This is a genomic window from Nisaea denitrificans DSM 18348 (assembly GCF_000426505.1).
Lineage (GTDB): Bacteria > Pseudomonadota > Alphaproteobacteria > Thalassobaculales > Thalassobaculaceae > Nisaea > Nisaea denitrificans.
The window spans coordinates 1-54610 of the sequence record NZ_AUFM01000001.1; the positions used below are offsets into that span (position 1 = coordinate 1).

Genomic DNA, 54610 nt, shown 5'->3' on the forward strand with positions numbered 1-54610 from the left:
CCATCATCGGCATCTGACCCATCATGCCACGGTCCATCATCGGCATCTGTCCTTGGCCGCTGCCCTGAGAGTCGGGACCGTGCGCGATAGCCGACGCGGCCACCGATACGATAAAAACCCCTGCCAATGCCAATTCGGGTAACTTCACTGTCAGTCTCATGGCGTCGTCCTTTCATGGATGCTGTGCAAAAAAAGATCACCGCTTTCATGGAACTTAGGTCAGTTGTCGAATGCGTACATTGATTTGGGTCAAGGTCTTGGAGGATAGTGTCCCAAGATGTGATGTATGAGACATTCTGGCGCCAATCTCCTGCGGTTGATGAAGCAGTTGAATGTATTCAGGTTTGCACAGCCCCTCGACGGTTTTAAGTGTCATGCATCGGCGTGTGACGGCCTATTCGACACTGCAGGATGAGAAGCTGCCGGAAATCCTTAAGCGGCGAATAACGGTAGTTCGACTGGCGAAACATAGGGTTTTCGCTGTTTAATGCGCGAAATTACGGCCCCGCGCTGATCCGCGCCGCCGGCTTTCTGCCAATGACTTACCAATGGTGCGCATTCGCCGTCCGCCATCGTGAGCACATAAGCACTTCCCAGACGCCTCCGTGCGGATAGGCGCCGGCGTAAAACACAAGCGGCGGTACGGTATGCTTCATCCAGATTACGAGCTATAGAAACAACATCCCGCAGTTTGGATCCGTGTCGGCCAAATCGTGACGTCACTGTAATGACGCCAAATAGATCACGATCGATCTCAATCTCGTAAACCCGATTGCGGTTTCGCTCGGAATCAATGAGGCGCAGACGAAGGTAAACAAGTGAAAGCATGATCAAATTTTATCATGCCAAGAACAAAACATGAATCAGCTAATTTGGTTTTTTTGCTTCTGATTGTTTTCGCAATCTATCGGGCTGATTTCTTAAGGTCGATAAAAAGCAACGGTTGGCCGTTCCGTGGAATAGTGACTGTCGCTCTGGTGCGTCTGGCGGAAATGGCGGTCGACCGGCCAGATCTGGTCTAGTGCGCCTACATCACTTTCCTCCCCTTTCGGCGCGGCTTCCTCTCTCTGGCCGGGGTCATGAATTGGGCTACCCGCCGCATCTTGGCCTGGCGGAGGCCGAACCACCATGCATGCCAGCTTCTGCGTTAAAGCCTTGGATGAAGCCCTCGCCAAACGCGACGCGCCTGAGATTATGAACAGGGATCAGGGCAGCCAGTTCACGAGTGCCGATTGGATCACGACGCTCACCAAGTTTCAGGACGGTTTCCAAGCGCGACAGGTCATCGAAGACTGGATCACGTTCTACAACACCAAGCGGCCTCGCTCCGCGCTTGAACACAGAACACCCGGGGAAGCAAATTGGGGCGGCAAACCCGAAACGCAGGCAAGATTAAACCTAAACCGGATACACCCTGAACTTTGGCGACTTGTCCAGGTTGCCGAGCCCATTTCATTTGCGGCACAACTGATTGTGCACCGCTTCTTCACATTGGCTCGGAGAATGGCTAAAGGTCCGTGTTATAGTACGGAGTCAAGTATCCGTATTTGAATGCGGCAGCTACCCGATGCGGCCGAGGGCCGGAAAAGCATCGAGGAGCCAATAGGACAGCACCGAAAGCTGCCCTGTCATCATGGCTATCCCCATCGCGACCATGACCAGTCCCGCCACTTGATGCAGCCGCCGACCAATCTGGCCAATGGTGCGTAACCGCCGTGTCAGACGATCTGTAAAGCCGGCAGCAAGGAGGAACGGGATACCCAATCCGGCAGAATAGATGGCAAGCAGGGCGATGCCTTCCGGGACGGTAGCCGATGCGGCGCTGGCTGTCAGGATGGCACCGAGGATGGGCCCGATGCAGGGAGTCCAGCCAAAGCCGAAGGCGAGGCCGAGGACATAAGCAGAAAGAGGCCTTCCACCCGGAACGGACAGGTGGAAACGGATATCTCGTTGCATCATTGTGATCTTTGCCATGCCAATCATGAACAGACCGAACAAGATTACGATAGCACCGCCCACAAAGTTGAGTTCATACCGGTAACTCAGCAGCACCTGGCCGATCGCGGTCGCGCTTGCGCCTAGCACCATGAATATTGTGGAAAACCCGACGACGAAGTAAAGGCCCATCCTAACAGCTTGTCGTCGACGATCCGACGGCTCGATATCCATCGAACTCGCCGTATGCCCGGCGACATAGGAGATATAGCCGGGCACCAACGGCAGCACACAGGGCGAGACAAAGGAAACTGCGCCGGCAAGAAACGCAGCTATCAGTCCGATCCCGGACAGTTCAAACATTGACGGTCCCCTGACTTCGGCGGACGGTCGGGAGCACCCTTGCAAGACTGAAACCGGTGAGAGGGACAACGATCCATTGCAGCACCGGGCTGAGCCCGGCACCGAGAACCGGGATCACCGGCATCAGGTCGCGATAGGCCCAGGCTTCCCGTATTTCGATGTTCAACCACTCACTGAAAATCGTATAAACGAGTCCGAAGACGACCGCGCCCGCAACGACAGGAATTCTGCGTTCCGCGGGCCATGCTCCCTTACCGAAAAGGAACAGGGACAGCATGACTGCGCTGAGCGCGATCAGGATGTCTCCGCCAGTGCAGTGGACCGCAGCGAACACAAGCTCACCCGTCGTTCCAGTTAGCCAGATCGTGTAGAGCGGCAGATGTGCGAACTCCCAGATCAGATGCGCGACTGCGGTGAAAGCGAAATACCGGCGCAACGCGGCTAGCCAGTCACGCCCCGCCACCATCTCTGTCTCCGACCGCGCTGTCACCGGAACGCTCCGAGCAACCGGTCCAGCAGCCCGGGTTCGGGCGGTCGCGCGTTCGTCAAGCCGTTGATGTACAGCACTGTGTTGATACGCCCGAAGCCCGGCCCATGAAAGATGCCCGCATGTCGCCCGCCTTGGTCGAGTATATGGACCATGGGCGCATCCGTCCCGTGCGCGGAGAGTGCGGCGAATGCCCTGGCGGCCTCCGCCACCGTGCCATCGGTGGGCGTCGCACGACGCCAGTTTCCGGCTTGCCAACCCGGATCATCCGCCGCCTCTCTGCCCATTGTCACGAACAGGACCATGTCGCGCATCGGTGTGATGTTAACCGCTTCCTGAACCCCCTGCAAAAGTGCCTGTTGATTGGCGCAGGGCGCACCGCAGCCCTCCGGTGCAAAGCTGAGCACGACGATACGGTTAGCGAAATCTACCAGATTGAGGCTGGCGCCCTCGGCTCCGGTCAGCGCCCGCGGCGGCAGGCGGCGTAGGTCGGTTGGCTCGAAGCCCGGCTCCTTCTTGGCCATCACTTCGTCGAGTCGTTCGCCAGGATGATGCGCGTCAACCGGTGCGATGCCCGCAATCAGCATCGCGGCGACAAGTGTGAGGAGCCTCATCAATTTGCCTCCGGCGCTGTGAATGCGACGCTGAGGATCGGCACCTCGACGGTAATGTCACCTGCGTGCTCGAAGCTGAGGGTCAGCGGAAACTGTCCGCCTTCCTCGAGTTTGGCCGTGAGCCCCATCAGCATCAGATGCATGCCGCCGGGTGCGAACCGCACCGTCTGCCCCGCCCGAAGGTCGAGTGCATCGAGATGGATCATGCGCGTTATGGCGTTGGTATCCGTCTCGGAGGCGTGCATCATTACCTGACCGGCTGCCGGTGTTGTGGCCGACAAAAGCCGGTCGTCCATGTCGCTGACGAGGGTCAGGTAGGCGGCTCCCGGGCGGGAAGCGAGAATGCTGGCACGCGCCCAGGGGTCGGTCACGACCACCTCCGCCAATACTGCTATGGGGAATACGGCAAGAGAGGCCGCTGCAAGAAAAAGCTTCATTCGGCTCTGTCGTCCTTCTTGATGCGCACGGAAATCTCTTCGGCGAGTTTCTTCGGCGGCTGATCACCCTCCCGGAAGATGGTTTCAAATCGGCCATCGGGACGCATCAGGTAGATATATCCGGAATGCGCCATGAGATAGCCGTCTGGCGCGGCGGCATCCTCGGCCCGCTCGTACCAGACCAGGAAGTTGGCAGCAGCCTCGGCGGTTTGTGCTTCTGTTCCAGTCAGGCCGATCAGACGGGGGTGGAACGCCGCAACATAGTCAGCCATCACGTCGACCGTATCGCGTGCCGGATCCACGGTAACGAATATCGGCGCGACGCGGTCTGCCTCCGGTCCCAGCCAATCCATGATGCTGGCCATATAGGCAAGTGTCGTCGGGCAAATGTCAGGGCAGAAAGTGAAGCCAAAGAAGACCAGTTGCCAGCGCCCGGCATAGGCGTCTGCCGTCACCGTGCGACCGGTATGTTCGGTCAGCGTATAAGCGTTCAGGATCGCGGCCTCGCCCGTTACACGCGGCGCCGGGAGATCGGAAGGGGTCAGGGCGCGCCAGAGAGCCGCGCCGCCGAAAGCCAGAACGGATATAGCAACGGCCGCCCAGAGCAGGCGCCGGATACGTCGCAAGACATCTGAGTTGGACGTGGTGTGCATCGGATCGTGTCCTTCAGGGTGGTCGCCCGGGCGGCGGCGCAGCCCGGGCGTCTTGATGTCAGCCGCCCTCGGGCGCTGTGGTCGTGTCCTGATCGGCCGGGGGCGTCGCACTGTCGGGATGGGCGGGTTGATGATGCGCCATCTGCTGCATCATGTCGGTGCAGGCCTCCATCATCGGACCCATGGCCTGCATCATCTGCATCATGCCCTGCATATCGCCGCCCATCATGCCCTGCATCGGCTCCTTGGGCATGTCGGGGCCATTGGCCTGCGCCAGAGCCGCAGAGGTGGTGAGCCCGAGGCCAAGAACGGCGGCTAATGCGTGTTTCTGAATCGTTTTCATTGGATTGCTCTTTTTGGTGGGGCGAGGATCACTCTCTCGCAGTTTCCGGACCAGCGTCCGAATTCTTTTGGGTGGCGCAGGATTTCGAGCCACCCATCATGCAGAGACCCAATCCGCACATGGCGGCGCAGGGGGCGACGGCAAGGATCAGGGGGGCAGCGCCGATCGCGGCCACCCAGCCCCAATTGAGCCACAAGCCTGCTCCTATCAGCGCCATAGCGCTGAGGATGAGGCCGCGGCGTCCGAATGGAATCGAGAAGCCCCTCGGTCGGATGGTGTCCTGGTCATAAGATATGTTAGGCATGATCATCTGTTCCTTTCAGCGATGATGGTCTGGAATTGTGCGATCGCCCCTGCGCTGTCCCATTCGGCGGGACCCATCAGGCGACCGCGTTCGAGCCCCTGCCGGTCGATCAGCAGAGTCGTGGGCAGGCCAATGACGGCAAGGGCGCGCATCGCGCGTATGTCTTCGGCGAGGTACTGGCCCAAATGTAGGATGCCAGTCTCGTCGTAAAAGCGCAGCACCGGCCCAAGCCCCGCACGGTCAATGGAGAGGGGAAGGACGTGGAAATCGTCACCGCCAAGCTTCGCCTGCAGACGGTCAAGTGTCGGCATCTCCTCGCGGCAGGGCGCGCACCAAGTGGCCCAAACGTTCAATAAAACAACGCGGCCCCGAAAATCCGCCAGCGTCAGGTCCCGCCCGTCGCCATCCACGAAGGGCATCGAGAGCATCTCGCGCGGGGTCTCGTGCAACGGCATCAATGGTCGTGCGGCGGCGGGCGTGGCGGCAAATGCCAGCGCACCGGCAAGCAGGTCACGCCGCCTCATAATCCGTCCTCGGCCTGCAACCGGCGGACGACGGGCAAGATCTCGTCCTCCAGCGCGCGGCGGTCAAAGGCGCCAACATGCTTATAGGCGATACGTCCTTCGCCATCGATAACGAAGGTCTCGGGCAGGCCGTAAACACCCCAGTCGATGGAGACGCGCCCGTTCCGGTCGGCGCCGGTCCGGGTATAGGGGTCGCCGAGCTCCGCGAGAAATCCGAGCGCCGCGTCGGGAGCGTCCTTGTAATTGATCCCGTGGATCGGAACAGTCCCGGTCTGGGCCAGTTCGACTAGGAGGGGCATCTCCACGCGACAGGGCACGCACCAGGAAGCCCAGACGTTCACGATGGAGACCTGGCCGCGCAGGTCCTCCGACGAAAGACCGTTGTCGCGCCCTTCGATCGGCGGCAGGGCGAAATCTGGCACTGATCGCCCGATCAGCGTCGAGGGCAGCCGGTCGTCCTTGTTCCAGAGCCCCCAGTATAAGGCGGCGAAGAGCAGCGCAGCGATGGCGAGGGGGATTATCGCGAGCAACCTTCCGCCCACAGGGCGAGCGACATGACGGGCTCCGTCGCTCATGACCCGCCCTCGTCATTCGCCGTCACTTCGGCCTGGAATCCGCGCTCGCGCTCGGGCCAGGTGCTCTTGATGAAGGCTAGGACTGCGACGATTTCGTCATCGGAAAGGATGCCCTCGAAGGCGGGCATGTCGCTCTCGTAGCCAGGCACGATGGCGCTCACACCGAGCTTGGTTATGGTGAACAACTGGCGGTCGGCATGGTGCCAGGTATGGCCGTTCGCATCGTGCGGAGGCGCGGGCATACGACCATTCTCGTTCCGCCTGCGCCAGTCGGGCTGGCCTTCCAGGTTTGCCCCGTGGCAGGAGGCGCAATTGGCGGCGTAATCCTCCTGCCCAAGCACTAGCTGCGCCGCGGTGACCGTCTTGCCGAGGAAAGTCAGGCTCTCGACGTCCGTCGCTTGTTGAGCCGCCGCGTTCCAGCCTGCCGCACCGATCGCCGCCACAACAGCGACGGCCGCTGCGATGGGAGCCCGGCGTGTCATTCGGGCCTCCGCAGATATCTGATCAGCGCTGCCGTCGCGAGGACCAGCACCACGATCAGCAGCAACAGGACGAGTCCGCCACCCAGCATCATGCCCATCATGGACCCGCTCATCATCTGGCTCATACAGTCGCCCATCAGCCTGCCTCCCAGTTATCTTCGCGCCATGCAGCCAACCCGGCGAGGTAGTGTAAGAATTCAGCGCCCGAGCCTGTCTGCGGGGTGAGTGTGATGTCATTCATCGGCATAGACCGTCACTCCTTTGGGTCCGAATGAGTAAGTGCGTAGCGTGCCGGTCTTCTCAGGCGCCATCCCCGGTGCGTTGGCGGGCATGCCGGGCAGCGTAATGCCAGTGATTTCGGGACGTTCCTCAAGCAGCCGCTCGATGAGCTCGGCGGGAACCAGACCGCTGACGACATAGCCGTCGATCTTGGCAAGGTGGCAGCCCACTCCCTGCTTGGGGACGCCCGCGGCGACAGAGCGGGCCACGAAGTCATGATCATCGATCACGGTGACCTCGAAGCCTTCCGCCCGCAGGTATTCGGCATAAGCGTCGCAGCAGCCGCAGCTGGGACTGCGCCAAATGGTCATGGGCTCGGCTGCGAGCGCCGGGGTTCCTAAAGCCAGGAAAATGGCCAGGGCGAGACGTTTCATGTGATGTCCTTTCACGTGGTCGGGAGCGCAGCCCATGAGGCCCCGCTGTCATGACTGAGGATCACCTCGTCTGCGGTGATGGCGGCGATCCGGGATGGCTCGGTCGGGTGAGCGGCGAGCGCGGGCGCGACGTGGCCCGATCTATGCGCCCAGTTCACCCCGCTATCGGAGGACGCCCAAAGTCCCGAGGGCAGCGCCGCAGCGAGCCGTTCTGGGGCAGCCATTGCCGAGGTCAGAGCCAATACGGGCTCGCCCTCGGGCAGCGGAGTCTCTGGCGCGGGCGGCGTTCCCGCGACCAGCGCATCCATCGCGTTCCCCGCCACCACGTCCTGCCAACGGCAGAAGCAGTCGGGAACGCGGGTCAAGCCGCGCTCGGTGCCGGCGTAGATCCAGATGCCGCCCATGCCTGAGGCGAGATTGACAGAGGCGATCGTCAGCACCTCGCGCTCAGCATCGGCGATCCAGGGACGGTCCATCACGAAGGACCAGTTTTCCCCCGCGTCTTCGCTGCGCCATAGCCCGTCGCCCGCGACGGCGGCATAGACCGTGTCCGGAGCGCCCGCCGCGGTGGCAACCGCCGTCACCTGCGGCATCGGCAGGCCTCCCGATGCCGGGTGCCATGTCCGGCCGCCATCGTCTGACCGATCGAGACCGCCGCCCTCCAGCGCCGCGAAGAGCCGCCCGGTCCGCGCGGGGTGACAAGCAAGCGCCCGGATATGGGCGCGTGGCGTGGGAAATGTTGCCGAAGCGCCACCTGACAAGTCATGCCGCCACACCTGCGCGCCCGCGACGACAAGCGCACCGCCGTCAAAAGCCAGTGCGGATGCCACGGCGCCCCCGGCATGCGCCCACCGCGCCGGAGACAGCCCAGAGAGGACCACACCGCCCAGCATGGCCAATGCTTGGCGTCGTCCGAGCGGAGATCCGGTCCTTGAGTGCTCGTTCATCATCGCTCTCCCCTCAGGCCACACGGATCACCCCCATCATCCCGCCCGCCTGATGCTCGAGGATGTGGCAGTGAAACATCCAGTCGCCAGGATTGTCGGCGACGAACGCGATCTCGACCCGTTCGCGCGGGGCCATCAGCACGGTGTCCTGCCATTCGCGATGTGCGGTGGGCGTGCCGTCGCGGCTGAGCACTCGGAAGGAATGGCCGTGCAGGTGGATCGGGTGGTGGAACGCCGTGGCGTTGGTCATGGCGATAACGTGGGAGGCATCGCGCTCCAGCGTCAGCATCGGGTCGAGGATATGGCCTTCGGCCGCCACGCCGTTGACAAACCAGATGCCGCTATCGTGCATTCGGTTCATCATACCCCTCATGCCGCGTCCGTTAGAAAGGCCCATCTTGCGCTCGACCATCCCGCCCATCATGCCTCCAGTGAAGGTCACCTCATGACGATGGGCGCGCCCGATGTTTGGTTCGGGGAGGTGGTTCGGGGCCAAATCCATGGACCAGTCGGGCTGCGCGTCGCGGAGCGGCGTCTCCGCTACCGTCAGATCGACGAGGGCATAGGCGTCCTTTGCGAAGAACCGGTCGATGACGGAGACCGTCGCACCCGGCTCGGTGGTTACGTCGATCATCAGGTCTGCGCGCATGGCCGGACCGAGGACCAGCCGCCCGCCGGGCACCGAGTGCGGCGCGACCGGTTGGCCGTCGAGCGCGATCACTTGCGGCGCAAGATTACCAAAATCGAGCGCGAAAATGCGAGCATTGGCAGAATTGATCAGGCGGAGCCGGATCCGTTCCCCCGCTCGTACTGGCATCGCGTCGGGGACCCGACCGTTGATCGTCACCGTATTGCCTAGCCGTCCGCCGTGGCTCATATCGTGGAAGTCGCCGAAATCCGCAGCGATTGATGCATCCTGCGTCAGGCGCCAGTCATCGAGCACCCAGACCAGTTCACGGTCCACGCGCGGCGGGGTCGCTTCCTCGACAATCAGCGGGCCGTAGAGGCCTCGACCGACCTGCTCGAAGCTTCGCTGGTGCGGGTGATACCAGAACGTGCCGGCATCGACCGCGTCGAACTCGTAGACGAAGCTCTCGCCCGGCACGATCGGGGGTTGCGTCAGGTGCGGCACGCCGTCCATGGCGTTCGGCACCCGCAGTCCGTGCCAGTGAACCGTCGTGTCTTCGGCAAGTGCGTTGTCGACCACGATGCGGAGCCGCGCGCCTTGGCGCACCCGGATCTCGGGGCCGGGCACGGTGCCGCCATAGCACCAGATGTCGCTCTCGCCCCAGGGGTAGGGCGCCAAACGCGCCCGACCCGGTGCCGCGCGCAGGGTGAAGATACCGGGCGTGTCAGCCCATGCGGGGCGCAGAGCAAATGCTGTGCCGGACGCGGCGCTGCCAGCCAGAAAGCCGCGGCGCGATAGCGTCGGTGATAATGCAGATCTCATGTATCTCTCTCATCTGATGCATGCCGTTGGTCTCGCGCACATGGCGCAAGGGCTGCGCGTCTCCTGGCGTCCGTCAGGGACTCAGAGAAGACGCGACGGTCGCACACCCGCCCTCGCGGGAGGTGTGTCGTCGGATCAGATGAAGGGTCGAGGAGGAAATGGGTCCGGCGGCGCGCGCAGCCCGCGAGGAGTCGTCATGCCGAGAAGGTGGTCCTGACGCAGCAATGGTGCTGCGGGCTGCGCGATGTCCACGCCTTTCAAGACGGCCGTGACAGGCGCCGTACAAACAAGGTCGCATAGCGTGTTCGCATCGCTGTCGCCGTCCTCGGGGCAACCCTGACAGTCGGGCATCGACATCTCGCCGCCCTCAGACATCGCGATGTCCAACGCCATCGCGTTCGCACTCACCGCGTGCGTGACCGTGCCTAGGGCAAGAAGCGCCACTAAGGCTGAAAGAAAGATGACTCGGACCTGCGACATAATTAGAGGGTGGCTTCGCAGAAGGCATTTATCCAGCCACTTTTTTGTGATGGGCCCCCGTGTCATCCTCGGCTGGCGGCAAACGCGCGCCCGGATCAGCATGACGCGGTCTCTTGTGGGACCGCCATCTCGCGCGGTCCAGTCGAGGCCGCCCGCTCGTCCATGACAGGGCGCAAGCGGCGCAGGCGCAGCGCGTTCGACAGAACGAAGACCGAGCTTAGGGCCATCGCCCCGGCCGCCAGAACCGGCGACAATAGCTGCCCGAAAGCCGGGTAAAGCACGCCCGCCGCCACTGGGATCAACGCTGTGTTGTAGCCGAAGGCCCAGAAAAGGTTCTGCCGGATGTTGCGCATCGTATGGCGGGAGACCTGAAATGCGTTCACGATGCCTCGCAGATCACCCGACATCAGCACGACATCGGCGGATTCGATGGCGATGTCGGTCCCGGTCCCGATCGCGATACCGACATCCGCATGGGCCAGCGCGGGCGCATCGTTGATCCCGTCGCCAACGAAGGTCACGCGCGCGCCGCCCTCGCGTAGACTGTCGAGCGCCGCAATCTTGCCATCCGGCAGCACGCCCGCGATTACCGTGTCTATCCCGACCTCCCGAGCGATGGCCTCCGCCGTTTCGCGCTTGTCGCCGGTGACCATCGTCACGCGCAATCCCGCCGCATGCAGTGCGCGGATCGCCCTGGCACTCGACGGTTTGACCGGGTCCGCCACGGCGATCACCGCTGCGACTCGCCCGTCGATTGCAGCGTAAAGCGAGGTGCGGCCCTTTGCAGCGAGATCGGCCTCTGCCCTAGCAAGGTTACCGGGATCCAGCTCCTCGCGCGCCATCAAGCGGTCCGCCCCAACCAGCACGTCACGTCCCGATACGCGGGCACGCACACCATAGCCGGTGATCGATTCGAACTCCTCCACCTTGGCGCGCGCGGCCCCCTCAACCTGCGCTGCGCGGGTGATTGCCTTGGCAACGGGATGTTCGGACTGGCTCTCGACCGCAGCGATCAACGACAAGACTTCATCGTGCTCAAACCCGTCTGCCAGCACCAAATCGGTCATTTCAGGACGCCCTTCGGTCACTGTGCCTGTCTTGTCTAGCGCCACCACATCGACGGACGCCAGCGCCTGCAGCGCGTCGCCCTTGCGAAACAGCACTCCCATTTCCGCCGCGCGCCCGGTACCCACCATGATCGAGGTTGGCGTGGCTAGTCCCATAGCGCAGGGGCAGGCAATGATCAGCACCGATACTCCGGCCACCAGCGCCAGCGTCACGTCGTGGTTCGTGCCGACCGTCAGCCATATCGCTACGGTGATCGCGGCCACGGCCATGACGGCCGGCACGAACCACGACGTGACCCGGTCGACCAACCCCTGAATCGGCAACTTGCAGCCCTGCGCTTCTTCGACCATACGGATGATCTGCGCTAGGGTCGTATCCGTGCCCACCCTCATCGTGCGAATGTGCAGGCTACCCGATCCATTGACCGTGCCGCCCGTTACCGCGTCGCCCTCGGCCTTGGCCACCGGTACGGGTTCACCGGTGATCATGCTCTCATCGACATATGCCTCGCCGCTCAAAACCTCACCGTCCAGCGCGATGCGCTCGCCTGGGCGCACTAGCAGGATGTCGCCAACGCTAATACCGTCAATCTCGACCTCCTCCGCCTCTCCATCGCGGATCACGCGGGCCGTGCGGACCTGAAGCCCCAACAGCCGCTCGATAGCTGCCCCGGTCCGACCCTTTGCGCGCGCCTCAAGCCACCTGCCTAGAAGGATCAGCACGACGATCACCGCCGCCGCTTCGAAATAAACCGCGCGCACAGCCTCGGGCAGAAGGCCAGGCAGGAATGTAGCGACCACCGAATAAGCCCAAGCAGCACCAGTGCCGACCGCGACAAGGCTGTTCATATCCGGCGCCCCTCGCAGCAGCGCGGGAATGCCCTTGGCAAAGAAAACCCACCCCGGTCCCCCGAGGATGATCGTTGTCAGCGCGAACTGGAAATACCAGCTTACCTGCTGCCCGATCGCGCCAGTTATCAGCTCATGCACCCCAGGAATCAAATGACTGCCCATTTCGATCACGAAGACCGGCAGCGCCAGCATGGCGGCGATCATGGTCTTGCGGGAGATCAGCCGAGCATCTTCCTCCTTGCGTGCCGCTGCCGAGATGCCCTCGCTCGTCTTTGCCAGCTCCGCCGGAAAACCAGCCGCGCGCGTCGCGGTCAAAAGATCTTGTGGGTTCACGACTCCCTCGGCAACCGTCACCACTGCGCTCTCTGCGGCGAGGTTTACGTTGACGTCCAGAACGCCGGACAATGCGCCGAGAGCGCGATCCACCCGGCCAACGCAAGAGGCACAGGACATCGATGTAAGGGTCAGTTTCACGGTCCGGGTCCGCAGCGGATAGCCAATGCCTCCAAGTGCTGTAGCGACCTGATTTAAATCGACACCCTCCGTGATATCCAATTGCGCGGCCCCATTGGCTAGGTTGACCGAGGCATTCGTCACCCCATTCACATCCGCCAAAGTTCTTTCGACCCGCCCCACGCAAGACGCGCATGTCATGCCCTCAATAGCAATCTTGATATGCTGCGCATCCATTGATACCGGCCTTCCATCTCGCGTGGTTTTCTCACACATAGGGGTTCCTGTAGGGGGAAGGTCAAGGTAGCAAAGCCCGGGAGGCTTCTGTTGCCCAATTCTCTTATGACTAGGCCGTGGAATCATTAACGCGTAGCCAATCCCGGATGGCAGCGAGCTTGACGAATGCAAGGAAGTTGGCTGCGTGTTTCTCATATCGCGTAGCGATGCGCCGACAGTGCTTCATCCTGTTGAAGAACCGCTCAACGTGATTTCGATGATGCAAGAGATACGGACTGAAGCAGATCGGATCGCGCCGGTTCCGACGGGGCGGGATGTTCGCCCAGCATCCACGTGAACTCACGAACGTTCTTATCTCGGTCGCGTCCTAAGCCTCGTCGGCGAGAACCATTCCGCCGCTCGGTAGGCCTTCAAGTAGAGCACACGCCATCAGACTGTGATGCTGCTGACCGCCAGTAATCATAACTTGGAGCGGCAGTCCGTTCGCATCGACAACGGCGTGGATTTTGGTCGTCAGCCCTCCACGCGAACGTCCAAAGCCTTCGCTGGCACTATTCGGGATGCAAATTGCGTGCTGATGAGCGCGGCCTATCGTGCTTCAATCATCTGCACCTCGGCATCGTCCCGATGCGATATGGCAGTCAGGATACGGTCCCAAACGCCTGCGTAACGCCAAAGCACGAAGCGATTGTAGCAGGTGGTGTAGGAGCCAGCTCTCGGGTAGATACGCCATGGCGCTCCCGACCTCAAGATCCAGAAAATGCCGTTCAGGACACGCCTGTCATCCACACGCGGGACGCTTCGCGGCATGCAAGGAAGGATTGGCGCTATCAACCGCTATTCGGCGTCGGAGAGGGCATGTCCCTTGTTCAAGACTCCCTTTCGGAGCTTGAATCACGCCGGCATGCCAAACTTCAATGTCTGCTTTGCCCCCAGGCACTGCGGCTTGGTCCGTTAGATCGACCGGTCGCTTCGCGCCCGAAATGCATGATTTCTGCAATGTAGCCAGGTCAACTCATGGAAAGGTTGCTTGAGCCTCCTGCTGGTGGAAGGTTTAGCATCAACCTCTATGATTAATGATTTTAGGGGCACCTATGGAGATCACCGATCAAACGCTGCTGCTTGCATTCGGCCTCGGGTTACTTGGCTTTATCGAACCCTGCACTATCGGCGCACATTTGCTTTTTCTGGGAGGCCAGAGAGTCCGCCCGATGGGTCAGCGGATCAGCGCAGCTTTCATCTTTCTTCTGGCACGGCTCGTCGTGATGGGCGGATTCGGTGGCCTGATCGTCGTGCTGGGCCAACGCCTTATCGAGGTGCAGACCGGTGCGTGGCTAGCTTTCGGCGCAATTTATCTTGGCCTTGGGTTTGCGATACTCACGGGATGGGACAAAATAATGCGCCACCGCATCGGGTTAGCGCCCGAACGATGGAAGATTGCCTCCAACCCGCTGCTTCAGGGACTGGCGTTCGGCCTGAACATTCCCGCCTGCGCAGCACCAATCCTTTTTGGGCTTATCGGCACAGCGACCGTCAGCGGGTCGGCCACGACTGGTTTTCTTATGATGGGGGTCTTTGCGCTAGCGCTGTCGCTCCCACTCCTACCGCTCTCCGTAGTTCCCGGTCTTGCCCGGCCCCTTGATCGGCTTTCGGACTGGTTGCGACCGCGTCGCTGGCTACTGGGCATGATCTTCATAGGGCTAGGTATCTGGTCAATTTGGTTTGGCCTGTTCGTAGAACCTGTGGATTGGAGTGGGACGTGACCCCCCGCCGCCGCTTTTGGCATGTGGCGGGCGCAGGCACTGCATTCCAGGCTGGTTCGGCAGCGGTGGACAGCGCAACAGTGATGTCGGCGCTGGTCTACCAACTGACGGGCAGCGCTGTCGCCGTCGGAGCGGTTTCGACGATCCTGCGACTCGGCTGGCTTCTCCCTCAACTCTTCGTTGGCTATTTCGCCGGTCGTGGTGCTTCCTCCATGCCGTTCTATGTCGTGGGCGCGTTTGGACGAACGGCGGCGATTGCCATGCTCGCAATCGCACTCTGGGTCGGCGCGAAACTCGGCGGGACCTACGCAGCGCTCGGTACAGTGACACTTGTGCTGTGGGTACTGTATGCCTTCCTCAGTGGTATTGTCGGCGTTCCCTACAACGATATTGTTGCCCGGTCCGTTCCGTCGGAACGCCGGAGCCGGATGCTTTCAATCCGCTTCTTCGGTGGAGGGATTGTTGCACTTCTTGTCGCCGCGTTGGCAGACAAACTGTTCAGGACGCTCGACTTCCCGATCTCCTATTCCGCAGTGCTGGGGATCGCGGCGAGCCTGATGTTGGTGTCGTCTTTCATCTTCACTGCGATGGGAGAGCCGGAACAGGCAATGCCTACCAAAGCGGCCACAAGTTTCACGGCCTATCTGCGAGAGGGGGCTGTGACGTTTCGAGACGATCCAGTGTTCCGCCGCTTCGTTTTTGCGCAATGGTGCGGCGGCGCGGTTCTGATTGCCGCTCCATTTTTTATCGTCGCGGCCAACAGGCTTGGGGTAGGTTTGGAAAACGTGGCGCTTTTGCTCGGTGCCCAGACCGTGGGGGCGCTTGCGGGAAATCCGTTATGGGGCTGGTGGGGCGATAGCCGGGGCAAATTGAGCCTTATGCGCGGAATCGCAGTTGCCCGCATGGCTCCGCAAATTGCACTTCTGGTTCTTCTGCTGATACCCGTGCCGCCGGAGGCAGCCATGCCGGTTCTGCTCGTCGTATTCTTCGTTCTCGGCGCATTGGCGAATGGCTTGACGATTGCGGTCATCGGACTGCTGATGGAGATATCGCCGGACGACCGACGCCCTGCCTATAGTGGGTATTTCAACGCGCTGACGGCACCCGCTTTCGTTCTCCCGCTTGTCGGAGGTTTAGCCGTCGCCTCCTTGGGAACATGGATCGTATTCGCGACTGCGCTAGCTGCAGCAATCGGTCAAGCCACGTTTCTTGTGCGCATCGACGTAAGAGAATGAAGGAGATAGACGGGGCTACTCGGCTATCCGGATGAGAAGCGGACATGCGGCCAATGTCTGGAAAGTCCGCAATGCCGACCTACGCGATTGATTGATCGTCTTCGAAGGTTCCGCCGAAAGCGGTCATCTGCGCTCGCCCGTTTATGAGTACACGCCCTATACTATGCTTGGCTTGGTGAACGCTCGCGCCGCCCTGCCTCACCCTGAGCAGCACGACAGCTTCGCTACGTCTTTGTCGAAGGTTTGCGCAGCGAGTTTCAGGCCTTCTACTGTCGTGAGATAGGGGAAGATCGTCTCACCAAGCGCCTTGGTCGTCATCTTCGCCTTCAGCGCCATCGCGAGCGTCTGGATGCTGTCCGCTCCCTCCGGCGCCATGATCACACCTCCCAGCAGGCGGTTGGTCGCCTGGTCCGCAACCAGCTTGATCAGGCCCCGCGTGTCGCGGGCGGCGAGCGCGCGAGGCACGTTGTCGAGCGACAGCTCGCTCGTCATGACGTCATGTCCTGCCGCACGCGCCTGCTCCTCTGTCAACCCGACTCCCGCGACCTGCGGATCGGTGAACACAACCCAGGGCATCGCGGCGTTGTCGTAGCGCTCCGCCCCGCCTAGCACGGCGTTGCGAGACGCGAGCTTGGCGCCGTAAGCGGCCATGTAGACGAACTGGTCGCGATCCGTGACGTCACCCGCAGCGAAGATCCCGGGCTGCGTCGTCTGCATGTCGTCGCCAACCCGGATTGCACCGCGTGCGTCGGTCTCGATGCCTATCTCCGCGAGGCCCAGTTCCTCGGTGTTGGGTACACGTCCCGTCGTCAGAACAAGACAGTCAGCCATCAGATCGAGCTCGGCCCCGTCCACCGTCACGGTCAGGACTGCACGGTCCCCGTTGCGTCGCGCGGTATCGTAGGTCGCGCCGTCAAGAACCGTGACACCCTCGGCGCGCAAAGTCGCCGTGAGCACTTCTGACACTTCCGGCTCGGTGCGCGGCAAGAGGCGCGAGCGGCAGACGATGGTGACGCGGGCGCCCATCCGAGCCATCATCTGTGCGAGTTCGACACCGATATAGCCACCGCCGAGGAAGATCAGGCTGTCGGGCAACTGTTCCAACTTCAGAAGCGATGTGCTGTCAAGCGTGGGGGCGTCTTGGATGCCGGGGATATCGGGCACGGCCGGGCGCCCGCCGGTGGCGACAATTACCCTGGGTGCCGTGAACTTACGACCGGCGACCTCGACTCCGCCGGGGACGAGCCGCGCGTGACCCTCGTCAATGTAAGTCACGTCCTCGTATGCCGGCAGCAGGTCGGCATATTTTTTCTTGCGCAGTGTCGAAACGAGATCGTCCTTGGCGGTGACATGCGCTGCCCAGTCGGCGACATGCGCCTCGCCATGCAGGCCCGGGAACCGATGCGCCGACTGGGCACCATGCAGGGCTTCCGCAGCGCGTATCATTGTTTTCGAGGGCACGCAGCCGACGTTCACGCAAGTGCCGCCGATGGTGCCATGCCCAATCAGAGCGACGCGCTTGCCGCCCTCGGCCGCGGTGATTGCGGCCGAGAAGCCAGCGGAACCAGCGCCGATCACGGCAAGGTCGTATGTGTTCTTCTGTCTGTTGGTTGTGCTGCAGTCGGCCATGTCAGGCTTTTTCCTTAGAGGTTTGCTTTGCTTTGATTTGAGCAACAGGCCGCCGCACGCTGCCGCCAAAGGCCGTAGGCCATCATTGCCAGAAAGACCGCGAGCGTCGGAAACAGCACGTAGTCGATCCAGCCGAGCCAGGCCGACAGACCGACGACGCCGAGTGCTATGACGAGCACCGGCGTGAAGCAGCAAATGGCAGCGATTACCGAGCCTGCGATGCCCGTTTTCAGTATGGTTGCGTCTTTCATCGATCCCTGCCTAACCCTTAACCGAGGCGGGGTAGCCCGCATTGGCCGAAGCTGCGGCAATGGCTTCGATCGTGGTGACCGACGGATCGAATGCAACCGTTGCTGTCTTCGCCGCGTAGTCAATCTTGACCGATCGCACGCCTCTGACCTGTTCCATCGCCTTTTTTACCGTGACCGGGCAGAGTGCGCAGGTCATGTTCTCGACCGCGAAGGTCGTCGACTGAACCGTGGCCACCTGGGCGGCCGCGGACTGCGCTGAAGCGGTAGAGACAGTCGTAAAGCTGAAGCCCCCAAGTCCGCCGAGAGCGAGCACGGCTGCCGCGAGAATGAGGGACCGTTTCATATCGTTTGCTACTTAGTAGAAGAGTGGCGCCCACCAGTTGATTGTCAGAGCCATAAGGACCAGCGCAGTCGCCAGCCAGAGAGCAGTTTTGGTGATGAGGGCGGATTGCGGTTTGGCGCAGCACGATCCATCGACGCAAGCAGGTTTGGCCTTCAAATATACCTGCCGAAAACCAAGCCCGATGAAGATGAGCGTCACCGCTGCAAAGTACGGCTTGTAAGGCTCCAGCGCCGTCAGCGTACTAATCCACGTCCCGGACACGCCCAGCATCAAAAGAGTAAGTGGCGCGATACAGCAGGTCGATGCCAAGATGGCGCCGATGATGCCTCCTGCCGCGAACCATCTTTTCTTGCGGTCCACAGCGTCATCAGACTGAAGTGCCACTGGTTCCGCTCGTATGAGTGCCATCCGTCATCGTCCTCGCTATTGTTCTGATAATAAGGTAAGGTCTGTAGTAACTACAGGCTCAAGAGGTTTTCGACGCAATGACCGATCGCGTTGCTGGGAGAGGATTGAAGCGCGCGGCGCTGGCGCGGCGGACCGGCTGCAACCTGGAGACCATCCGCTACTACGAGAAAATCAACCTCATGCCAGCGCCGCCGCGCACCGCATCGGGCTACCGTGTCTATGATGAGCAGCACGTCGCGCGCTTACGCTTTATCCTGCGCGCCCGCGAACTGGGGTTTACTATTGAGGAAACCCGGGGACTGCTTGGCTTGGTAGATGGAGGAACCCAGACATGCGCGGAGGTGAAGGAGCGCACCGTGCGCCACCTTGCCGATGTGCGAGCGAAAATCGCCGATCTCCAAAGGATCGAGCGGGTGCTCGCAACGACCGCAGCGTCTTGTACTGGCGACGATGTCCCTAAATGTCCGGTATTGGAAGCACTCGCTTCATAATCGTGAGCTACTCGGCTGCGACTGTCACCGTCTCTCGCGGCGCCTTCCGCCTTGGTGCAGTTGTCAGGCCGCCTCTCTTAAAGCGTCCCGGTTATCCTCACGACCTGCCGTACTACTGCGACTACGAAAACGAGATGCTGTCGTACCACGATGATGGCATTTCTAGTCTTGGGCCCAAGCAGCCGCTTAGTAAGTTCGCTTAACGTCCGCTCTTACCCGTTCCGGTCATCCTCGAAAACCATAGAAAATTACAAATCCCGTTGAGCATGGCTTGCCATGCGAATAGGGCAGGGGACAGCCTAAAGCGGCGTGTGGGGGTATAAGAGATTATTCGAGTGGGACCACCACACCTATCCTGCCAACGGAAAGACAAATAAAAGAAGAGAATCGGGAAAAACTTCAATAATCTCCAATAATTTCTGAATATCTCCTACAAATTCAGATTATTTCCAATAACCTACAATAATTTTAACCTTTATAAAGCTGCAACTTCAATAATCTCCAATAATTTGTACATCACAGGGAAAATACTAAAATTCATGTGAAATATTTTTGTAGATTTACAGTTTTAATATTTCACAATGGTCAACCAAATTATGAAAATCATGTTGAAGTTAAAGTAAATTACATATGCCAAACTCTCGGTCTTCTAGAAGCCATCAAGAGACGCTGAACGCATCGACAGATGATCAGTTCACAACCATGCTCCGATGCATCCTGCAGCCGAATTCATCGGCTGAGGTCCTGGTCGCGGAGCTGCACGCTATGTCGAAAAGGTCCAGCAGCGAAAAGACCCATAAAGGGACACGCCGGGCCGTAGAGCGTGGCGGTGTGCCAGGCGGCAAGACGTATGGATATGATATCGTGCGCGGCATTGATGAGCGCGTAGATCCGCTGCGCGGATTGCGCATAATCAATGAAGGCGAAGCCCAAATCGTCCGGTTGATATTCAATCAATTTGAGTCCGGAGTGCGCCCACGCGAGATATGCCGACAATTGAATGAGAAAGGAATACTATCGCCGCGCGGTAAACTCTGGCATCAGACGACACTTTTAGGCACTGCATCCCGACAAAGCGGGATTCTGAGGCAACCGCTCTATGTGGGCCTGATTACGTTTTGCAAACAAGAATATCATCGGCAGAGATCAGGAAAACGCACAGCAATTCCACGCTCGATAGATGAATGGATTCGGGTTGCTGTTCTGTATCTTAGAATCATTGAAATGGAACAGTTTGAACGCGTTCAAGATGTCATTTCGAATGGGGGGTAATTTTTTTATTACAAAAAAAACTAATTAAATCAGATGATTATAAATCATAATTTCCCATAATGTTCATTACGCAACATTTATTTTAAACAATAATAAAATGCAATTCATCCCGCCATCGACAACGATCACCGCCTTTCACTACCCCGCTTTCAGATATTCCTTTGGCTCAGACGTGAAGGAATAGTCAAACGTCCTTCTTCGAAAGCCAAAATTGGGCGCAAAGCGCCCGATTTTTCCTATTAAATCCGCGCCGCGTCCACGACAGCGGGCGCACAAGAATAAGCCGGCCGGGCCTTTGGCCCGGCCGACAAAAGCGCGGAACTTTTCCAGTGTGGTTAGGCTATCGGAGCGACGGGGCCCGGTGTTATCCGGCCCCGTCGCCTGAGCTTTAGCGGGAGTAGAGTCCGCCCTTCCGTAGCGCCAGGAGGCAGGTGTTGACGTTCGTGCCGACCTCTCGAAACGAGCCGGACGGAAAGTCCCAAAAACGCCCTGAGTGTTGCTCTACGATCTCCCGGAACGACTTTGATTTTTTCGTCTCGCGAAACTCGGTTGCGGCACTCATAACCGCGACCAAATGCCCGCCGTCCTTCAGGAGTGAGAAGGCATGGAGAACATGGTCTATATCGCGCTCCCTATCAAAAGGCGGGTTCATTATCACCACATCATAAAGCGCGTCGGCGGCGGGTTGGTAGGCGAGAAAATCGACCGGGAGAACGCGCCGGTAAAGGCCGCTTTCGCTGAGTGCTTTTGCTCGATCTGTGTTCAACTCGACACAATCGACAACCGCCCCAGCCGCAACAGCGAGTTTGGCAAGATTTCCTGTCCCAGCTGATGGCTCAAGAACCAATCGTGGTTCACCATTGACCACCATGTGAGGCGCCCGCTCCATCACCATCCTTCCGACGGCCTCCGGGGTCGGGAACCACCCCATGTTACGTGCCAGTCCCATCTTGGGTGTAAGCCCATCGTCCTTGTCGGCTTCTCGCTCCTCTGGGATGGGATTGCCGTAGAATTCGCCAAGCGCCTTGTTGACCTCCGCCAGCAAATCCTTACGGGTAAAGTAGAGATGCAAGCTGCCCTTTTTCCACGTTCGGATCCGGAAATACTCGGTCTCTAAGACGGTTTGCCGGAGCCCTGTCGAATAGGCTCCGCGTGTGGCATCCGTCACCGCGGCGGCAACAGACAGATGGCGCGGTAAAGGCGGCTTACCCTCCATAAAACAAAAGATTCGTTCAACGTCCATTAGCGTATCGTCATAGTGCCAGCCATGATTCCATCCGCCCCACCCGCTCAGCGCGTTTTCAAGCACAATTCGGTGCTTGAACTTGAAAGTGTCGTTGGAGCGAAAACGGCGATCCAGCGCCGTGAAGGCGTCGGCGATACCTTCTTGAATGGTGTGGTTCAGCCCAGCGAACCGCGCCTGTAATGTGGCAAAGATATTCTCAACGGTCGGCTCGGGCGGATCTGTAATCAACGCCTGCCGCAACTCGTTCTTTTGGCGGCGGTTCATGATCGATTCAAGGTCCGTGTGCTCGATGAGTTTAGCCCAAAGATTGACGGACGTTATGAACTCGACCTTCGCCATATAATCGGCTTCGTCCAGGACCTTGATTGGCTGGATATAGAATTCCTCGTTGTCTCGTGTGTGGCGATTGTAGCTCACCCCATTCTGGGGGCTGATCGAACGCAATAGGCTGTTTGCCTGGGCGAGCGCTTCTTGCGCATCGATAAGGCGGGCATGGGATTCGCGGAAGGCGGCAAGAGCCGCCTCCCTCTTCTCGACGTTCTGGGCGACTGTCTCACGGGGAACTAGCATATTCATGGCCGGGCTCCCTCTTCTTTGAGCGCGGCGAATGTCCGTCCGTAACGCTTTAAAATAGCGTCCTCGTCCAGCTTTTCGACAACATGCACATAGAGCAGAAGATCCCGCACGACGTCTTCGATCGTGAAATTCTGTTTAGGGAAAACGTTCCCGACATAGGCTTCCAACATGTACCGGCCCAAATTCACGTGGTGCAGCGTTTCGTCTGAATATTGTTTCATGATCCGGGCCCTACTCCGCCGCGATCTGCAATGCCGGATCGGCTTGCAAGCCGTCGAGATAATTGACGGCGCGTTGTGCATGGGAAGCAGCACGGAAGATTGCCTGCTTGTCGCCCTTCAGGACCTTCAGCCAGCTTTGAATATAGGCGGCGTGGTCGTCCAGGTGATCCGGGCGTAGCCCCAGCGTGACGCCAAGGAATGCAGAGCCGATTTCTGCAACAAGCTCCTCAATGGCGTAGGCTTCATCGCCCCACTTTTTTCGGCCAAAATTCCGGTCAATCCGTCCCGGTCCTTTCGTCCAGTGGATATGCTCGTGCGCGAGAGTGCCGTAGTATTTTTCGGGGTCGGCGAAGGTCTCGAAAGACGGCATGCGGATGTAATCGGCAGTCCCGCCGTAAGCGTAAAATGCTTTGTTCCCGCCGTGCCTCACTTCGGAACCGGTTGCCGCGAAATAACGTTCGGCGTCGTCCCTCCTCTCGGCGTTCGGTTTGGTTGGTTGAGCCTTGGGGAAGTATTCACCCGGTAGACCCTCGATCTGATCCGCATTGAAAACGGCGTAGGCTTTCGTGAAGCGGCGCTGCCGCGCTTCTTCGTCCTCGCTGTTGTCTGGCTCCTCGTCAGTTTTGACGGTCATTGTCCCGGCATAGAAAACGGTCGTGCCCTTCTCGCCTTTGCGGACCTGGGCGCCAAGCTCCGTTGCCTGTCGGTAGGTCATCCAGTAAGGCGACGTGTAGCCGCTCGCCTGCGCTTCCATCCAAAGGGCAATGATGTTCACGCCCTTGTAGGCTTCGCCGCTTGATCGAAGAGGTTTTTCGGGAATGGCTCCAGCGTCCCACGGCTTTTGCCAAGGGCGGACGCCGGTTTCCAGCGCTGCGACGATCTTGTCTGTTACCGCCTGCATGTGATCTGTTTTTGTCGTCGTCTTGCCCATGTTTAGGCCCCTCTTCTTTTGGTGCAGGGTTGCTGTTCACAACTGCAACCCTGCATCTCCGGCGAGGAGCGAGAGAGGGGTGAAAGGCCGGCACGCCGGGAGGGGAATCACCCGCCCTCTTGGGCGCCGCGCAGCGGCGGGTTGGCAGGGCCTTGGCCCGAAACCTGGGGATACCCGGCAGGACGCGAGGGGACCGAGTCTAGCCTTTGTGGGGAGAGAGCAGCGCTCTCTTCACGCCGAGAGCGAAAGCGGGGAATAAGAACCGTACCGCACCGCCCAAGGGCGGGAAAAAGAACACCGTATTCACCAGTGATAGAATGCTGCGCATTGATCGTCAGGAGCTGAGCAGATTGTCGGATGACCGCTTCCCACCCTGCGGAGCCTGATGGCCCATTTGGCCGGCGGCGACCCAAAGCGGGCAGTCATGTCAAGAAACGGTGTCACCGTCCGCGACTTACCGATCTGTGCATCCGCCAGTCGAAATCCGCATGAATCTGGCGTTCGAGGCAGTCCGGATCTCCTGTGTCGGATCTGTCGGAACGCGGCGCCCGAAGGCCCTCTCATAGCGGTATCCGGCGCGTGGCCGTCGGTCGCGATCAGCCTTCGAAGCTGAGTGCCGGCTTGTGGTCGGCGCGAAACCGCCTCACCCACAACCGCGCCTGGCGCGTCGGTCTGCGAACTTGGCGCGTGAGAGTATCTGTCCACTTGCATTCAGGGTGAGACGAAGACCGCGCTCTTTGTGACGAAAAATGAGGCGCCAGCGTCCTTCGTCGGCGCCATGTCCGACTTCGCAGCGCGAAGTCATGGTGCCGTTTTGCATACATTGCCTGACTTCCTCTTCGGCGAGGCCGAAAGCTTCGCCCAGAACCGATGCAGGAACAACGAACCCGTCTTCGTCACGCTCGATTTCGCTCATGTCGCCTCACTCCTTCGTGCGGGCGCCGGATTGTCACGCCGGCATCGCCTCAAGGGCGATGTCGGCCAGGGTCGACCGGTTCAGATCAGCCAGAAAAGCGGCCTCCGCCGATCGCATGCGGGCCTTCAGGCGGCACCGGCCGTCGAGAACGCAGGCACCTCCATCGGCGCCGAGACATTCTACAAGGGGCTGGTTCTCCTCCAGTGTCCGGATCAGTTCGCCCAGTCGGATGCTGCCCGCGGGCAGGGCCAGGCATGCACCGCCACCTCCGCCTCGGCGCGTCTCGATCAGATCGGCGCGGGCAAGGTGCTGCATGATCTTGGCCAGATGGTTGCGCGAGACGTTGAATTCCGCCGCCAGTTCGGCTGTCGAGAAAGCCTTGTCGGGGGCGCTCGCCATGCGCATCAGCATACGCAGGCCATAGTCAGTGAAAGAGGTGAGACGCATGGTCGCAGCTTCCGCCATCGAATTGGTATTTACGATACCTATTTAGCGGCCGTAGGGTCAATTGCAACCCGAAAGGATGCATGATGCCCATTGCCGCTCCCATCCACGATGCCGCCGAACTGACCCGCTTTATCGAGGCCGAGTACCATCAGCGCCATCGCGTTCAACTGCCCCGGCTCGTCGAGATGGCCGACAGGGTCGAAACGGTCCATGCGGGAAGCGAAGGCCTTCCCGCGGGCTTGTCTGCGATCCTCCGCCGCATGCTCGAGGACATGGACGGGCACATGATGAAGGAGGAAATGATCCTGTTCCCGGCGATGCGCGCAGGTGGCGGGCCGGGAATAGGGGCGCCAATCGCGGTCATGCGCGCCGATCACGACGATCATGGTCGTGAGATCGACGAGATCCGCCTTCTGACGGGCAACCTGTCCGCTCCCGCGGGAGCATGCGGTACGTGGAGGGCCCTCTATGCCGGCCTCGCCGAGTTCGTCGACGATCTGACAGAGCATATGCGGCTCGAGAACGAGGTGCTTTTTCCGCAGTTCGAAGGCAAGTAGGGAGAGAGCGATGGCACTCGCGAGTGTTATGTCGAACGGGCGAGGCGCGACAGACCGCCTGCTGGCCGGCGTGGTTGCACAATTGGCCGCTGACGGGGTCAGGATTGCGGGAGCCCTGCGCGAACGCCGGCCGGAAGAGGCGTCGGATTTCTGCAACAGCGACCTCCTGCTGTTGCCGGAAGGCCCGGTGGTCCGCATTTCCCAGGACCTGGGAGCTGGATCGACCGCCTGCCGGTTGGACGCCGGAGCACTTGAAGACGCGGTCGGACTTGTGAGCGCGCGGGTCGCCGCGGAAAGGGTCGACCTCTTCGTATTGAACAAGTTCGGCCTGAGCGAGGCCGAGGGGCGCGGCTTTCGCACGCTGATCGCAGAGATGCTCGCGCGCGATGTGCCGGTATTGGTCGGATTGTCCGATGCCCACCGCGTCGCATTCGAGCATTTTTCCGACGGACTGGCCGACGCTCTCTCGCCAAATCAGGACGCGGTTCTGGCCTGGTGCCGGGCAATGGTTCGCAGCAATGCCACGGTCACAGAGGAGGCTTGAGTGCTTGATCCGGTAAACGAGGTTCCGACGCCGGCGCTTATCGATCTGATCCAGATGCAGTTCAAGGAAACGCTCCGGCAGGAACTTCCCGAGCTGATTGCGCTGGCCCGGAAGGTCGAGGCCGTCCATGCGGATGACGTAAGCGCCCCGCACGGATTGACGAATGCGCTGACCACGATTGCCGCCGATCTTGAGGATCACATGTACAAGGAGGAGGCGATCGTGTTTTCCGGTCTGCATGCCGGGAAATTTGGAAAATCGGCCCGGTCGCTCGCCGGCTTGCGGCACGATCACGCGGAGCACGAAGTGGCCCTGAACCGGGTCGCGGCTATCACGCACGGGTTTCGCCTGCCTTCTCACGCCTGCGCGTCCTGGCGTCGTCTCTATGCGGGCCTGGGGAAGCTGGCGGGAGATCTCGACGAGCACAGATACCTTGAAGAAGCGGTGCTCTTTCCGCGTTTCGAGTCCGCCGGATGAACAGGCCGGAGACCGGCGTTCTCTCCGCGCCTTCTTGTTCCTCCGGCCGGATCCACGGCCACAGTGACCGGTGACGATGCAGAACTGGAATCCCAGCCATGAGTAACATCGCCGATGCAATGCTCTTCGTCCCGAGGCGGGGGGAAGCTGTCGCGTCGCGGCTCGCCTGCCTGCTCGTGCAGCCACTGCTGGCACGCATCATCGGAAGCATCGCTGGCCGTCATCCGTCTTTGCTTGCCCGGTTGGGGCCACACCAGGCGACAAGCTTCCTGATCGACCCGATCGAACTCCCCTTCATGTTCTATCTCCGGCCGGATCCGCAAGCGCTTGTCCTGCGCGCCTTCCCGCGCGATCGCGCGCCGCGGGCAGGTGCGGTCATCCGGGGGAGGTTCATGCTCCTGCTGGAGATGATCGACTCGGAAGTGGATGGAGACGCCGCCTTCTTCTCGCGTGACCTGGAGGTGTCGGGGGAAACCGAAGCGGTCGTGCAGCTCAGAAACGCGCTCGACGATATCGACGGCTCCATCGCCGAGGAGATTGCCGAAATGTTCGGAGTGCCCGGTCGCGCGGTCCTCACGCAACTCCGGAAGGCCTACCCGAGCGAAGTGAAGGGACATACGGCGTCATGAGCCTTGCTGAACTGATCTGCCCCGCAGGAACGCCCGCCGCATTGCGCACCGCCGTGGATGCGGGAGCAGATGCCGTCTATTGCGGTTTTCAGAACGCGACGAACGCGAGGAATTTCCCGGGACTGAATTTCACTCCGCAGGAGTTGCGCGAGTCCGTCGCCTATGCCCATGCCAGGAACGCGAAAGTGTTGCTGGCGCTGAACACCTATCCGCCGGCCGGAAAGACCGACCTTTGGTGGCAGGCCGCCGATATCGGCGCGGGGCTTGGGGTCGATGCCTTCATCATCGCCGATATGGGGGTGGCGCATTATCTGGCGCAGAATCATCCGGGCATCAGGCTGCACTTGTCGGTTCAGGCCGCCGCGTCCAGCCCCGAGGCGATCCGCTATTACTGTCAGCATTTCGGAGTAAAGCGCGTCGTCCTGCCGCGTATCCTGACGATCCCCGAGATCCGCGAGATCCGGAAGGAAATCCCTTGCGAGATCGAGACGTTCATCTTCGGAAATCACGGTCTCATGGTCGAGGGACGGTGCAGCCTGACCAGCTATCTCACCGGGAAGTCCACCAATATGGACGGGGTCTGTTCGCCCGCCGCCGACGTCGAGTACAAGCGCCACGAGGACGGCTCGATGTCCTCCCAGCTTGGTGGATTCACCATCGACTGTTTCCGCTGCGACGAAAAGGCGGGGTATCCCACGATCTGCAAGGGGCGCTATGCGGCACCTCACCGGCGTGAAGGTTATTATGCCTTCGAGGAGCCGGTCAGCCTCAATCTCTCACGGCTCCTGCCCGAGCTCATCGATGCCGGCGTTCATGCCTTCAAGATCGAGGGGCGGCAGCGGTCGAAGAGTTACGTGCGCGGCGTGGTCTCGGCGTTCCGGCGGGCGGTCGACGATATTCGCGCGGGCCGACCGGCGAACATGGCCGATCTGGTCGCGCTGACGGAAGGCCAGAAACAGACCCACGGAGCCTTCGAGACGAAGAAATGGCGGTGAACGAAATGGCGAAACTGACCCTCGGTCCGATAGCCTATCACTGGTCCGCAGAGGAGCGCCGCGACTTCTATTTCCGGATTGCGGACGAAGCCCCCGTGGACGAGGTCTATCTGGGCGAGGTGATCTGTTCGAAGCGGGCGCCGTTCCACGAGGCCGATTTGCCGACCCTGATCGAACGGCTGGAACAGGCCGGGAAGACAGTGATCCTCTCGACGCTAGCAGAGGTCATGCTGAAGCGCGAGCGCAAGGCGACGGCGGAAATCGCGTCGATGGATACGCCCGAAATAGAAATCAACAATGCCGCGGGGCTCTACGAGCGGGCTGGCCGGCCTCACCGGGTCGGGCCGTTCATGAATGCCTACAACGAGGCGACCATCGCGTGGATGGCCGGGCAGGGGGCGACGCATGTCAGCTTGCCCTGCGAGCTGCCTGCGAGCGCGATCAGGGTTGCCGCGCAGTCCGCGAAAGATCTCGGAATTGGCGCCGAAGTGCAGGTTTTCGGGCGTGCGTCGCTGGCGGTGTCGGCGCGTTGCTATCACGCCCGCGCTCACGGTCGGACCAAGGACAATTGTCAGTTTGTCTGCGAACAGGACCGGGATGGAATGCCGTTGCGCACGACCGATGACCGACCCATCCTGCGCGTGAACGGTATCCAGACCCAGTCCGAGAGCTATGTCGATCTCCTACCCGAGTTGGACCGGCTGGTTGCCGATGGCGTGACCCATTTGCGACTGATGCCGCAAGCGGTGGACATGGTCTCCGTCGCGGCCGTTTTCCATTCCGTGTTGCGCGGAGCGATCGCGGTCGACGAAGCCGAAGCGATGCTGCGAGGGATATGCGGCGAGGTCGCGTTCAGCAACGGTTACTATTACGGGGAGGCGGGGTATCGCCGCGTCGCTTCCGCCGCTTCTTCGTGATCTTGCCGTGAAGCGCGCGCAATAGCCGGAATACGCTCCGGACCGTCGCGCGAATTTAACATGCTCGCAATCCTGCCCACCCTGTCCCTCTGATAAGTCGCTGGGCTTCGGAGTTCTCGCGCTTTCCGATCCCTTCTCGACCGCCCCCGAAAACAAGCGCGTTTTTTCGAGCCGAATTGATCAAAGTCAAGGTTCGCCTCCCGGGGGTGGTGCAGGTTGGGCTCGAATGATTTTCGAGCGAGTCTGGAGCCATTCGTGCCTTTCTTTCGAGCACCGTTCCTGCAATTGCATGCCCTGTTCTTCAGTGCAGCCCTGGCGTTCCTTCTGTTGGGAACGCCGGCGCACGGAGCTTCCCTCGTGCAGTCGTTTCTGGAAAAGGTTCCGGCCGGCGATCTGGTTCCGGGCGCCGAGGCCTATGGCGCCTTGAGGGACGATGTGCCGGTCGTTCCGGCACTCAAAGCCGGTCAGACCGTCGGGTGGGTCTTCCTGACCTCCGATTTCGTCTCCACGACAGGGTATTCCGGCAAGCCAATTCATACCCTGGTCGGGATCGACAAGGAGGCGGTGCTCACCGGCGTGCAGCTGGTCAAGCATTCCGAGCCGATCGTGCTGATCGGGATCCCGGACAGCGAGATCCGTGCGGTCACGGAGAGATATGCCGGCCTCGACCTGAAGGCCGAAGCCGCCGCCGGTGGATCGGCGCACGATCTCGACATCATTTCCGGTGCCACGGTCACTATCATGGTGATCGACGACTCGATCGTCCGCGCCGGGATCAAGGTCGCGCGCCGGCTCGGCCTCGGCGGATTGAAGGAGGACGCCGCTCAGGCCGGCCCGGGCAAGGTGATCGATCCGGACATGCGCGAGGTCTCGGACTGGGCCACGCTCACCGGCGACGGATCGGTGCGCCGGCTGTCGCTAGACGTGGCCCAGATCAACGAAGCCTTCCGCGAGCAGGGCGATGCCGCTGCCATTGCCCGGCCGGAACGCGGTCCGGATACCGATACCTATATCGACATGTATGTTGCCCTCGCCGATGTCCCGTCGATCGGGCTGTCGCTCCTCGGGGAGGCGGAATACGCCAATCTGCGCGCCAGGATGGCGGAGGGCGAGCACGCCATTCTGGTGATGGGACGGGGGCGCTATTCCTTCAAGGGCTCGGGGTATGTCCGGGGCGGTATCTTCGACCGTATCCAGCTCATCCAGGACGATAATTCTGCGCGCTTCCGGGATCGCCAGCATGCCCGTGTCGGCCAGATCGCGGCTGAAGGAGCACCCGCCTTCACCGAGATGGACCTGTTCATCGTTCCCGCCGAGACGGACTTCGATCCGGCCGGGGATTTCCGCCTCCAGCTGCTTGTCCAGAGGGCCGTCGGGGCGATCGACAAGGTGTTCCTCACCTTCGATCTCGGCTACCGGCTGCCCGACCGCTACCTCAAGACCGTTGCACCGGTTTCCGAGGCGGATCAGGCATCGGCCGAACGCGCCGACCTCGGAGACCGGGCCGCGATGCAGGCCCTCTGGAAACGGATTTGGAACGACCGGAAGTTTGACATCCTGATACTCGCCGCAGCCGTCGGGGTGCTGACAGCGGTGTTCTTTTTCCAGATGCAGGTCACGCGGAACGAGCGTTTCACCTTCTGGTTCCGGATTGCCTTCCTGACCTTCACGCTGGTCTGGCTCGGCTGGATGCAGAACGCGCAGCTTTCGGTGGTCAACGTGCTGGCCCTGTTCTCAGCGCTGACGACCGAGTTCAGCTGGGACGCATTCCTCATGGACCCGCTCGTGTTCCTGCTCTGGTTCTCGGTCGCCGCCGCGCTGCTGTTCTGGGGACGGGGCGCCTATTGCGGCTGGCTCTGCCCGTTCGGCGCGCTGCAGGAACTGACCAACCGGCTCGCCAAGCTGGCGCGGATCCCGCAGTTCGAGGTTCCCTGGGGGCTGCATGAGCGGCTCTGGCCGATCAAGTACATCATCTTCCTCGCGCTCTTCGGGCTCTCGCTCTACTCGCTCGACGTCGCGGAGCATTATGCCGAGGTGGAACCGTTCAAGACGGCGATCATCCTCAAGTTCCAGCGGGCCTGGCCGTTCGTGCTGTTCGTGGTGGTGCTGCTGGGGATCGGCCTGTTCATCGAGCGCTTCTACTGCCGCTACCTCTGCCCGCTCGGCGCGGCGCTGGCGATCCCGGCCCGCTTGCGGATGTTCAACTGGCTGAAGCGCTACCGGGAATGCGGCAATCCCTGCATGCGCTGCGCCAATGAATGCATGGTCCAGGCGATCCATCCCGAGGGCAACATCAACCCGAACGAGTGCCTGAACTGCCTGCATTGCCAGGTGCTCTACCAGCACGACCAGAAATGCCCTGTCTGCATCAAGAAACTGGCCAAGCGCGCGCGTCGGCAAGCGCTTTCCAGCCCGAATGGGCCTGAGCTGCCGCAAAAAGTGTCAAAGGCTCCGGCCGAATGAGTTCCGAAGACGAAACAAGGAGATACGTCATGACGGAAGATAGCAAAGTCTCTGGTTTTTCCCGCCGCGATCTGCTCGGCGGCACGGCGACGACCGCGCTCGTGGCTGTCGGCATGGGGGCGACCACGATCGCCAATCCGTTGCCGGCCAAGGCTGCCGAGGGTGGCCAGAAGTTCGAGCTCTCCCCCGGCGAACTCGACGAGTATTACGGCTTCTGGTCGTCCGGGCAGTCCGGCGAGCTCCGTATCCTTGGCGTTCCGTCGATGCGCGAGCTGATGCGGGTGCCGGTGTTCAACCGTTGCTCCGCAACCGGCTGGGGGCAGACCAATGAGTCGTTGAAGATCCTGACGGAAGGCCTCCTCCCGGAAACCAAGGCCTACCTCGCCGCCCAGGGCAAGGTGACCTACGACAACGGCGACCTGCATCACCCGCACATGTCGTTCACCGACGGTACCTATGACGGCCGCTATCTGTTCATGAACGACAAGGCGAACACCCGGGTCGCCCGCGTCGACTGCGCCACGATGAAATGCGACAAGATCATCGAGATCCCGAACGCGCACGACATCCACGGCATGCGGCCGCAGAAGTACCCGCGGACCGGCTACATCTTCGCCAACGGCGAGCACGAGGCTCCGCTCGTCAACGACGGCAAGATCCTGGATGAACCGGACAAGTATTCCTGCGTCTTCACCGCGATCGACGGCGATGAGATGAAGGTCGCCTGGCAGGTCATCGTCAGCGGCAACCTCGACAACTGCGATGCCGACTACCAGGGCAAGTACGCCTTCTCCACCAGCTACAACTCGGAGATGGGCACCAACCTGGCCGAAATGACGGAAAGCGAGCTCGACCACGTCGTCGTGTACAACATCAAGCGGATCGAGGAAGGCGTGAAGGCCGGCGATTTCCAGATGCTGAACGGCGTGCCGGTGCTCGACGGGCGCAAGGGATCGAAATACACCCGCTACATCCCGATCCCGAACAGCCCGCACGGCTGCAACGCCGCACCGGACAAGAAGCACATCATGATCGCCGGCAAGCTCTCGCCGACCGTCTCGATCATCGACGTGACCAAGCTCGATGCACTGTTCGAGAGCGACGCCGACCCGCGCTCGGCCATCGTGGGCGAGCCGCAGCTCGGCCTCGGTCCGCTACACACCGCCTTCGACGGCAAGGGCAATGCCTTCACCACGCTCTTCCTCGACAGCCAGGTCGTGAAATGGAACATCGACAAGGCGATCCGCGCATATGCGGGCGAGGATGTGGACCCGATCATCTCCAAGGTCGACGTCCATTATCAGCCGGGCCACAACTCGACCTCCATGGGCGAGACCGCGGAAGCGGACGGCAAGTGGCTGATATCGATGAACAAGTTCTCCAAGGACCGGTTCCTCAATGTCGGCCCGCTGAAGCCGGAGAACGAGCAGCTCATCGACATCTCATCGGACGAGATGAAGGTGGTGCATGACGGCCCGACCTTCGCCGAGCCGCATGACAGCATCATCGTCCACCGCTCGAAGCTCAACCCGAAGACGGCGTGGGACCGCAATCATCCCATGTTCGCCGACGCGATCGCGCAGGCGAAAGCCGACGGGGTCGATCTCGAGGACGCCGCGCATGTGATCCGCGACGGGAACAAGGTGCGCGTCTACATGTATTCGGTAGCGCCCACCTTCAGTCTTGAGAAGTTCACCGTAAAGCAGGGCGACGAAGTAACGGTATACGTCACAAATCTGGACGATATCGATGACCTGACGCACGGTTTCTGCATGTCGAACTTCGGTGTTGCCATGGAAGTGGCGCCGCAGGCGACTGCCTCGGTGACCTTTATTGCGGAGCGTCCCGGCGTGCACTGGTACTATTGCCAGTGGTTCTGCCATGCCCTGCACATGGAAATGCGTGGGCGGATGTTCGTCGAACCGCGGGCGACCTGAGCGATGAAGCGCGTTCTCTCCATAAGCGGCATCCTGCTCGCTCTGTCACTTACGGCGGGCCTCGGTGCGCCGGCGGTGGCGGCCGAGCGTAGCGTGCCAGCGGGCGGGGACGCGCTGAGGAAAGCCATCCGGGCGGCCGAGGACGGCGACGTGCTGCGCCTCGCGCCCGGAACACATGAGGGACCGGTCGTCATCGTCCGGTCCCTGACCCTCGACGGCGGCGGTCATGCCGCCGTCGTCGGGATCGGCGAAGGCAGTGTGATCACGGTCGACGCGGCGGACGGCGCGATCATCGGCCTGACCGTTACGGGCTCGGGACTCTCGCAGCAGACGCTCGATGCCGGCGTCAAGCTGACGGGCAAGGCCGTGCGGGCGAAAGTGCGCGACAATCGCATTCTCGACAATCTGGTCGGGGTCGACGTGCATGGCGCGAAGGATGCGCATGTCGCCGGCAACCTGATCGAGGGGCGCCGGGACCTGCGCATGAACGAGCGCGGCAACGGCATCTATGTCTGGAACGCGCCGGGCCTGCTGGCCGAATTCAACACCATCCGCTTCGGCCGCGACGGCATCTTCGTCAACACCAGCCACAGGGACGTTTTCCGTGGCAATCGGTTCGAGGATTTGCGCTTCGCGATCCACTACATGCACGGCAACGACGGCGAGATAATCGGCAATCTCTCGATCGGCAACGATATCGGCTATGCGCTGATGTTTTCCGACCGTCTCACGGTTCGCGGCAATGCTTCGATCGGCGACCGCAATCACGGCCTGATGCTGAACTATGCCAACAACGCGGAGATCGCCGGGAACCTTGTCCGCGCAGGCGGCGAGAAGTGCTTGTTCATGTACAATGCGAACAAGAACACCGTCACCGGCAACCGTTTCGAGGCGTGCCCGACAGGCATTCATTTCACCGCCGGGTCAGCGCGCAACGAGTTCTCCGGCAATGCCTTCATCGGCAACCGGACGCAGGTGAAGTATGTCGGCAGCCGCAATCTCGAATGGAGCGGTGGCGGGCGCGGCAACTACTGGAGCGATCACGCCGCGTTCGACGCCAATGGAGACGGCATCGCCGATACGGTCTACAGGCCGAACGACATGGTCGATCAGATTCTCTGGACGCAGCCGGCGGCAAAACTGCTGATCGGCAGCCCCGCGGTCCAGCTGCTGCGCTGGACGCAGTCACAGTTTCCGGCGCTCCTGCCGGGCGGCATCGTCGACAGCGCGCCGCTGATGCATGCCCCCGAAATCGCAACCCCGCGCGCGGGAACAGACGGATGAACGGTTCCGCCCTCAATCTCGACCGGGTGGTGAAGAGCTTCGATGCGCACCGTGTCGTCGACGGCGTCTCCTTCGAACTTGCGGCCGGCGAGCGGGTGGCGCTGCTCGGCCATAATGGTGCCGGCAAGACCACCCTGTTCAAACTGATCCTGGGCTTTCTCGTGCCGGACAGCGGCGCGATCTCGGTGCTGGGAGCGGCGCCCGGATCGGCCGGAGCGCGCAACGCCGCCGCCTATCTGCCGGAGGCCGTCGCTTTCCACAAATCGCTGACCGGCGAAGAGGTCATGCGCTTTTTCGCCCGCCTGAAAGGCGCGGATCCTCGGAAAGCGATGCCTTTGCTGGACCGCGTCGGTCTCGCCGACGCCGGTCGCCGGAGCGTCGGCACCTATTCCAAGGGCATGCGCCAGCGTCTCGGTCTGGCGCAGGCGCTGATCGCCAGCCCAAGACTGGTGCTCCTCGACGAGCCGACCAGCGGTCTCGATCCGATCTCGCGGCAGAATTTTTACGAGATCGTCGAGGAGGTCGCGGCGGGCGGCACCACGGTCCTGCTGTCCTCGCACGCCCTGACGGAAGTCGAGGCCCGGACCGACCGCATCCTGATTCTCTCGCGGGGCAAGCTCGTCGCCGACGATACCTTTGCCAGCCTGCGGGCGGCGGCCCGCCTGCCAATCCGCCTCAAGGTCCAGGGCACCGAGGCGAATGTGGAAGAGATCGCCAGCAGGCTCGGCGGGACCAGGGTCAACGGCCGGTCCGTCGAACTGATCTGCGATCCGTCAGAAAAGACCGCGCGTCTCGCCGCGATCACCGCACTCGGCCCTCTGGTGTCCGACATCGACATCAGCCTGCCCAGTCTGGACGACATATACCGCCATTTTTCCGGCGCAGACGGGAAAGGTGCCTGAAACATGTTCACCCGCATTCTCACCATCGCGGCCCAGGAAATCCGCATCGGCCTGCGCAATCGCTGGATCCTGCTTTCGGCGGTGATCCTGTCGGCGTTTTCGCTGGCTCTGGCGCTTCTCGGCTCGGCCCCGGCCGGCACGCTCGGGATCGACCGCATGACCGTTACAGTAGCCTCGCTGGCGACGCTATCCGTCTATCTGGTGCCGCTGATCGCGTTGCTGCTTGCCTTCGATTCCGTCGCCGGCGAGATCGACCGAGGGACGCTGCTACTGGTGTTTTCCTGCCCGATTTCGCGCGGCGAATTCCTGGTCGGCAAGGCGGTCGGCCATCTCGCCGTACTGGCTCTGGCCCTGGTCTTCGGCTATGGCGCCACGTCGGCACTTCTGTTCGCGAGCGGCGCCGGTTCGGCGACCGGGCTGATCGATTTCCTGCGCCTGATCGCGACCTCGGCGTTGCTGGGTCTTGCCTTTCTCGCGGTCGGCTACGTGCTCAGCGCGCTGACCCGTCAGGCCACCACGGCGGCAGCCCTGGCCGTCGGCGTCTGGCTTCTCCTCGTCGTGCTCTATGATCTCGCGCTGCTCGGAGCGCTGGTCGCTGACGCCGAAGGCTTCTTTGCCGCGAAGGCGCTGCCATTCGCCATTCTTTTCAACCCGGCTGACGCGTTCCGTCTCTTCAACCTCTCCGCGCTCGGGGCCAGCGACCTTGTCGGCGGCATGGCTGGGGTGTCGGAAAATCTGCCGTTCGCGCCCGCCGCCGCGCTCGCGGCCATGGCTGCTTTCACAATTTTGACACTCTCGCTCGCCGTCGCACTTGTCCGGAGGATCTCGCCATGATGCCTCGCCTCGCTCTTCTGTTCGTTCTCGTGCTCGCCGTTGCCGGCTGCAAGGAGGAGGCCGCGTCCGTGAAGCCGGCGCCGGTCCAGCTCACCCTGGAGGCGGCAGGCCATTATTGTCAGATGACCGTGCTCGAGCATGACGGCCCGAAGGCGCAGATTCATCTTGCCGGCAACAGCCATCCCTTCTGGTTCACCCAGGTTCGTGACGCGGTGGCCTTCACCCGTCTGCCGGAGGAGCCGAAGGATTATGTCGCAATCTACGTGAACGACATGGCCAAGGCCGAAAGCTGGGCCCAGCCCGGCACCGCGAACTGGATCGATGCCGAGGCGGCCTGGTTCGTCATCGGCAGCCGCCAGCTCGGCGGCATGGGGGCGCCGGAAGCGATTCCGTTCGGCACGCGCGCGGCGGCAGATGCCTTCGTGAGCGAAAATGGCGGCGCGGTCGTGCGCTTCGGAGAGATTCCCTCCGAATATGTCCTCGCTCCCGTGGACTCGGGGAATCCGGGCGCCCCGATGTCACGCTCCGAGCCCGCCGGGGGCGGTCACGCTACCGGAATGCATCACGCCGCATATGCGGGAGAGGTAAAGCCATGAGCATGTCACAGGGCGCCGCGGGTCTGTCCCGTCGCCGGTTTCTCGCGATCTCGGCAGCCGCGGCCGGACTGGCTGCGGTCCCGCTCGCCGCGCGTGCCAGCGTGCCGGTCCGGCGTTGGCAGGGCATCGCTCTCGGAGCGGCCGCCGAGATCCGTCTGGCGCATCAGGACAAGGCGGCAGCGGAGCGGATCTTCGCCCGCGTTGAGCGGGAGATCCGCCGCCTGGAGTCGATTTTCAGTCTTTACCGGCCGGAAAGCGCGCTCTCGCGCCTCAATCAGGATGGCCGGCTCGACGCGCCACCGCTCGACCTGGTCGAGCTTCTCACACTCTGTCACCGTCTGCATGGCGTCACCGGTGGGGCGTTCGATCCGTCGGTACAGCCGCTCTGGCAGGCCTATGCGGAAGGCTTCGCAGCGTCTGAGAAAGGGCCGGAAGAAGCGGCAATCAAAGCGGCTCGCAGTATGTTGGGTTTCGATGCGGTTGCGAGCGGCACGGATCAGATCCGCTTCCCGCGCGCCGGCATGGCGCTTACCCTGAACGGCATCGCCCAGGGCTTCGTCACCGACCGCGTCTCTGTTTTGCTGGAGAGCGAAGGCATGACCGATGTCCTGGCCGATCTCGGAGAGATCCGGGCCACCGGATCGGACGGTGGCGGAGACGGCTGGCGGGTCACTCTCGATCCGGAGCGTTCCGGCTCCGCGACCGGCAAGCTCGGCCTTCGCAACCGGGCCGTCGCAAGCTCGGCATGTCTTGGCACCACCTTCGATGCCGCCGGCCGTGTCGGGCATATCCTCGATCCGCGTTCCGGACTCCCCGCGCGCGCGGAACTCGCCGCGGCAAGCGTGATCGCGGAGAATGCGGCGCTGGCGGACGGGCTCTCGACGGCGGCGCTTGTCTGCGGACGTGATGCGCTGGCGGGGGTTCTAAAGGCGTTTCCGAGCGTCTCCGCCCGACTGATCGATATGTCGGGCAAAGTCGAATGGCTCCGCGGCTGACACCGCCGTCCGGAAGATCAGCCCCGGGAGCGCAGGATCTCGGCGCGCTCCTGCTCGAAGAAATCTCGCAGGATCTCGACGTCGCTGATCGTCGCCATGTTCTGTTTGACCCGTACGCCGTATTCCCGAAGCCGCAGGAAGGCGCGGGAAAGGCTTTCCGGCTTCATGCCGAGGTGCCCCGCGATCAACGCCTTGTCATATGGCAGGACAATCGTGCAGGCCCCGGTGTCCACAGGCGCCAGAGAGAGCAGAAACTCAGCCAGTCTCTGGGCCCCCGTATGGGCCTTGAGCTGCTGGACCTGGTGGACCAGTCCGTGAAGATGCTGAGAGAGTGACGCGAGCATTTTCAGACCGATCTCGGGGGCACTGCGAATCACATCCGGCAGGCGCCGTGTTGGAATAATCAGGATCCGTGTGTCCGTGACGCTCTCGGCACTGGCGGGATAGACGCCGGACGTAAAAGCGACTGCCTCCGCGAAGCTCTGACCGCGCGTGAACACGCCGACCACTGCCTCTCCGCCGGAATGAGTCAGACGGTATATTTTTACCCATCCCTCCAGGATGATGAAGAAAGCAGACGCTGGGTCTCCCTGCATGAACAGGGTCTCGTTGCGTCCCATTGACTTGACTGCGGCTTCGGCCAGCAGCGTCGTGAGGGCGCCTTCGCTCAGGTCTTTGAAGAGCGAAGCCTGCCGGATAAGGGCGGTGTCTTCCGGAGAGAACTTGATTGTCATAAGGCCACCTGAAGATCATGGTGCATCGACGCTGGTTCTAGAGCCAGAGTTCACCGCGATCCAGATGTATATCCGCTTTACTCTGGAACCCGACAGGCTAAGAACCCAAGACTTGAACTATTCTGGCGTGTTTGATGCTCAGTAGATATTTGCTGATTTGAAACGAGATCCGGTCTCGACCCCTCAGCCGGGATGTGATTGCAAGTGTCGGGGAGGTACAAGCCCAGCAGAACACCGGTCCATGTTGCGTCAGCGAACGACCGCTTCCCACCCGAAGCGGGCAGTGGTGCTGCGCGATAGGGATCGTTTCGGCATGGGCGGAGACCCGCTTGCGGGGCTCCGCGGAGCGACCGAAGGACGCGGAATAGAGCCCGGACCCAACGGGGATCGCCAAACAAGCCCGGATAAGATCGAAACTTATAACGTCATAACACTTTGATAATACTATTAATTTTATAAAAACTTCTCATAATTTAAGCATGCAGCCCACAGTTGAGGCATGTTCTTACAGCTGCCACCACAAACCATCGATCTAACTATCTAAAAAATTCCCATCATATCTCTTGACCCTCCACCAACTGGAAGGACCAGAGTCAATTATCATCAAACTAAATAGATCTGGAAGCGAGCTGACTATGGTCAATTTGTCGTCAGAAACGCGGAGTTCCGGGAAGACGATTGTTACCCGGGATCCGGTGTGCGGCATGATTGTCGAGCATAGAAAAGATGATCTGACACTCAATCATGCGGGTCACCTGTATCACTTTTGCAATCCAAAATGCCTGACCAAGTTCCAGTCCGACCCCGAGAGTTATCTGAGGAGCGAGGACCCGGTCTGCGGCATGTCGGTTGACCACTCCAGTGCCGCGCATATGCAAAAACATGGCGGGGAGAAATTTTATTTCTGCTCGTCCTTGTGCGAAGACAAATTCCTGGCAGCTCCCGATACTTATATGACCGGCAGGCCAGCGCATGAGCCGATGCCGGAAGATACCCTCTTCACCTGTCCGATGGATCCAGAGATCATTCAAGAAGGCCCCGGAGACTGTCCGATCTGCGGCATGGCGCTTGAACCGTTGTTGCCCTCGGCCGACGCGGGCCCAAACCCTGAACTGATCGATTTCACCAAGCGATTCTGGGTTGGTGCGATCCTGACTCTACCCGTTCTGGTTTTGGCCATGGGGCCGCACTTAGGCATACCGGTTCGCGAATGGCTCGGCGAACAGATGGCGAGTTGGGCTGAACTCGTTCTGGCAACGCCGGTCATACTCTGGTCCGGCTGGCCATTTTTCGTGCGTGGCTGGAAATCGTTCCTCTCCCGAAACCTGAACATGTTTTCCCTGATCGCACTCGGTGTCGGGGCGGCATATGGTTTCAGTTTGATTGCAACGATTCTGCCACAGACGTTCCCCGATGGCTTCAGAAACAGTGACGGGTCGGTCGGTGTCTATTACGAGGCCGGAGCGGTCATCGTGATTCTGGTTCTACTCGGTCAGATCATGGAACTGTCCGCTCGAGAAAAGACGTCGGGAGCAATCAAAGCCCTGCTGAGCCTTGCGGCAAAGACTGCGATCATTGTCCGGGACGATGGAACAGAGGAAGAGATTGATCTTGATCAAGTGGTCGTCGGCAACCGGTTACGCGTCCGACCGGGAGAAAAGGTTCCCGTCGATGGCGTCGTCCATGAAGGTCGCACATCGATTGACGAGTCGATGATCTCCGGCGAGTCTATTCCCACGGAGAAATCATCCGGAGACACCGTGACCGGCGCGACGATCAACCAGTCGGGTTCGATCATCATGGAAGCGCGGCGCGTCGGCAAGGACACCCTGCTCAGCCAAATCGTCGACATGGTGAGTCAGGCGCAACGCAGCAGAGCGCCGATTCAGCGGCTAGCTGACACCGTGGCCGGATGGTTTGTCCCTGCTGTCATCTTGATAGCGGCCACGGCTTTTGCTGCTTGGTCAATATGGGGCCCGCCGCCGGCCATGGCCTATGCATTGGTTGTCGCCGTTTCGGTGCTGATCATTGCTTGCCCCTGTGCGCTCGGGCTCGCAACGCCGATGTCCATCATGACTGCGACGGGCCGAGGCGCAGAAGCTGGCGTGCTTATCAAGAACGCCGAGGCTCTCGAACGGTTTTCCGCTGTCTCTATACTGGTTGTGGACAAGACGGGCACTCTGACCGAGGGGCGCCCAAAGCTGGTTGCTGTGGAAACTGCGGAAGGATTTGACGAAACTGAGCTTCTGACGCTCGCGGCAAGCCTGGAGCGCGGCTCGGAACACCCCCTTGCCGAGGCCATCGTGAAGGGCGCAAAGGAAAGAGGTCTTACTCTACGCTCTGTCGGTGAGTTTGAAGCAATCACGGGTATGGGGGTGGTCGGCAGTATCGACGGAACTGAGGTCGCTCTCGGCAACGAAAGACTTCTTTCAAAACGAAACATTGAAACCGGAGAACTGGGCGAGGCGATCAAGGCCCGTCAAAATGACGGCGAGACAGTGATGTTCGTCGTAATTGACAAAAAGGCGGCCGGTCTTATCGCAGTGGCAGACCCGATAAAGGAAACTACACCGGCAGCACTCAAGGCGCTGCGGGATGCCGGGCTACGGATTCTTATGGCGACAGGCGACAACGCCAGGACCGCGAAAGCGGTCGCCGATCGCCTTGGAATTGCGGAGTTTCGCGCTGATGTCTTGCCGGAAGACAAGGTCAACATCGTCCGGGAGCACCAAGGGCAGGGCCAAAAGGTTGCAATGGCTGGCGACGGTGTGAACGACGCGCCGGCGCTGGCACAGGCGGATGTCGGCATTGCGATGGGTACCGGAGCCGATGTTGCAATCGAGAGCGCTGGATTCACGCTGGTAAAGGGCGATCTACAGGGCATCGTACGAGCGCGTCACCTGTCGACGGCGACGATGCGAAATATCCGTCAAAACCTGTTCTTTGCCTTTATCTACAACGCAGCCGGCGTGCCGATCGCTGCGGGTGTGCTCTATCCTGTTTTTGGGATTCTGTTGTCTCCAATCCTTGCGGCGGCGGCCATGAGCCTTTCGTCGCTTTCCGTGGTCGGCAACGCGCTGCGTCTCAAACGAGTCCGGCTAAAGTAAGGCTACGTGGCACCTTACTGGGCCGCACACATCCGGCGCTTACAGCTCGTGAGGAAAAAATGAGCATTCTCAAGAATATAGGTCAAGCATCAAGAGCGTCGAACCTGCCGGTCAAGACAATCCGCTACTACGAGGATATCGGTTTGGTTGTGGCTCCACGCTCCGAGAACGGTTACCGGCAGTATGGAGACATCGAGATCCACAAATTGCGCTTTGTTCAAAGAGCCCGGAGTCTTGGTTTCTGCGTCGATGATTGTCGAACGCTTCTGTCGCTTTATGAGGACTCGGGGAGGAGCAGTGCCGACGTGAAGAGACTTGCCCAGAAAAACCTGGATGAGATCGAGGTGAAGATCGTCGAATTGAGAAATCTCCGTGAGGTTCTTGTTCACCTTCTCGATCATTGCGCTGGGGACGATCGCCCTGAATGTCCGATTATCAACGATCTTTCCGGCGACGGTAGCTCCGGGAACCTTATACGTCACTAAGCTCACGCACACGGGAGGACAAAACATGCTAATCCGACAAGGTATCTGCAGCCTAACTGCTTTAGCTGGATCAGCGGCCCTCGCGCGCACCGCGACAGCAGCTCCAGGCGACGGTTTCTACGGCGAACACATGATGTACGGCGGCTGGTTCATGGGGCCATTCATGATGCTGGTCGCGCTTGGACTGATCATTGTCGCAATTGTTGTCGTCAGCCGCTTGTTCGGGTCTGGAAGCAGTGCCGGCTCCGCCTTGCGCATCCTTGAAGAGCGTTTCGCACGAGGGGAAATCGACAGAGAAGAGTTCGAGGATCGAAAGAAGGCACTTTCGCGGTGAAGGCCCGAAACATCGTACTCGGGGCCGCTGCGATCGTCGCGATTATCGGAACCGGCTTGGCCGCTTTTTATTGGCAGGGACAGAACAATACGTCGGCCCCCGCGTTGGATACCAACAATCCGGAGCTCGTGACCGCCGGGAAAATTATCTACGCCGAAAATTGCGCAGTTTGCCACGGACATAATCTGGAGGGGCAGCCGTCCTGGAGACAAAGAAGAGCGGACGGGCGGCTACCCGCACCGCCTCACGATAAGAGCGGCCATACGTGGCATCACCCGGATCGCATCATCTTCGAACTGACAAAATTCGGTCCGACCGTTTTGGTGGGTAACGGATACGAGAGCGACATGCCCGGCTTTGACGAGATCCTCGACGATCGAAGCATCGTTGCCGTGCTGTCTTTCATCAAGAGTACCTGGCCACGGGAAATTCAGCAAAGGCAACAGAAAGTCACGCGTTCGGACAAGGGAGAATAGTATGCGAGTCCTTACATCGACTGCGATTGCGTTATTGGTTCTGTCCACTTCCGCATGGAGCCAGGAGGTCAGACAACCAGACCTGAAAGGCGCGGCAGTATTTGGGAAAATCGCTTACGACAAATTCTGCGCAGCATGCCATGGAATAAATGGCGTGGGGACCGACAAGGGTCCTCCATTCCTGCATCGTGTATATGCGGCGGGCCACCATAGCGACGAATCCTTCTATCTCGCAGCCCTGCGCGGCGCACGAGCCCATCATTGGCGGTTCGGAGATATGAAGCCCGTTAATGGCGTGACCGAGAAGCAAGTCGAGATGATCGTTAAGTACGTTCGCGCTCTGCAACTTGCAAACGGGATCCGGTGAGAGAATGGGGGGTAGCGAAAGTGTTTCTGTACGCTTTCTTCTTGATCTGGATCAAGGCACCAAACGCTGAGATTGTCCAAGTTACTCGAAAATAGGAAGATAGAGAATGCTTGGCATTTTTGGCAGAAAGAGAGCTTATTGGGCGGCACCACTTTTCGTCGCAATGGCCTTTCTGTCTCTAATTGCCAACAATGCTGTCGTGATCGATCCGTGGGAATCCCAAGCGCATCATACCGAGTTGACCGTGCAGGATTTTGACGAACAGGACACTGATTCAGAAAACACTTCTCCCTCCGATCCGGAGGTGCGTTGTCATCTCACATTCGCTTGTCTGACTTTTATTGTCGCGAATGATGTTTTGCGGCTTTTCCATCTTGTTTCGAGACATTTCCATTCCCAGTCGAATTTCCTTGGTGACGGATTGGCTGTGACTGGCCTGCTCAGGCCGCCATCGTTGAGCAAATCGGTCTAATGGCTTTTCCGAAGGCTTGGCCAATTGGCGAGCCGTTTGATGGGGCTAAGGCGTGCCTCCGTAATTCCGGGCCGCCTGGTCTCTGCCAAACAATCTGAAAAATATTCAAGCGCCTGATCTCTCTGGGGGTGACCTCCGAGGGTCATGACCAGAATCCATGGAGAGAACGATGTCGTCGAGATTTTCTCAGCGATCCCGGTGCTGTCTCGTGACAGCGAATTCCTTTGCTAGCGCTTTCTCATCTCACCTGAAAGTCCCATTCTGTATGCCATTTGGGGCGATCATTGTTACTGCTATCCTGAGCTTCACCTCCAGTATGGTTTATGCCCAGACAATTTATATCCCGGAAGGGAGCGCGAATTCGGTTCTCGTTGTCGATGGTGCAAACGGATCTACGATCCGCCGAATTGACGGATTGGAAGCGGTCCACGGTCTGTCTGGAACAGCGAATTCCGGCGTTCTCGTCGCCGGAAGCCTTATAGAAACGGACAAGCCCGTGGAGGCTCCAGCTTCCGTAACTGCTGACGAGCATACTGCTCATCATGGGGCCTCTGGAAGAGCGATCGGGCCAGACATTGCAGGTATCAGCATCCTCTCCATCATCGACCGAGCTTCAGGAACTATCATTCGTCGATTAGAAGTTCCCGGTGCAGTACATCACACGGCGATGTCCCCAGATGGCCGCTACGCAGTTGCCACCCATCCCGGGGCCGACGGCATCTCTATAATCGATTTGAGCAACTATGAGGTCACCGGATGGGTTCCAACCGGCCCGATGCCTAATTACGTAATCATTGAACAGTCATCCCAAACGGCTTTTGTGACGAACACCGGGAACGGGACTGTAAGCGAAGTCGATCTTGCGCGCGCATTTGTTAGGCGCAATTTTCTCGCGGGAGAAGCGCCTGAGCATATGGCGTACGGACTGGGTACCGGAACTCTTTACATCGCAGATGCCGGGACAGGCCGCGTCATCGAGCTGGATGTCAACACCGGTAAAGTTCTCCGAGACATTGCCATCGATAGTGAAGTTCACGGTCTCGATCTGTCAGATGACGGAGAACGTCTGTTTGTCGCAGTTACAGGAAGCGATGCCGTTGCGTCCATAAACCTAAAATCAGGCTCGATTGCGACCTACCCTCTTGGTTCCGAACCATATCACGTGACCACGATTCCGAATTCTGGTCAGGCTCTAGTCTCATCCAGAGCTAACCCAGAAGCTTGGGTGGTCGACATCTCGAGCGGCGCAGTGGTCAAGAGGTTCCAACTCTCCGGAGTGGGGCATCAAATGGTCGTAGTCAGATGAATGGTGGATTCGATACCGGATCTACCCTTCCTCAGTTACTCGAAGCACATTGAACGACAGCCTCGGAGCTGTTGGTTGGATGGTATAAATGAACTCCTTGTTTAATCGCAGGTCTATTGCTTACGCAGGATTTATTCTAATCGCCGGATACTTCCTCTGGACAGAGCACTCGGCCCACATTCAGTTAGCCGTACCCTACCTCCCCTATCTCCTACTTCTTGCATGTCCGTTGCTTCATGTTTTCATGCATGGAGGACACGGGCACGGCAACGAAGCTCCGGCCGATTCCGATCACAGCCCCAGATCGAAAAAAGGAAACGAAACACCGAGATCATTCGGCGAACAAGCCGGGGAGCGGAATAATGACTGAGCCGCAGGCTGACTACGGATTGTGGTCATTGGTGATCATCAATTCGGCCGTGTTCATCATTTTCGCTTTCAGCTTCTTCAAGCCGCAGACGAAACGCGACTGGAGGTCTTTTGGTGCCTTCAGCGCCTTTTTGATCGCTCTATTCACGGAGATGTACGGGTTTCCTCTGACCATCTACCTGCTGTCAGGCTGGCTGCAGAGCGCCTATCCGAATATCAACTGGCTCGCTCATGAATCGGGGCATCTCCTGGAAATGATATTCGGCTGGGAAAACAATCCCCATTTTGGGCCGTTCCACCTTCTAAGTTTTCTCTTGCTCGGCATCGGCTTCCTTCTCCTGTCAGCAGCATGGCCCGCCCTCCATCAGGCGCAAAAGGAGGGAAGGCTCGCCGTAGCCGGTCTCTATGCGCGTATCCGGCATCCTCAGTATGTCGGTTTCGTCGCAATCCTGACCGGGTTTCTCGTCCAATGGCCGACGCTACTCACCATCGCGATGTATCCCGTTCTGCTGTTCATGTATTGGCGCCTGTCACTGTCGGAAGAAAAGGCCGCCGAAGCCGCCTTCGGCGAAGAATACCGCCGCTATGCCGAACGGACACCCCGTTTCATCCCACGCTTCGGAGATCCGCTTCCATCGAGTGGAGGCCCTCGAAATTGACCTTCGGCTATCGCTTCACATTGCCGGTCAAACACATAGCTGCAACGGTCACGGTCATATCCATGGCCGGACTACTCTATGCGCTCGCCTCAGCGGTGCCTTGGTGGTCCGCCGACCAAATCGTGGTCAAGATCGCGGATACCGGTCAATGGGGTCCAGTGATTCTCATGCTCATCATGGCAGCCGCTGTCGTGTTCAGCCCCATACCAAGCGCCCCGATCACATTGGCGGCGGGAGCGGTCTACGGGCATCTATGGGGCACTATATACGCACTTGCTGGTGCCGAGATCGGCGCACTAATCGCATTCGAACTCGCCAGACGGTTCGGGCGAGAACGGATTGGCCGCTGGATCGGGACGATCTCGCTTCCGCGAACGGTGAACTCCCAAGTCGGCCTCACCACGGTCGTATTTATCGCCCGCTTGCTGCCGGCTGTGTCCTTCGACGTGATCAGCTATGCCGCAGGCCTCACTCGCTTGGATCGGTCGTGGTTTGCCCTCGCGACCGCCGCCGGGATGATACCGGCGACGTTCCTGCTATCGCATACCGGCGCCGGTCTCAGGGCGATAGAAGATGACGGCATGGACATCCTTTTCAGTCTCACGGGGCTCGGACTCTTGTCGGGTATAGGCATCATTTTCGGTCTTTGGAGAACCAGGGCCGGAAGCCCAGAAACCTACGCGCAAACACTTGAGGAGAACTCGATCAAATGAACAGCGCCAAAAACGAAAAACGCGAAGCAAGCTATCAAGCCGACTCATTGTCACTCGGTGGCGCCGTCGCCATGGGAACCGGAGTCATGATCGGCGCCGGGATCTTCGCCTTGACGGGCCAAATAGCAGAACTGGCAGGGCCTTTGTTTCCTCTGGCTTTCATCGTTGGGGCCATAATCACCGGGTTCAGCGCCTACAGTTACATCAGCATGTCGAACGCTTGGCCCTCTTCCGGCGGGATCGCAATGATCCTGCAAAAATGCTACGGACCGGGGGCAGTCGCCGCCGGCGCCGCGCTCCTAATGGCGCTGAGTATGGTTATCGCCGAGAGTCTCGTTGCGAGAACTTTCGCGACTTATGTGCTGCGCCCCTTCGATATCGCGGACGGACCGTTGGTGCCGATACTCGCGGTTGGGGTCATCGTGTTCGCGTTTCTGATTAACATTGCCGGAAACCGGTCCGTGGGGTTGTTCTCGATCTTGATGGCCGCTGTCAAGATCGGCGGTATTGCCCTGTTCGGGATCGCCGCACTCTGGTCAAGCGGCTTCAGCTTTGCAGCCTCTTCCTCCAATCCCGGAAGCTCGTTCGGCCCGATAGGTTTCGTCGCATCTGTAGCCTTGGCAATCCTAGCCTTTAAAGGGTTCACGACCATCACCAATAGCGGTGCCGAAATCACGAACCCGCATCGCAATGTGGGCCGCGCTATCATGATCTCGATCGTAATTTGCGTGCTAACCTATCTTCTCGTCGCTTTCGGGGTCGGCTCGAGCTTAAGCCTCGACGAAATCATTGCTGCAAAGGACTATTCCCTAGCAGAAGCAGCTGAGCCGGCTTTTGGCAAGACCGGTTTTTATATGACTGTGCTCCTCGCAGCCGTTGCAACGGTTTCAGGCGTCCTCGCGAGCGTCTTCGCCGTATCCCGCATGCTTGCCATGCTGACGGACATGAAGATGATCCCCCACAGCCATTTCGGCATGTCCGGGACAATCCAGCGACACACGCTGGTCTACACCGTGGTGATCGCGTCGATCCTCGCTGTTTTCTTTGACCTGAGCCGGATTGCGTCACTCGGTGCATTCTTCTACCTCGTGATGGATATGGTGGTGCATTGGGGTGTGTTCCGCTTCCGGCGCCACGAGATCGGAGCGTCGGCGCCGGTGTTGCTGCTGGCGCTCGGATTTGACGGCACCGTGCTTGCTGCATTCACTCTGATGAAGCTGGATACCGATCCAATGATCGTGTTTTACGCGGCCGGGGCGATTATCTCGGTCTTCGTCTTCGAGCGCTTCTATCTGGCTCGTTGGCTGGCTCCGCAAACCGAACACAGCCATTGAGGACGAAGCTTCGTGACAGGGCGACCTGCTAGGGGGAACGCTCCGCCTTCAAAGCCATCGACACCCGTTGAGCGTCACGGATGGGCGTGGGCGACGACGGGAATGCTGAACCTGCGGAAGTGAAGGGTCAGATGAACCGTGTCGCCATGACTGATCGGTTCCCGGACATCAAGCAGCACCGCTTCGACATGCGAGGTTCCGAGGTCTAGGCGTTCGCGATCCAGAATCGCCAGCTCGGGGACAGGGCTCATTCCGGTGATTGGAAAGCGCAGCCGCAAGGCACCGGACGACGCTGTGCCGGAACTCACCCCGGTGAGTGTGAGCGGCTGTCCGCTCTCATTCTCTATGGCGAACTTGACACGCGCCGAAGCCCCTTGCGTGGCAGGTTCAACGGAGAGCTGCTCAATGGAGATGGCATCGAAGACATCTTTGGAGATGTCCGCATTCGCATGTCCGAAGCCCTCTGAAAACATCAGGGAGGCAAATATGGCGAGCCCGGCGCGGAGAGCCGGTTTTCCCTTGATGACATCCAGTCTCATGCTGTCCTCCGCTCCATGTTGCCAAGATCCACAAGTTCTTCGTCACCGCTCTGGTGGCGGGTTTCGTGAATGAAGTCCTGAAGTGCTGCGTAGCGAATCTTCACATCTTCAAGGATTTGATAATGTTGAAAAAGCTCCCTCAGAGGTGCTGAGATGTCCTTGTAGGCGGCAAGCGCGGCGACAAGCGCGCCAATCGTCAGGCGACCCTCGAGGACAAGGTACCCTCCGATGGAGTAGAAGAAAAACGGGGTGAGCGAGGTCAGGAAGTTGTTCAGCGCTTTCTGGAAGAATTTCCAGCGGTAAATCTTTTCACGCACTTCCTCGAGAAACCGGATCCTCTTGCGTATGGAAAACCGGATACCGGACGAACGCGGGGCGCCACTGTCCTGCAAAACAGCTCCAAGCTCTCGGCCGAAGGCCCGGGTTCCGGAAACTCTCGTTCGTGTCAGCGCGTTCACACGCCGCTGGATTTTAGGGATCAGTGCAAGCTGAACCGGCAGCAGGGTCAGGGCGGCTGCGCCGAGTACGGGGTCCTGGAGGAACATGAAAAACAAGATTGTCGCCAGAGTCCCGCCCTGGAAAACGGGAACAGCGAACGCATCGGCAGCAAATCCGCCTATCGGCTCAATTTCCTGTGTGATCAGCGGGATGACTTCGGTATCCCGCTCTCCGTGAGCCCTGCGTTGCCAATGCCGGAATATGGTCAGGCGAAGGCGACGGAGAAGGCGCTCACCGACACGTCCTTTTCGAACATTGAGCCAGTACTTGGCGAGGCCGTTTGCGGCAATGGCGAGGAGATACAATCCGCTGAGCACGAATAGTAGGGTTGTTTCCGAGAAGCCGAACCGGTCGATCACTGATTCCGGTCTAGCCTCCGATAGTGCGTTATTGATGATCAGTTTTGGCAGTTCGAGCGTGGCATACAGGATGGGAAGCGAGAGGAGGCCGGCTGCGATCAGCATTGCCTGTTTCCGTGCCGAGTAACTGAGCACGAACGCATATATCCCCGCTTCACCCTGCGCATAGGTTCGCTTGGACGGGAGTGATTTTGCCCTTGCGCGCGCATTGTTCCAAAGCGCCTTGACCAGGAAATACAAACCCACGGTGACCAGGGCGAGCGGCGCCCAGACCAATACGACATGCATTACCGGGTGCAGCCACATAGGGACCGATGGTCCTATCTTGTGGCCCAGTGCATGAATGATTTCGTCCAGGAACGGATGCCGGGGATCGATCATCTTCAGGGTTCTCGCCGTATATCGGTATTTTGGGTTTCAACTACTCCGGCGAAGTGGACCGCCGGAGTAGTCGATGAGATATACAGGTCAGAACATGACCCGGAACCCGACGACGAAGGAAACCACGTCGTCATCCTCTCCCTCGTCCCGGACCAGCCGCCCGCTTTCGCCGAGAGTCCGCTCCCAGTGAACGCCGACATATGGGGCGATGGCCCGATCAAGCAGGTCGTAGCTGAGGCGCCCGCCGATCTCCAGTTTCGGTCCAAAGGCAGCTCGCCCTGTCGCCTCATCGTCGGCCAGCGGCAGGTCCAGTTCGATGCTCGGGGTGAAGATGATCTGGTTAGTGATAAGACCTTCATACTCGATCTCGAAGCGGGCAGAGGGATACTCGGAAAGGTAAAGGTCCGCATCCACCTCGAACCATTGCTTGGCCAGCCCCTTCAGACCGAGTACGCCGTAGGTGCGATAAGGTCCGTTGTCCGGACTGTCATAGCGCACGCCGACGACGGCATCGAAGAAATTGCTGACCGGGACCTGAAGCCGGAACTGATTCTCGAGCGTCTCGAATGAGTCCTCTTCGGTGCCATATTCGGCCTCGCTGCGCAGGACGAACTTGAGCTCGTCCGTGCCGACAAAGGCGTCGGCGTCCCAGGCATAAGCCTCCGAACCTTCGCCGCTCCGCCATTCCAGCTGCTCGGCCTGAATGCCCCAGAACCATTCTTCCGAGGATGCGGCGTTGGCAAAAAGAATCGCGGGCAGAACAAACATCGCTGAAAGCGTTCTCCGCATCGGTCAACCCTCCGTCTTGGAACTTGGTACTTGTGCGGATTTGCCGTCCGGGCCGCCCTCGACCACGATCTTGCGGAACATGCCGCTGTCTGCGTGATAGGAGAGATGGCAGTGGAAAGCCCACTGGCCGGGCGCGTCGACCTCCGTTTCCATGAAGACCGTGGTCCCGGGCGCAACGCTCACCACGTGCTTGATCGGGTTCCACTTGCCCTTTCCAACATCGAGGATCGACCACATGCCGTGCAGATGCATTGGGTGAGTCATCATGGTCTCGTTGACGAACTTGAAGCGAACCCGCTCGCCATATTGCAGCCGCACCGGCTCGGCGTCGCTGAACTTGACCCCGTTTATCGACCAGATGTAGCGCTCCATGTTGCCGGTCAGCCGCATCTCGATCTCGCGGGTTGCCTCGCGATGCTCGTAAAGCGGTTTCTGGGCGCGGAGGTCCTTGTAAGACAAGAACTTGCCGCCGTTCGCCGCAGTCGGCGTCAGGCCGCTGCCCGGCGCATAGAACGGGTCGGACGCGGCCATGCTGCCATGCCCGCTGTGATCCATGCCTTTCATCGTGGAGCCATCGGGCATCTTGTGCGCCCCGCTGGCCATTCCGGTCATACCTGCTCCGCCATGGTTCATGCCTTGCATGGTGCTGCCGTCGGGCATGGTGTGGCTCATGCCGCCCATGTCCATCGATCCATGATCCATACCCTCGTGTGCCATACCCATGTCGGCCATGGTGAGCCGGGGCGGCATGCGCTGGTCCGGGACTTCCGCCGCCATGCCCTCGGCGGTGGCAAGCGTTCCGCGGACGGATGCGGTCCGTGCCATCGACTCCGCGAAGATCGCGTAGGCGCGATTGTCCTTCGGCTGTACGATCACGTCATATGTTTCTGCCACTGCGATGCGGAATTCATCGACCGGAACCGGGAGGACGTTGTTCCCGTCCGCCTGCACAACGGTCATCTTAAGGCCGGGGATCCGGATGTCGAAATAGGCCATTGCCGAGGAATTGATAAAGCGCAGACGAACCCGCTCGCCCGGCTTGAAGAGGCCGGTCCAGTTCTGCTCCGTGCTCCTTCCGTTGATCAATGGCGTAAAGCCCTGCAGATCCTCGACGTCGGTCGGCATCATACGCATGTCGCCCCATGCGGCCCGGTCCGCGAGCGCGGCGTCGAAGCCTTGCTCGCGGGAGTCCTTCAGGAAATCGAACAGGGTGCGCTGCTGCCGGTTGTAGTAGTCCGGCATCATCTTGAGGTTGCGCATGATCCGGTTGCCGGAATGGGGATGCGCGTCGGTCAGTTGCACGACGTACTCGCGGTCGTAGCGGAACGGTTCGCGTTTCTCTGGCTCGATCACGATCGCGCCGTAAGCGCCGTCCGGTTCCTGGAAACCGCTGTGGCTGTGGAACCAGTAGGTTCCGGCCTGCACGATTGGGAAGTTGTAGGTGAAGGTGTCGCCGGGCGCGATCCCGTCGTAGCTGATCCCAGGCACGCCGTCCTGGTCGAATGGCAGGATGAGTCCGTGCCAATGGATCGAGGTCGGCTCCGAGAGATTGTTGGTCACGTTGATCGTGACCTCTTCGCCTTCCTTGAAGCGCAGGACCGGGCCCGGCGAGGCGCCGTTATAGCCGATCCCGGAGCGGGAGAAGGTGCCCGTGTCGACCGTGACGCGATCGACGGTGAGATTGTATTCGCCGGCATTGGCAGCGCCTGTGAGCGCGACCGCCAGGCCGGCGCCGAGCACGAGGGCTCGGCGCAACAACCATGATGGCATTGCAATACTCCTTGAGAAAGGGGGGACGGGTTCTAGTGGCTGAGCTTGACCGGGCCGTGCATGCCGGTCTCGTAGTGACCTGGCACGTTGCAGGCGAACTCCAGGTCCGCATGCTTCGGGAAGGTCCAGACGATCTCGCCGGACTTGCCCGGCTCCAGGAGAACGCTGTTCGCCTCCTTGTGCATGCCGTGTCCCATGGAGGCCTGCATGGCCTTGGCCGCTTTGTGATTGATGCGGTCTGGCTCGAGCACGCCGTGCTCCATCATCATCATCATTTCGGGGCGGTGCGCCTCGTGCATCGCAGCTGTGGCAATATTGAACTCGTGCACGAATTCTCCGGCATTGCGGACGACGAAACGAACGGTCTCGCCTTCCTTGATATCGAGGGATTCAGGCTCGTAGTAATTGTCGTACATGGTGATTTCGATAGTCCGCGACACCTTTGCGGGATCACCCGGTTTGCCGATCTTCATGTCGTGGCCACCACCGTGTGAGCCTGCGGCGAAAGCCGTGCCAGAGGAGATCAAAGCAAGAGAAAGGCTGGCGCCGAAAACGGCACTCAAAAGTTTAGAACGGAGCATGTTTGTTCCTTCACGATGTAACTGAGCTTCAGAGCGCTCCCGCACGGGTGCGCTATTTTTAGATGAAGTCCGGTCAGAATCGCGGAGGGGGTATGTCCGCTTCTAGATTAAGGCCGATAACGGTCTGATGTATCGTGTGGAATGAAAGGGTCGACTCAGAGAAAATTAAATCGGAACCTACCCCTGTGGGGGCAAAAAAACCGGAAACGCAATGCCCAATCGCGACTGTTCCGCAGTCCTGTCCGCGCTCGTCGCCACGCATGCTGTGTGCATGTTCGCTATGGGCCTGCTGTTCCGTGCAATCTTGGGTATGTGAATGCAATGCATCCACAGAGCCGAACGACGGATGTGTCGTCGCCAGCAACAGGAAAAAAACTATGAGTACGTTTCTCAACATCAGCATATATTTAATGTCTCCACTAGGTGGAGGGTCAACGCCTATTTTCGGGATACCCGAAGATTTTCTCTCCGTCGTCAGGTGAATGGAGACACCGATCCTCATTCTGTGACGATGGCTCTGGCTCTCGTTGGTTGATGCTATTGCATCGCCTCCATTTTCCAAAGAAAGTGCGCTGGTGCGTCGAGCGGTGATCCTCCGTAAACGGCATTTCTTGCATTGGTCAGAGGACGAGGAGCTGGACGGATGTCAATCGCGACAATTGCGAAAATCATTCTGGTGATGATGCTTTGGGCCGCTTGTTTCCCTCTGATAACCGCCGGTATCGAGTTCGCCCCCCACATGACCTTCGCCGCACTACGCGCGTTTCTGGCGGGCGTGACGCTGACCCTTCTGGCGGTCGCGCTGCGGCGGCCGCTACCCAAGGAACCTCAAATCTGGGCGATGGTGGCCATCGTCGGCCTTGGCGCCACGACCCTGGGGTTTGTAGGCATGTTTCATGCAGCGGAATTCGTCTCCCCCGGCATTGCGACAGTGATCGCCAACACCCAGCCGTTGCTAGCAGCCGTACTGGCGGGCGCCGTCCTCAACGAACGGCTCAACGCCCACGGTAAGGTTGGGCTGCTCTTGGGTTTTGTCGGGATTCTCGCCATCACGTCAACTAGGCTCTTCTCCGGCGGGCAGGAAAACTACATCATCGGCGTGGCCTACATTACCCTAGCCGCGCTGGGCATCACCGTCAGCAATGTGTTGATTAAGCGAATTGCGGGCAAGGTGGATGCCCTTATGGCCATGGGCCTCCAAATGCTGATAGGCAGTATTCCACTCGCTCTGAGTGCATGGACCATGGAAGATCCGACGTCGATCCGATGGTCGCTCACGTTCGTGGGCGCACTCCTGGGCCTCAGCCTACTCGGAACGGCTTTGGTCTATTGGCTCTGGTTTTCTGTGCTGGAGAAGACCCAACTCAACCGAGCAAATGCCTTCAGTTTCCTGATCCCAATCTTCGGCTTGACGATGGGGTTCCTGTTTTACGACGAGACTTTGGGCTGGCCGCAACTAGTTGGCATCGCGCTCACAATTCTCGGTGTGGGCTTGGTCACGCGTCGTGGGACAAGGTCTTTAGAGGTCGATACTTAATCAACCGGGCCGGGCCAGCAGCACCCCAAATAATTTTCAGCGGCAACGCGCCGGTCTTCAAGACGCAGGTATTGTCGCTCTGGGT

At 60.0% G+C, this 54610-nt stretch carries 62 protein-coding genes and 2 pseudogenes (1 of these 64 cut by a window edge); 30 read left to right on the forward strand and 34 right to left on the reverse strand.

Annotation, left to right across the window (positions count from 1 at the left end; genetic code table 11):
• Positions 1-432: 432 nt before the first annotated feature.
• Positions 433-828 carry a WGR domain-containing protein gene (locus K328_RS27125; protein ID WP_156901122.1) on the reverse strand — a complete coding sequence of 132 codons (396 nt, stop codon included), beginning with the start codon at positions 826-828 and terminating at the stop codon, positions 433-435.
• 300 nt (positions 829-1128) lie between these two features.
• On the opposite strand from K328_RS27125, the gene K328_RS25445 reads away from it, so the two are divergent.
• Entirely contained in the window at positions 1129-1551 is a 423-nt protein-coding gene (locus K328_RS25445) for an integrase core domain-containing protein (protein WP_028464221.1), read from the forward strand.
• Between the two features lie 9 nt (positions 1552-1560).
• Here K328_RS25445 and K328_RS0100020 read toward each other — a convergent pair whose 3' ends face one another.
• The 17 genes and pseudogenes from K328_RS0100020 to K328_RS26210 form a co-directional block, all read right to left on the reverse strand.
• The gene (locus tag K328_RS0100020) at positions 1561-2298 is read right to left on the reverse strand and encodes a cytochrome c biogenesis CcdA family protein (protein ID WP_028464222.1); all 738 of its coding nucleotides are present in this window, start codon (positions 2296-2298) and stop codon (positions 1561-1563) included.
• On the reverse strand, positions 2291-2788 hold the full coding sequence (locus K328_RS21820; protein WP_205620551.1) for a hypothetical protein: 498 nt from the start codon (positions 2786-2788) through the stop codon (positions 2291-2293). Before K328_RS21820 ends, K328_RS0100020 begins: the two co-directional genes overlap by 8 nt.
• Positions 2785-3399: a hypothetical protein gene (locus tag K328_RS0100030; RefSeq protein WP_028464224.1), complete on the reverse strand. Its 615-nt coding sequence runs from the start codon at positions 3397-3399 to the stop codon at positions 2785-2787. Before K328_RS0100030 ends, K328_RS21820 begins: the two co-directional genes overlap by 4 nt.
• On the reverse strand, positions 3399-3836 hold the full coding sequence (locus K328_RS0100035; protein ID WP_028464225.1) for a copper chaperone PCu(A)C: 438 nt from the start codon (positions 3834-3836) through the stop codon (positions 3399-3401). The genes K328_RS0100030 and K328_RS0100035 overlap by 1 nt, the downstream gene beginning before the upstream one ends.
• A complete protein-coding gene (locus tag K328_RS0100040) occupies positions 3833-4489 on the reverse strand; it encodes an SCO family protein (protein WP_028464226.1) in 657 nt (218 codons plus the stop codon). The genes K328_RS0100035 and K328_RS0100040 overlap by 4 nt, the downstream gene beginning before the upstream one ends.
• A 58-nt stretch (positions 4490-4547) precedes the next feature.
• Positions 4548-4832, reverse strand: coding sequence for a hypothetical protein (locus K328_RS21825; RefSeq protein ID WP_036552883.1), 285 nt, complete (start codon positions 4830-4832; stop codon positions 4548-4550).
• 306 nt (positions 4833-5138) lie between these two features.
• Positions 5139-5660 carry a TlpA disulfide reductase family protein gene (locus tag K328_RS0100055; protein WP_028464228.1) on the reverse strand — a complete coding sequence of 174 codons (522 nt, stop codon included), beginning with the start codon at positions 5658-5660 and terminating at the stop codon, positions 5139-5141.
• The gene (locus K328_RS0100060; protein WP_028464229.1) at positions 5657-6235 is read right to left on the reverse strand and encodes a DsbE family thiol:disulfide interchange protein; all 579 of its coding nucleotides are present in this window, start codon (positions 6233-6235) and stop codon (positions 5657-5659) included. The genes K328_RS0100055 and K328_RS0100060 overlap by 4 nt, the downstream gene beginning before the upstream one ends.
• Entirely contained in the window at positions 6232-6717 is a 486-nt protein-coding gene (locus K328_RS0100065; protein WP_028464230.1) for a c-type cytochrome, read from the reverse strand. Before K328_RS0100065 ends, K328_RS0100060 begins: the two co-directional genes overlap by 4 nt.
• Complete coding sequence (locus K328_RS26530) at positions 6714-6854, reverse strand: hypothetical protein (protein WP_156901123.1); 141 nt, start codon at positions 6852-6854, stop codon at positions 6714-6716. Before K328_RS26530 ends, K328_RS0100065 begins: the two co-directional genes overlap by 4 nt.
• 96 nt (positions 6855-6950) lie before the next feature.
• On the reverse strand, positions 6951-7370 hold the full coding sequence (locus tag K328_RS0100075) for a DUF411 domain-containing protein (RefSeq protein WP_036552885.1): 420 nt from the start codon (positions 7368-7370) through the stop codon (positions 6951-6953).
• Between the two features lie 11 nt (positions 7371-7381).
• On the reverse strand, positions 7382-8317 hold the full coding sequence (locus K328_RS0100080; protein ID WP_205620552.1) for a beta propeller repeat protein: 936 nt from the start codon (positions 8315-8317) through the stop codon (positions 7382-7384).
• Between the two features lie 13 nt (positions 8318-8330).
• Positions 8331-9767, reverse strand: a complete 1437-nt coding sequence (locus tag K328_RS0100085; RefSeq protein WP_028464233.1) for a multicopper oxidase family protein — start codon at positions 9765-9767, stop codon at positions 8331-8333.
• Between the two features lie 135 nt (positions 9768-9902).
• Entirely contained in the window at positions 9903-10349 is a 447-nt protein-coding gene (locus tag K328_RS0100090; protein ID WP_156901124.1) for a hypothetical protein, read from the reverse strand.
• Positions 10343-12640, reverse strand: a complete 2298-nt coding sequence (locus K328_RS0100095) for a heavy metal translocating P-type ATPase (RefSeq protein ID WP_425411505.1) — start codon at positions 12638-12640, stop codon at positions 10343-10345. The genes K328_RS0100090 and K328_RS0100095 overlap by 7 nt, the downstream gene beginning before the upstream one ends.
• A gap of 75 nt (positions 12641-12715) precedes the next feature.
• Positions 12716-13051: pseudogene (locus K328_RS27130) on the reverse strand (heavy-metal-associated domain-containing protein); the annotation flags it as partial.
• Positions 12966-13666: pseudogene (locus tag K328_RS26210) on the reverse strand (IS5 family transposase). The pseudogenes K328_RS27130 and K328_RS26210, both read right to left, overlap by 86 nt.
• 284 nt (positions 13667-13950) lie before the next feature.
• On the opposite strand from K328_RS26210, the gene K328_RS0100100 reads away from it, so the two are divergent.
• Both K328_RS0100100 and K328_RS21830 read left to right on the forward strand, forming a co-directional pair.
• Entirely contained in the window at positions 13951-14619 is a 669-nt protein-coding gene (locus tag K328_RS0100100; protein WP_028464236.1) for an urease accessory protein UreH domain-containing protein, read from the forward strand.
• Positions 14616-15854 carry an MFS transporter gene (locus tag K328_RS21830; protein ID WP_036552887.1) on the forward strand — a complete coding sequence of 413 codons (1239 nt, stop codon included), beginning with the start codon at positions 14616-14618 and terminating at the stop codon, positions 15852-15854. Before K328_RS0100100 ends, K328_RS21830 begins: the two co-directional genes overlap by 4 nt.
• A gap of 198 nt (positions 15855-16052) precedes the next feature.
• On the opposite strand, the gene merA is transcribed toward K328_RS21830, so the two are convergent.
• The 4 genes from merA to K328_RS0100125 are packed head-to-tail and all read right to left on the reverse strand — an operon-like array spanning position 16053 to position 18461.
• The gene (gene merA / locus K328_RS0100110) at positions 16053-17483 is read right to left on the reverse strand and encodes a mercury(II) reductase (RefSeq protein ID WP_028464237.1); all 1431 of its coding nucleotides are present in this window, start codon (positions 17481-17483) and stop codon (positions 16053-16055) included.
• Positions 17484-17497: 14 nt separating this feature from the next.
• Complete coding sequence (gene merF / locus K328_RS0100115) at positions 17498-17734, reverse strand: mercury resistance system transport protein MerF (protein ID WP_028464238.1); 237 nt, start codon at positions 17732-17734, stop codon at positions 17498-17500.
• A 10-nt stretch (positions 17735-17744) separates the two neighbouring features.
• Entirely contained in the window at positions 17745-18077 is a 333-nt protein-coding gene (locus K328_RS0100120; protein ID WP_028464239.1) for a heavy-metal-associated domain-containing protein, read from the reverse strand.
• Positions 18078-18089: 12 nt separating this feature from the next.
• Positions 18090-18461, reverse strand: a complete 372-nt coding sequence (locus K328_RS0100125; protein WP_028464240.1) for a mercuric transporter MerT family protein — start codon at positions 18459-18461, stop codon at positions 18090-18092.
• 101 nt (positions 18462-18562) lie between these two features.
• On the opposite strand from K328_RS0100125, the gene K328_RS0100130 reads away from it, so the two are divergent.
• Both K328_RS0100130 and K328_RS26215 read left to right on the forward strand, forming a co-directional pair.
• On the forward strand, positions 18563-18976 hold the full coding sequence (locus K328_RS0100130) for a MerR family transcriptional regulator (protein WP_028464241.1): 414 nt from the start codon (positions 18563-18565) through the stop codon (positions 18974-18976).
• A 765-nt stretch (positions 18977-19741) separates the two neighbouring features.
• Positions 19742-20248: a recombinase family protein gene (locus tag K328_RS26215; RefSeq protein WP_169721150.1), complete on the forward strand. Its 507-nt coding sequence runs from the start codon at positions 19742-19744 to the stop codon at positions 20246-20248.
• Positions 20249-20636: 388 nt separating this feature from the next.
• Here K328_RS26215 and K328_RS0100140 read toward each other — a convergent pair whose 3' ends face one another.
• The 5 genes from K328_RS0100140 to K328_RS0100160 all read right to left on the reverse strand — a co-directional run bounded on the left by K328_RS0100140 (position 20637) and on the right by K328_RS0100160 (position 24585).
• Positions 20637-22070 carry a DUF4942 domain-containing protein gene (locus tag K328_RS0100140; protein ID WP_028464243.1) on the reverse strand — a complete coding sequence of 478 codons (1434 nt, stop codon included), beginning with the start codon at positions 22068-22070 and terminating at the stop codon, positions 20637-20639.
• Positions 22067-22291: a hypothetical protein gene (locus tag K328_RS0100145; protein WP_028464244.1), complete on the reverse strand. Its 225-nt coding sequence runs from the start codon at positions 22289-22291 to the stop codon at positions 22067-22069. Before K328_RS0100145 ends, K328_RS0100140 begins: the two co-directional genes overlap by 4 nt.
• Positions 22292-22301: 10 nt before the next feature.
• Positions 22302-23222: an ArdC family protein gene (locus K328_RS0100150; RefSeq protein ID WP_051284210.1), complete on the reverse strand. Its 921-nt coding sequence runs from the start codon at positions 23220-23222 to the stop codon at positions 22302-22304.
• Between the two features lie 643 nt (positions 23223-23865).
• Positions 23866-24138: a DUF6522 family protein gene (locus K328_RS0100155; protein WP_028464246.1), complete on the reverse strand. Its 273-nt coding sequence runs from the start codon at positions 24136-24138 to the stop codon at positions 23866-23868.
• 33 nt (positions 24139-24171) lie between these two features.
• Positions 24172-24585 (reverse strand): RrF2 family transcriptional regulator, encoded by a 414-nt coding sequence (locus K328_RS0100160; protein ID WP_028464247.1) that lies wholly within the window; start codon positions 24583-24585, stop codon positions 24172-24174.
• Positions 24586-24665: 80 nt separating this feature from the next.
• Here K328_RS0100160 and K328_RS0100165 point away from each other — a divergent pair, with 80 nt between their 5' ends.
• From K328_RS0100165 to K328_RS0100225, 13 genes are all read left to right on the forward strand, one after another.
• Complete coding sequence (locus K328_RS0100165; protein ID WP_028464248.1) at positions 24666-25142, forward strand: hemerythrin domain-containing protein; 477 nt, start codon at positions 24666-24668, stop codon at positions 25140-25142.
• A gap of 10 nt (positions 25143-25152) precedes the next feature.
• Positions 25153-25686 (forward strand): DUF2478 domain-containing protein, encoded by a 534-nt coding sequence (locus tag K328_RS21835; protein ID WP_036552892.1) that lies wholly within the window; start codon positions 25153-25155, stop codon positions 25684-25686.
• Complete coding sequence (locus K328_RS21840; protein ID WP_051284212.1) at positions 25687-26163, forward strand: hemerythrin domain-containing protein; 477 nt, start codon at positions 25687-25689, stop codon at positions 26161-26163. It abuts the gene before it with no gap.
• A 98-nt stretch (positions 26164-26261) separates the two neighbouring features.
• Entirely contained in the window at positions 26262-26792 is a 531-nt protein-coding gene (ubiT, locus tag K328_RS0100180) for a ubiquinone anaerobic biosynthesis accessory factor UbiT (RefSeq protein WP_036552896.1), read from the forward strand.
• Positions 26789-27787 carry a ubiquinone anaerobic biosynthesis protein UbiU gene (gene ubiU, locus K328_RS0100185; RefSeq protein ID WP_028464250.1) on the forward strand — a complete coding sequence of 333 codons (999 nt, stop codon included), beginning with the start codon at positions 26789-26791 and terminating at the stop codon, positions 27785-27787. The genes ubiT and ubiU overlap by 4 nt, the downstream gene beginning before the upstream one ends.
• Positions 27778-28704, forward strand: a complete 927-nt coding sequence (ubiV, locus tag K328_RS0100190; RefSeq protein WP_028464251.1) for a ubiquinone anaerobic biosynthesis protein UbiV — start codon at positions 27778-27780, stop codon at positions 28702-28704. The genes ubiU and ubiV overlap by 10 nt, the downstream gene beginning before the upstream one ends.
• A gap of 255 nt (positions 28705-28959) precedes the next feature.
• Complete coding sequence (locus K328_RS21845) at positions 28960-31167, forward strand: NosR/NirI family protein (RefSeq protein ID WP_205620554.1); 2208 nt, start codon at positions 28960-28962, stop codon at positions 31165-31167.
• Positions 31168-31196: 29 nt separating this feature from the next.
• Complete coding sequence (gene nosZ, locus K328_RS0100200; RefSeq protein ID WP_028464252.1) at positions 31197-33104, forward strand: TAT-dependent nitrous-oxide reductase; 1908 nt, start codon at positions 31197-31199, stop codon at positions 33102-33104.
• Positions 33105-33107: 3 nt separating this feature from the next.
• Positions 33108-34388 carry a nitrous oxide reductase family maturation protein NosD gene (locus K328_RS21850; RefSeq protein WP_036552897.1) on the forward strand — a complete coding sequence of 427 codons (1281 nt, stop codon included), beginning with the start codon at positions 33108-33110 and terminating at the stop codon, positions 34386-34388.
• Positions 34385-35290: an ABC transporter ATP-binding protein gene (locus K328_RS0100210; protein WP_028464253.1), complete on the forward strand. Its 906-nt coding sequence runs from the start codon at positions 34385-34387 to the stop codon at positions 35288-35290. The genes K328_RS21850 and K328_RS0100210 overlap by 4 nt, the downstream gene beginning before the upstream one ends.
• 3 nt (positions 35291-35293) lie before the next feature.
• A complete protein-coding gene (locus tag K328_RS0100215) occupies positions 35294-36124 on the forward strand; it encodes an ABC transporter permease (RefSeq protein ID WP_028464254.1) in 831 nt (276 codons plus the stop codon).
• Entirely contained in the window at positions 36121-36720 is a 600-nt protein-coding gene (locus tag K328_RS21855; RefSeq protein ID WP_156901126.1) for a nitrous oxide reductase accessory protein NosL, read from the forward strand. The genes K328_RS0100215 and K328_RS21855 overlap by 4 nt, the downstream gene beginning before the upstream one ends.
• Entirely contained in the window at positions 36717-37715 is a 999-nt protein-coding gene (locus K328_RS0100225) for an FAD:protein FMN transferase (protein ID WP_245577357.1), read from the forward strand. Before K328_RS21855 ends, K328_RS0100225 begins: the two co-directional genes overlap by 4 nt.
• A 17-nt stretch (positions 37716-37732) precedes the next feature.
• Here the strand turns inward: K328_RS0100225 and K328_RS0100230 are convergent, their stop codons facing one another.
• A complete protein-coding gene (locus tag K328_RS0100230) occupies positions 37733-38449 on the reverse strand; it encodes a Crp/Fnr family transcriptional regulator (RefSeq protein WP_051284214.1) in 717 nt (238 codons plus the stop codon).
• 635 nt (positions 38450-39084) lie between these two features.
• Between K328_RS0100230 and K328_RS0100235 the strand changes: the two genes are divergently transcribed.
• The 11 genes from K328_RS0100235 (at position 39085) to K328_RS0100280 (ending at position 48071) form a co-directional block, all read left to right on the forward strand.
• The gene (locus K328_RS0100235; protein WP_028464257.1) at positions 39085-41556 is read left to right on the forward strand and encodes a heavy metal translocating P-type ATPase; all 2472 of its coding nucleotides are present in this window, start codon (positions 39085-39087) and stop codon (positions 41554-41556) included.
• A 59-nt stretch (positions 41557-41615) separates the two neighbouring features.
• Positions 41616-42041, forward strand: coding sequence for a Cu(I)-responsive transcriptional regulator (cueR, locus tag K328_RS0100240; protein WP_036552900.1), 426 nt, complete (start codon positions 41616-41618; stop codon positions 42039-42041).
• Positions 42042-42066: 25 nt separating this feature from the next.
• The gene (locus tag K328_RS0100245; protein WP_084608014.1) at positions 42067-42375 is read left to right on the forward strand and encodes an SHOCT domain-containing protein; all 309 of its coding nucleotides are present in this window, start codon (positions 42067-42069) and stop codon (positions 42373-42375) included.
• Positions 42372-42851, forward strand: a complete 480-nt coding sequence (locus K328_RS0100250) for a c-type cytochrome (protein ID WP_036552904.1) — start codon at positions 42372-42374, stop codon at positions 42849-42851. Before K328_RS0100245 ends, K328_RS0100250 begins: the two co-directional genes overlap by 4 nt.
• A gap of 1 nt (position 42852) precedes the next feature.
• The gene (locus tag K328_RS0100255; protein ID WP_036552905.1) at positions 42853-43218 is read left to right on the forward strand and encodes a c-type cytochrome; all 366 of its coding nucleotides are present in this window, start codon (positions 42853-42855) and stop codon (positions 43216-43218) included.
• A gap of 106 nt (positions 43219-43324) precedes the next feature.
• Positions 43325-43690, forward strand: coding sequence for a hypothetical protein (locus K328_RS0100260; protein ID WP_028464262.1), 366 nt, complete (start codon positions 43325-43327; stop codon positions 43688-43690).
• A 208-nt stretch (positions 43691-43898) separates the two neighbouring features.
• Positions 43899-44996: a YncE family protein gene (locus tag K328_RS0100265; protein ID WP_156901127.1), complete on the forward strand. Its 1098-nt coding sequence runs from the start codon at positions 43899-43901 to the stop codon at positions 44994-44996.
• Positions 44997-45084: 88 nt separating this feature from the next.
• Positions 45085-45366, forward strand: coding sequence for a DUF2933 domain-containing protein (locus K328_RS26220; RefSeq protein ID WP_084608015.1), 282 nt, complete (start codon positions 45085-45087; stop codon positions 45364-45366).
• Positions 45359-46024 carry a methyltransferase family protein gene (locus tag K328_RS21860; RefSeq protein ID WP_036552909.1) on the forward strand — a complete coding sequence of 222 codons (666 nt, stop codon included), beginning with the start codon at positions 45359-45361 and terminating at the stop codon, positions 46022-46024. Before K328_RS26220 ends, K328_RS21860 begins: the two co-directional genes overlap by 8 nt.
• Positions 46021-46737, forward strand: a complete 717-nt coding sequence (locus K328_RS26225) for a TVP38/TMEM64 family protein (RefSeq protein WP_084608016.1) — start codon at positions 46021-46023, stop codon at positions 46735-46737. The genes K328_RS21860 and K328_RS26225 overlap by 4 nt, the downstream gene beginning before the upstream one ends.
• The gene (locus K328_RS0100280) at positions 46734-48071 is read left to right on the forward strand and encodes an APC family permease (protein ID WP_028464264.1); all 1338 of its coding nucleotides are present in this window, start codon (positions 46734-46736) and stop codon (positions 48069-48071) included. Before K328_RS26225 ends, K328_RS0100280 begins: the two co-directional genes overlap by 4 nt.
• Before the next feature lie 74 nt (positions 48072-48145).
• On the opposite strand, the gene K328_RS0100285 is transcribed toward K328_RS0100280, so the two are convergent.
• From K328_RS0100285 to K328_RS0100305, 5 genes are all read right to left on the reverse strand, one after another.
• On the reverse strand, positions 48146-48610 hold the full coding sequence (locus K328_RS0100285; RefSeq protein ID WP_028464265.1) for a copper chaperone PCu(A)C: 465 nt from the start codon (positions 48608-48610) through the stop codon (positions 48146-48148).
• Positions 48607-49848: an ABC transporter ATP-binding protein gene (locus tag K328_RS21870; RefSeq protein ID WP_051284216.1), complete on the reverse strand. Its 1242-nt coding sequence runs from the start codon at positions 49846-49848 to the stop codon at positions 48607-48609. Before K328_RS21870 ends, K328_RS0100285 begins: the two co-directional genes overlap by 4 nt.
• An 87-nt stretch (positions 49849-49935) precedes the next feature.
• A complete protein-coding gene (locus K328_RS0100295; protein ID WP_205620556.1) occupies positions 49936-50616 on the reverse strand; it encodes a copper resistance protein B in 681 nt (226 codons plus the stop codon).
• A gap of 24 nt (positions 50617-50640) precedes the next feature.
• Complete coding sequence (locus tag K328_RS0100300; protein ID WP_036552911.1) at positions 50641-52407, reverse strand: copper resistance system multicopper oxidase; 1767 nt, start codon at positions 52405-52407, stop codon at positions 50641-50643.
• A gap of 32 nt (positions 52408-52439) precedes the next feature.
• Positions 52440-52988, reverse strand: a complete 549-nt coding sequence (locus K328_RS0100305) for a cupredoxin domain-containing protein (RefSeq protein WP_028464268.1) — start codon at positions 52986-52988, stop codon at positions 52440-52442.
• A gap of 643 nt (positions 52989-53631) precedes the next feature.
• On the opposite strand from K328_RS0100305, the gene K328_RS0100315 reads away from it, so the two are divergent.
• The gene (locus K328_RS0100315; protein ID WP_028464269.1) at positions 53632-54525 is read left to right on the forward strand and encodes a DMT family transporter; all 894 of its coding nucleotides are present in this window, start codon (positions 53632-53634) and stop codon (positions 54523-54525) included.
• A gap of 57 nt (positions 54526-54582) precedes the next feature.
• On the opposite strand, the gene K328_RS26230 is transcribed toward K328_RS0100315, so the two are convergent.
• Positions 54583-54610 carry the end of an ArdC-like ssDNA-binding domain-containing protein gene (locus K328_RS26230; protein ID WP_084608017.1) on the reverse strand. It continues 287 nt past the right edge of the window, so only the last 28 of its 315 coding nucleotides appear in the window; its start codon lies beyond the right edge, outside the window; its stop codon occupies positions 54583-54585.

What these genes read in the sequence shown, in the direction of transcription:
- K328_RS0100085 (WP_028464233.1), bottom strand. Translation starts at nt 9,767, where the DNA reads ATGAGATCTGCATTATCACCGACGCTATCGCGCCGCGGCTTTCTGGCT.
- K328_RS0100245 (WP_084608014.1), top strand. Translation starts at nt 42,067, where the DNA reads ATGCTAATCCGACAAGGTATCTGCAGCCTAACTGCTTTAGCTGGATCA.
- nosZ (WP_028464252.1), top strand. Translation starts at nt 31,197, where the DNA reads ATGACGGAAGATAGCAAAGTCTCTGGTTTTTCCCGCCGCGATCTGCTC.
- K328_RS0100040 (WP_028464226.1), bottom strand. Translation starts at nt 4,489, where the DNA reads ATGCACACCACGTCCAACTCAGATGTCTTGCGACGTATCCGGCGCCTG.
- K328_RS0100140 (WP_028464243.1), bottom strand. Translation starts at nt 22,070, where the DNA reads ATGAATATGCTAGTTCCCCGTGAGACAGTCGCCCAGAACGTCGAGAAG.
- K328_RS0100285 (WP_028464265.1), bottom strand. Translation starts at nt 48,610, where the DNA reads ATGAGACTGGATGTCATCAAGGGAAAACCGGCTCTCCGCGCCGGGCTC.
- K328_RS0100020 (WP_028464222.1), bottom strand. Translation starts at nt 2,298, where the DNA reads ATGTTTGAACTGTCCGGGATCGGACTGATAGCTGCGTTTCTTGCCGGC.
- K328_RS26215 (WP_169721150.1), top strand. Translation starts at nt 19,742, where the DNA reads ATGTCGAAAAGGTCCAGCAGCGAAAAGACCCATAAAGGGACACGCCGG.
- K328_RS0100160 (WP_028464247.1), bottom strand. Translation starts at nt 24,585, where the DNA reads ATGCGTCTCACCTCTTTCACTGACTATGGCCTGCGTATGCTGATGCGC.
- K328_RS0100100 (WP_028464236.1), top strand. Translation starts at nt 13,951, where the DNA reads ATGGAGATCACCGATCAAACGCTGCTGCTTGCATTCGGCCTCGGGTTA.
- K328_RS0100130 (WP_028464241.1), top strand. Translation starts at nt 18,563, where the DNA reads ATGACCGATCGCGTTGCTGGGAGAGGATTGAAGCGCGCGGCGCTGGCG.
- K328_RS0100300 (WP_036552911.1), bottom strand. Translation starts at nt 52,407, where the DNA reads ATGCCATCATGGTTGTTGCGCCGAGCCCTCGTGCTCGGCGCCGGCCTG.
- K328_RS0100155 (WP_028464246.1), bottom strand. Translation starts at nt 24,138, where the DNA reads ATGAGCGAAATCGAGCGTGACGAAGACGGGTTCGTTGTTCCTGCATCG.
- K328_RS0100035 (WP_028464225.1), bottom strand. Translation starts at nt 3,836, where the DNA reads ATGAAGCTTTTTCTTGCAGCGGCCTCTCTTGCCGTATTCCCCATAGCA.
- cueR (WP_036552900.1), top strand. Translation starts at nt 41,616, where the DNA reads ATGAGCATTCTCAAGAATATAGGTCAAGCATCAAGAGCGTCGAACCTG.
- K328_RS0100150 (WP_051284210.1), bottom strand. Translation starts at nt 23,222, where the DNA reads ATGGGCAAGACGACGACAAAAACAGATCACATGCAGGCGGTAACAGAC.
- K328_RS0100230 (WP_051284214.1), bottom strand. Translation starts at nt 38,449, where the DNA reads ATGACAATCAAGTTCTCTCCGGAAGACACCGCCCTTATCCGGCAGGCT.
- K328_RS0100075 (WP_036552885.1), bottom strand. Translation starts at nt 7,370, where the DNA reads ATGAAACGTCTCGCCCTGGCCATTTTCCTGGCTTTAGGAACCCCGGCG.
- K328_RS0100315 (WP_028464269.1), top strand. Translation starts at nt 53,632, where the DNA reads ATGTCAATCGCGACAATTGCGAAAATCATTCTGGTGATGATGCTTTGG.
- K328_RS0100090 (WP_156901124.1), bottom strand. Translation starts at nt 10,349, where the DNA reads ATGCTGATCCGGGCGCGCGTTTGCCGCCAGCCGAGGATGACACGGGGG.
- merA (WP_028464237.1), bottom strand. Translation starts at nt 17,483, where the DNA reads ATGGCCGACTGCAGCACAACCAACAGACAGAAGAACACATACGACCTT.
- merF (WP_028464238.1), bottom strand. Translation starts at nt 17,734, where the DNA reads ATGAAAGACGCAACCATACTGAAAACGGGCATCGCAGGCTCGGTAATC.
- K328_RS27125 (WP_156901122.1), bottom strand. Translation starts at nt 828, where the DNA reads ATGCTTTCACTTGTTTACCTTCGTCTGCGCCTCATTGATTCCGAGCGA.
- K328_RS26220 (WP_084608015.1), top strand. Translation starts at nt 45,085, where the DNA reads ATGAACTCCTTGTTTAATCGCAGGTCTATTGCTTACGCAGGATTTATT.
- K328_RS0100295 (WP_205620556.1), bottom strand. Translation starts at nt 50,616, where the DNA reads ATGTTTGTTCTGCCCGCGATTCTTTTTGCCAACGCCGCATCCTCGGAA.
- K328_RS21825 (WP_036552883.1), bottom strand. Translation starts at nt 4,832, where the DNA reads ATGAAAACGATTCAGAAACACGCATTAGCCGCCGTTCTTGGCCTCGGG.
- K328_RS0100280 (WP_028464264.1), top strand. Translation starts at nt 46,734, where the DNA reads ATGAACAGCGCCAAAAACGAAAAACGCGAAGCAAGCTATCAAGCCGAC.
- K328_RS0100080 (WP_205620552.1), bottom strand. Translation starts at nt 8,317, where the DNA reads ATGAACGAGCACTCAAGGACCGGATCTCCGCTCGGACGACGCCAAGCA.
- K328_RS0100215 (WP_028464254.1), top strand. Translation starts at nt 35,294, where the DNA reads ATGTTCACCCGCATTCTCACCATCGCGGCCCAGGAAATCCGCATCGGC.
- K328_RS0100055 (WP_028464228.1), bottom strand. Translation starts at nt 5,660, where the DNA reads ATGAGGCGGCGTGACCTGCTTGCCGGTGCGCTGGCATTTGCCGCCACG.
- K328_RS25445 (WP_028464221.1), top strand. Translation starts at nt 1,129, where the DNA reads ATGCATGCCAGCTTCTGCGTTAAAGCCTTGGATGAAGCCCTCGCCAAA.
- ubiU (WP_028464250.1), top strand. Translation starts at nt 26,789, where the DNA reads ATGAGCCTTGCTGAACTGATCTGCCCCGCAGGAACGCCCGCCGCATTG.
- K328_RS0100060 (WP_028464229.1), bottom strand. Translation starts at nt 6,235, where the DNA reads ATGAGCGACGGAGCCCGTCATGTCGCTCGCCCTGTGGGCGGAAGGTTG.
- K328_RS0100255 (WP_036552905.1), top strand. Translation starts at nt 42,853, where the DNA reads ATGCGAGTCCTTACATCGACTGCGATTGCGTTATTGGTTCTGTCCACT.
- K328_RS21860 (WP_036552909.1), top strand. Translation starts at nt 45,359, where the DNA reads ATGACTGAGCCGCAGGCTGACTACGGATTGTGGTCATTGGTGATCATC.
- K328_RS0100065 (WP_028464230.1), bottom strand. Translation starts at nt 6,717, where the DNA reads ATGACACGCCGGGCTCCCATCGCAGCGGCCGTCGCTGTTGTGGCGGCG.
- K328_RS0100260 (WP_028464262.1), top strand. Translation starts at nt 43,325, where the DNA reads ATGCTTGGCATTTTTGGCAGAAAGAGAGCTTATTGGGCGGCACCACTT.
- ubiV (WP_028464251.1), top strand. Translation starts at nt 27,778, where the DNA reads ATGGCGGTGAACGAAATGGCGAAACTGACCCTCGGTCCGATAGCCTAT.
- K328_RS0100165 (WP_028464248.1), top strand. Translation starts at nt 24,666, where the DNA reads ATGATGCCCATTGCCGCTCCCATCCACGATGCCGCCGAACTGACCCGC.
- K328_RS0100030 (WP_028464224.1), bottom strand. Translation starts at nt 3,399, where the DNA reads ATGAGGCTCCTCACACTTGTCGCCGCGATGCTGATTGCGGGCATCGCA.
- K328_RS0100210 (WP_028464253.1), top strand. Translation starts at nt 34,385, where the DNA reads ATGAACGGTTCCGCCCTCAATCTCGACCGGGTGGTGAAGAGCTTCGAT.
- K328_RS21835 (WP_036552892.1), top strand. Translation starts at nt 25,153, where the DNA reads ATGGCACTCGCGAGTGTTATGTCGAACGGGCGAGGCGCGACAGACCGC.
- K328_RS0100225 (WP_245577357.1), top strand. Translation starts at nt 36,717, where the DNA reads ATGAGCATGTCACAGGGCGCCGCGGGTCTGTCCCGTCGCCGGTTTCTC.
- ubiT (WP_036552896.1), top strand. Translation starts at nt 26,262, where the DNA reads ATGAGTAACATCGCCGATGCAATGCTCTTCGTCCCGAGGCGGGGGGAA.
- K328_RS21870 (WP_051284216.1), bottom strand. Translation starts at nt 49,848, where the DNA reads ATGATCGATCCCCGGCATCCGTTCCTGGACGAAATCATTCATGCACTG.
- K328_RS21850 (WP_036552897.1), top strand. Translation starts at nt 33,108, where the DNA reads ATGAAGCGCGTTCTCTCCATAAGCGGCATCCTGCTCGCTCTGTCACTT.
- K328_RS0100235 (WP_028464257.1), top strand. Translation starts at nt 39,085, where the DNA reads ATGGTCAATTTGTCGTCAGAAACGCGGAGTTCCGGGAAGACGATTGTT.
- K328_RS26530 (WP_156901123.1), bottom strand. Translation starts at nt 6,854, where the DNA reads ATGGGCGACTGTATGAGCCAGATGATGAGCGGGTCCATGATGGGCATG.
- K328_RS0100120 (WP_028464239.1), bottom strand. Translation starts at nt 18,077, where the DNA reads ATGAAACGGTCCCTCATTCTCGCGGCAGCCGTGCTCGCTCTCGGCGGA.
- K328_RS0100145 (WP_028464244.1), bottom strand. Translation starts at nt 22,291, where the DNA reads ATGAAACAATATTCAGACGAAACGCTGCACCACGTGAATTTGGGCCGG.
- K328_RS21855 (WP_156901126.1), top strand. Translation starts at nt 36,121, where the DNA reads ATGATGCCTCGCCTCGCTCTTCTGTTCGTTCTCGTGCTCGCCGTTGCC.
- K328_RS0100305 (WP_028464268.1), bottom strand. Translation starts at nt 52,988, where the DNA reads ATGCTCCGTTCTAAACTTTTGAGTGCCGTTTTCGGCGCCAGCCTTTCT.